The sequence below is a fragment of the Leifsonia sp. NPDC056665 genome (assembly GCF_042791795.1).
GTDB lineage: Bacteria > Actinomycetota > Actinomycetes > Actinomycetales > Microbacteriaceae > Leifsonia.
This window is the reverse complement of record NZ_JBHTXK010000012.1, coordinates 54,161-111,831: the sequence shown is the minus strand read 5'-3', so window position 1 is coordinate 111,831 and position 57,671 is coordinate 54,161. Positions and strand designations below refer to the sequence as shown.

Genomic DNA, 57,671 nt, shown 5'->3' with positions numbered 1-57,671 from the left:
GACCGGCAGCTACGGCGAGAACATCGGCCAGATCACGCTGACCGTGGACGGCGACAGCAAGCAGGTCACCGGCCACACCGACCGCAACGTGGCGCGCACCGCGGACAGCGACGCGAGCCTCGTCACCGCCTACCCGCGGGTCGCGAAGGTGAAGACGATCGTCGACAAGGCGCTCGCCGACGCGGCGGTCATCGGCAACCAGAAGGTCGGCTCCGTCACCTCCGACATCACCACGGCGTACCTCGGCGGCGCCCGCGACGACCGGATGAGCGAGTCGACCCTGGGCAACCTCGTGGCCGACTCGCTGCTGTCGACCCTGTCGCCCGCCCAGCTCGGCGGCGCCGAGATCGGCGTGGTGAACCCGGGCGGCCTCCGTGCCGAACTGCTGTACGGCGCCGACGGATCGGTCACCTACGCACAGGCCAACGCCGTGCTGCCGTTCGTGAACAACCTGTGGACGACCTCCCTCACCGGAGCGCAGTTCAAACAGGCGCTCGAGCAGCAGTGGCAGCGGAACGCCGACGGCACCGTGCCGAGCCGGCCGTTCCTCAACCTGGGCCTGTCGAAGAACGTGACGTACACGTACGACGCCACCCGGCCGGAGGGCGACCGCATCACGAGCATCCTCGTGAACGGCTCGGCCATCGACCCGGCGAAGTCGTACCGGATCGGCACGTTCTCGTTCCTCGCGCAGGGCGGTGACAACTTCCGGGCGTTCGCGGCCGGAACCGACACGCGCGACTCGGGTCTCATCGACCGCGACGCCTGGATCGGCTACATCTCAGCGCACAGCCCGCTGTCGCCGAGCTTCGCCCGCCGCGGCGTGTCCGTCACGGACGTGCCGACGACGACGCTGACGCGCGGCCAGCAGGTGAGCTTCGGAGTGCAGAAGCTGAACCTGACCAGCCTGGGCAGCCCGGCGAACACCTCGCTCGAACTGAGCTGGGGAGGCTCAGCGGTCATCGGCAGCGTGCCGGTGGACGCCTCGGGCAACGCGGCCGTGAGCTTCACGGTCCCGGCCTCGGCCGCCGGCGCGAGCACCCTGGTGCTCACCGCCAAGGAGTCCGGCACGACCGTGCGCATCCCGCTCACGGTGGAGGCCGCTCCGACCGACGGCAAGCCGACGACCGACCCGAAGGCGGCGCCTGCGTCCGCGCTGACCAAGGCCCTCCAGGGCAAGGTCGGCTTCAAGGACAAGGCCTACCACGCTGGCGACCCGATCGACCTCACCGTCGGCACGAAGTACGCCGGTCAGTGGGTCTCGGTCTGGATCTCCGGCAAGCCCGTCGGCGACGGCTGGATCCGGGTGCCGGCGGACGGAGTCCTGCACTTGACGGTGCCGAACCCGCTCGCCAAGGGCGACTACACCCTGTCGGCGCAGGACAGCGCCGGCGCGGTGATCGGCTGGAACGACCTGAAGATGTCCAACGGCAAGGCCGTGGGGCACCAGCAGTAGGTTCCTGACGAACGACGACCGCCGGGCGTGCACGCTGCGCCCGGCGGTCGCTCGTCTCCGCTCTTCGCCATGTAAATAATCATTGACACCGTGTCCGCATCGCTTTACACTTGCCATGTACAGAATTTTTGACATGGAGGTGCGCAGTGTCCTACGACGAGAAGAGCGCGTGGGCGTACCTGGTCGTCGCCGTCCTGGGCTACGCCGTCTACCTGATCCTGCTGGCGGTGAACGGGCCCGGCGACTACGTGCCGTTGCTGATCTGGACCGTGGTCGGCTCCATCGTGGCCAACATCCTGTCCCGCTTCGCCATCTCCTTCTCGAACCCGCGGGAGGCCGACAAGCGCGACCAGCGCGACCGCGAGGTCAAAGTCTTCGGCGAGCGGGTCGGCCAGGCGTTCGTCATCATCGGCGCCCTGGCCGCGCTCGTGCTGGCGCTGTTCGAGGCGCCGTGGTTCTGGATCGCGAACGCCGTCTACGCCGCCTTCGTACTGTCCGCAGTGGTCGGCTCGATCGCCACGCTGGTCGCCTACCGCAAGGGGCTGCCGGCATGGTGAAGCCCACCCGCGTGACCAATAGCATCCGAGCCCTGCGCTTCGGCGCGGGGGAGATGACCCAGGCCGACCTCGCGGATCGCGTCGGCGTCACCCGCCAGACCATCATCGCCATCGAGCAGGGGCGGTACTCGCCGTCCCTGGAGATGGCCTTCCAGCTCGCGCGGGTGTTCGGGGTCCCGCTCGACGACGTGTTCCAGTACCCCGAGGAGTGAGGGGAATCATGAGCACTACGATGCGCGCCGTCGTCCAGGACGCCTACGGCACCACCGCTGCACTGCGCGTGGAGGAGGTCCCCGTCCCGTCGATCGGCCCGGCCGACGTGCTGGTGCGCGTCGAGGCGGCCGGCATCGACGCGGGCACCTGGCACCTCACCACCGGCCGCCCCTACCTGATGCGGCTGATGGGCTTCGGGATGCGCCGGCCGTCGTCGCGCGTGCGCGGCGCCGCCTTCGCAGGCGTGGTGGAGGCCGTCGGATCCGAGGTCGACGACCTCCAGGTCGGCGACGCGGTGTTCGGCTCGGCCGCCGGCGCACTCGCCGAGCGGGTGCGCGCCCCGCGGGTCGCGGTTGTCCCGATCCCTGCGGGCCTGGGCCTCACGGAGGCCGCTGCGGTCCCGATCTCAGCGGTGACGGCGCTGCAGGCGCTGGCCGCGGCTGGCGTGGAGGCGGGCGACCGGGTGCTGCTGCTGGGCGCGGCCGGCGGCGTCGGCCACTTCGCGGTGCAGCTTGCTGTCGCACGCGGCGCCGAGGTGACGGGAGTGTGCAGCGGTCCGAAGACCGCGCTCGTGCGCGAGCTGGGCGCCGCGGACGCGATCGACTACACGACGACCGACCCGCTCGGCCTCGGCCGGATCTGGGACGCGATCATCGACACCGCAGGCAACCGTTCACTGCGGGCGCTGCGGGCGAGCCTCGCCCCCGCGGGTGCGCTCGTACTCGTCGGCGGGGAGGGTGGAGGCAGCATCCTCGGCGGCACGGAGCGCATCGCGGCGGCCGGCCTGAGGAACGCGACCTCCCGCCAGCGCCTGGTCGGCCTGATGGCGCGCGAACGCCAGGAGGACCTCCTCGAGCTCGCCCGCCTCTACAGCGAGGGCGCCTTCCACCCGGTCATCGACACGGTGTATCCGCTGGAGCGGACGGGCGAGGCGATCGACCACCTCGGCGCCGGGCGGGCGCGCGGCAAGGTCGTGGTGCTGCCGTAGCCAGCAGATTCGGCACGAATCGCGGCTCTGCCGCGCCGATTCACGACATTCGGCACGAAAGGCCACGGGCCAGGGCGCGCCGGTTCGTCACACCTGGAAGTACAACTCCGTGTGCAGCTTGCACCCCGGGTTGAACCCCGCCCCGCACTCCGGGCACGAGTCGGCCTCCAGATAGTCCGCGATCGTCAGCGTCGCCGTGCACACCCCGCACAGCACCGCGCGCTCGCCGCGTTCGGCGACCGGCCACTGCTGCGCCGGATGGCCGGCGGTCTCCGCGTGGCAGACGTGGCACGGGTAGAACTCGCCGCAGCACGCGAACCGGATCGCGATCACGTCGAGCGGTGTCCGGTAGTGGATGCAGCGCGTCTGGTCGTCCACCGTGGGGCCGAGCACGCGCGGGCCGCCGCTCATCGCACTCCTCGCGCCGTCAACGCGTCGCCCAGCTCGTCCGCGTGCTTGAACGCCATCACCAGGAACGGCACCGCGAACGCCCGCAGCCCGGCCCTGGCGCCCCGCGCGCGCTGAGCGTCCCGGACGTCCCGCGCCAGCCCCGCGAGCACCGGGACGGTGCTGAGCGTCACCGTCAGCAGCAGCGCCGTCCGCGCCGGGTCGATCCGCAGCGCCGCGAGCGGTCGGAGGCCGCGCTCGACGGCGTCCAGGAGGTCGGCGACCCGCGTCGTCAGCACCAGCAGTGCGGCGAGCACGACCGCGGACGCCACGCGCGCGGTGTTCGCGACCGCGGGCTCCGGACCGAGGAAGAGGAGCTGGCCGGCGAGGGTGATCACGATCACCCAGCGTACGGCGAGCACCTGACGGGCGAGGTCGCGCATCCCGGACGCCCCGTCGCCGAGGCGCGCGAGGGCGTACGCGACCACCGGCAGCGCCGCGGCCACCGCCGCCGCGACCCAGGTGGAGGGCAGCAGCGACACCGCGAGCACCGCCGCGAGCACCAGCAGCAGCTTGGGGCCGGCCGGCATCCGGTGCAGCGGTCCCGTCCCCGGCCGGTAGAGCGTCAGCACGGAAGGCTCCCCTCGGCGAGCAGGTGCTCGTACGCCGCCACCACATCCCCCGGCGAGCCGATCGTGGCCACCGTGCCGCCGGCGAAGAGCACCGCCGTGTCGCAGCGGGCGGCCAGCGCCAGGTCGTGGGTGACCAGGACGAGCCGGTGCCCGGCGTCCTCCAGCAGATGGTCGGAGACGCGGCGGGCGTTGCGGGCGTCCAGGTAGGCGGTCGGCTCGTCCGCGATCACGAGCTCCGGCCGCCGCACGAACGCACCGCACAGTGCGAGGAGCTGCTTCTGGCCGCCCGACAGGTCGTGGGAGGGCCGGTCCGCCAGCTCGGTCAGCCCGAAGCGGTCGAGGGCGTCGGCGACACGCGCCGCCGTCGCCTCCCGCCCGAGCCGGTCGGCGCGGAGCGAGAACGCGACGTCTTCCGCGACGGTCGGCATGATGATCTGCGCGTCCGGGTTGCTGAAGACGACCGCGATGCGCCGCCGCAGCTCGGCGGCCTGCCGGGCGGGGTCGAGGCCGAGGATGCGCAGCCCGCCGGCGGAGGCAGGGACCAGCCCGCCCAGGAGGCGCGCGAAGGTGGACTTCCCCGACCCATTCTCGCCGATCACCGCGATGGTGCGGGCGTCGAGGTCGAGGGTGACGTCGTGGAGGACGTCGACGTCGCCGAGGCGGACCCCGATGCCGTCGAGTTGGAGGGCGCTCATCGCACCACCTCGAACACGGCAGCCACACCCAGCCCACCGCCGACGGACGCGGCGGCGACCCCGAGCGTCCCCGCCGGCGCCCCGCCGCGCACGAGCCGGCTGAACAGCCGCACGACGGCCACCGCCCCGCTCGCGCCCCACGGGTGGCCGAGGGCCAGCGCGCCGCCGTCGGCGCAGACCCGGGGGTCGTCCTCCGCGACGCCGACGCGCTCCAGGACCGCGATGCTCTGGGAGGCGAACGCCTCCACGAGCTCGAACGCCGCGACCTCCCGCGAGGTGACGCCCGCACGCGCGAGCGCGGTGAGGATCGCCGGCGCCGCACCGATCCCGGGCAGTGCGGGGTCGCAGCCGACGACCGCGCCGGTCAGCACCGCGAGCCCGGGGGCTGCGCCGGCCGGGGCCACGACGACCGCTGCGGCGCCGTCGCCGATCCGGGTCGAGGTCCCGGCCGTGAGCACGCCGCCGGGGAACAGCGCGGGCAGCCGGGTGAGCAGCCGCTCGGCCCCGCCGATCGCGTCGTCCTGGTCGAGCCCCGCCAGCGGCACCAGCTCGTCCGCGAACCGCCCGCCCGCCAGCGCGGCGCGGGCCCGTTCGTGGCTGCGCGCAGCGTGCGCGTCGAGCCGCGACCGCGGGATGCCGTCGTGCGCGGCCAGGTCCTCCGCGGCCCGGACCATGTCGGGATCGGGGAAGCCGTCCGGCGCGAACGGCGCCCGGTCGTAGGCGACCCCGTCGACCGAGCGGACGGGCGCGGTGGAGGCGCTCTCCACGCCCCCGGCGAGCCGCGGCCTCCGGTCGCCCGCCCGGATCGCGGCGGCCGCGTCGAGGATCGCGGCCAGCCCGCTCCCGCACTGCCGGTCGACGGTGCCGCCCGGGATCGCGGGGTCCAGCCCGGCGGCGAGGGCCGCCACGCGCGCCAGGTTGCCGCCGGGGCCCATGCAGTTGCCGAGCAGGACGTCGGCGACCTCGACCGGCGCGCCCGTCGCTCTCGCTGCATCGGACAGGGCGGCGCGGAGGACCGGGGCGGCCAGCTCCTCCACGCGCAGGCGCGCGAGGGCGCGGCCGCGGGTGCCGATGGGGGTGCGGCGGGCGGCGACGATCACAGGAGCATCACCGTTCAATCGGCCGCACCTCCCCCTCCAGCACGCGCCGCACGGCCTCCGCACGCGCGGGCTTCCCCGCGGCGGTCCGCGGCAGCTCAGCAGCGTACCAGCGGCGTGGACGATGGGCAGGCGCGAGGCGCTCGGCAGCAGCCGCTCGCAGCGTGGCCAGCGACGGGAGGGTGCCGTCCGGCTCCACGAGCGCGGCGACGAGCGCGCCGACGCGGCCGGTCGGGAGGCCGAACACCACCGCGTCGCGCACGCCGGGCACCGAGCGCAGCGCGGCCTCGACCTCGTCCGGCACGATCGTGGCGGACGCGCTGAGGATCGCGCCGTCCGCGCGGCCCAGCAGGCGGATGCGCTCGCCGCCGTCCTCCGCGCGGACCAGCTCTGCACGGTCGCCGACCGTCGCCCAGGCGCCGTCGCGGCGCAGCGGGCCGGGCGCACCGGCGTAGCCGCGGGCCACGTACGGTGAGCGCACCCACAGCTCGCCGTCGCGCACGCGCAGCTCGACTCCCGGGAACGGCATCAGCCCGTCGCCGTGGTCGACGGCCACGAAGGACAGCTCCGCCGCTCCGTAGTAGGCGGTCACGCGCATCCCCTCCGCCTCGGCTCGCGCCCGCAGCGCCGGGTCGAGGTGGGAGCCGCCGACCAGCGCGGACCGGATTCCGGACGCAGCGTCCGACTCCAGCAGCCGGCGCAACGCCTCGGGGGTGCCGTGGAAGCAGTCGGCGGCGGCGCCGTCGAGCACGGCCCGCGGGCCGCCGTCGAGCGCGTGCGCGAGCGAGAACAGCGTCAGTGACGATGACGCGGGCGCCGGGAGGGCGACCGCCCGGCCGCCGTTCAGCAGCTCGGCCACCGCCGCGAACGACGACGCCCACGACGCGTGGCTGCGCAGGACGATCCGCGGCGGCCCGCTGCTGCCGGAGGTCAGCGTCGCCCAGGCGATCGGGCCGGACCCGTCCGGGCACTCCAGGTCGGCGTGCGACGCCGCGTCGACGGCCGCGGCCAGGTGCGATGCCGGACGTCGGCCGTCGACCACGAGCGGGACGTCGCCGGCCGACCGCGCCTCCCGGAGCAGCTCCAGGAGGGCGGGGTCGTCGTCGCGCAGCGGGACGATCCGGCTCATGCGGCGGGAGCGTCGTCCCGACGACGAGCCGGAGCCCAGGTGCGCCGGAACGCACGCGGGTACGCGCGCACCAGCGTCGCCACGATCGCGGTCGCGAGCACCGCCTTGATGAGGTCGCCCGGCACGAAGCCGAGGCTGAGGAGCGCGGTCTGGCCGAGCGGCAGCCGCAGGACGAAGGCCTGCACGGGGATGCCGAACGCGTACACCACGCCGATGCCGCCCACCACGACGCCGACGAACGTGCGCCAGACGACGGGCTTGCGGTTGCCAGCGTGGACGATGAGGCCGATGACGGCGGCGCCGACGATCCAGCCGACAAGGTAACCGGCCGAGGGCCCGACGAACACGCCGATGCCGCCGCGTCCGCCGGCCAGGAGGGGGAGCCCTGCGGCGACGAGGGCGAGCAGCACGGTCATCGACAGCGCGCCGAGCCACGGCCCGAGCAGGGCGCCGGCGAGCATGACGCCGAGTGTCTGCGCGGTGATCGGCACCGCGCCGAACACGGTGAAGCCGCCCGGGAGGCCGAGAACGGCGACGATCGCGGCGACGACGGCGACGCGCGCGATGTCGGTCGCGTCGAGGCCGCGGCGGGCGGGGCGGGCTGCCGCGGGCCGGGAGGCCGCGCTCTCTGCGGTCGCGGGACCGGCGTGGGTGGTGCGGGGGGAGTCGGTCATCGGTCTTCCTTCACCTGAACACTGTTCACCTGAACAGCGTTCACTATAGTGAAACCGTGACGGGAAACGAAAGCGCACGCAGGCACAGCCGCGACGACGTGGCCGAGACGGCCCTCCGCATCCTCGACGACTACGGCCTCCCCGACCTCACCATGCGCCGCCTCGCCGCCGCGCTCGACGTGCAGCCCAGCGCGCTCTACTGGCACTTCCCGAACAAGCAGACCCTCCTGGCCGAGCTCGCCGACCGCATCGTCGGACGCGCCGCCGTCATCCCGCCCGCCGCGACCGTGCCCGACGCGTCCTGGCCAGAACGGGTGCGCGCCGAGTCCGCCGCACTCCGCGACGCCCTGCTCGCCTACCGCGACGGCGCGGAGGTCGTCGCCAGCACCGCCGCGCTCGGCCTGGGCGCCGCCCCGGCCCAGCGACGGCTGGAGGCCGCCGTCCGCTCGGGGGGCTTCGACGCCGAGACCGCCGGCCGCGCCGGCACAGCGCTCCTGCACTTCGTACTCGGTCACGTCTCCCACGAGCAGCAGCGGATGCAGTTCGACAGCATCGGCGTGCTCGCGACGGGGGAGGCGGCCGACCCGCTCGACGAGGGGGACTCCGCCGCCGCCTTCGCGTTCGGCGTGGGACTCCTCGTCGGGGGCCTCCAGCGCCTCGCGACCGACAGCAGCGCGCCGGAAACCGCCGGAACCGCAGGGGCTAGTCGCTCCCGAACGTGACCTTCCAGCCGCCGACCACGGTGGTCGCCAGGTTGAACAATGCCGCGAAGATCGCCCCGAGCGAGGACACGACGATGACCTCCAGCAGCGACACCACGAGGGTGAACATCATCACGTTGCCGAAGGTCAGCCCGGCGACGAGGGAGGCGCCCTGCGCGCCAGCGATGCTCTCCAGGAACGTCGTCATCGAGCCGACCAGCCCGACCTTGTCGAGCACCGACCAGCCGAGCAGCGTGAGCACGACGGTCACGGCCGCCAGCACGACGCTGATCAGGAACGACATCTTCAGCGCGGACCAGAAGTCGATGTAGACGAGGCGCATCGTTGCGCGCTTCTTCTGCTTCGTCCGTGCCGACATCGGCGACCTCCCCGGTGCTGCTGCTCTCGAACCGCTCGCGCGGCTCCCCCTCGGGCGAGTCTAACCGACACGCCTGCGGGAACCCGGAACGACCGGGCGTCGAAACAAACCGATCGACCGGTTATGCATGTAATATGGGCGTGCGGGGGCGAACGCCCGACCGACGTACAGCTCGCAACGGCGACCACTGGGGGGATGTCGGTCGGGCGGTTCCCGGAGGGGTGCTTCACCCCGCCGCGAGCTCGCTCCGCGGGTCACTCCACGACGAGGTCGGGCAGCGATCGCAGCGCGTCGAGCCGTCCGTCCGCCACGATCCCCGGCAGCAGCACGATCCACAGCTCCCGGATGCGTTGCAGGAGGTCCGCGCGCCCGGTCAGCGTCGCGGACACGAGCTGTACCCCCGTGAACGCGGGCGACAGCAGGTGCGCGAACATCCCGGGGTCCACGCGCTCCGAGACGTCGCCCTCGGCGATCGCCGTCCGCGTCAGCTCCTCGATCGAGCGGAACCAGTCCTCGTACGGCTCGACGATGGCCTGATCGGCCGTCCCGACGTCAGTGGTCAGCCGGATGCCGGCCTGCACCACCGGGTCCGCCAGGAGCTGCCGCCCGAGGCTCCGGCAGAGCAGCACGAGCGACTCCAGCGCGGGCCGCCCCTCCGCCAGGATCGCGGTGGAGGCCTCCATCGTGCGCCGGTGCTGCTCGGCGATCACCGCGAGAGCCAGCTCGTCCTTGGACGCGAAGTGGAAGTACAGCGCGCCCTTCGTGAGCCCGGCCGTCTTCGCGATGTCCGAGATGGAGGCCAGCCCGTAGCCGCGCGCGCCGAACACCTCGGCCGCACCCCGGAGGATGGCGTCGCGGGTGGCGAGGGCGCGAGACTGCGTGACCATGACCTCAACACAGTAATGCGGCGCGGCTATGGGATTGATGCATGAATCGGGTCGCCGCGGGACCAGACGGGACACTCGCCCGCGGAGTAGCGTGAGCGTATCCGCAGCCGGATCACCCGTCGCACCGCGCCGACCGAGGAGGACGCCGCATGACCACCGTCGCCGACACCATCGTCGAGATCATCCGGGACGCGGGCGTCACGCGCGTCTACGGCATCCCCGGCGACTCGCTCAACGGCTTCACCGACGCGCTGCGCCGCGCAGGCGACGTCGCCTGGGAGCACGTGCGGCACGAGGAGGCCGCGGCGTTCGCGGCGGCGGCGGAGGCGGCGCTCACCGGCGAACTGGCCGTCTGCGCCGGAAGCTGCGGCCCCGGCAACCTCCACCTCATCAACGGCCTCTTCGACGCCAACCGCAGCCGGGTCCCCGTGCTCGCGATCGCCGCGCAGATCCCGGGGCCGGAGATCGGCAGCACCTACTTCCAGGAGACGCACCCGCAGGAGCTGTTCCGGGAGGCCGCGGTCTACTCCGAGCTCGTGAGCATGCCCGAGCAGCTTCCGCGGGTGCTGGAGATCGCGATGCGCACGGCGATCGAGCGCCGCGGCGTCGCCGTGGTCGTCATCCCCGGCGAGATCTTCCTCGCGGACAGCGTCGGCCGCAAGCCGTCGGCGCCGATCCGGTACTCGCCGCGCGTGACCCGGCCCACCGACGGCGAGCTGAGGGCCGCGGCCGACATCCTGAACGCGGCCAAGAAGGTCACCATCCTCGCGGGCGCCGGCGTCGAGGGCGCGCACCCGCAGCTCATCGACATCGCCGGAGCGCTGCGGGCCCCGGTGGTGCACGCCATGCGCGGCAAGGAGTTCGTCGAGTACGACAACCCGTACGACGTCGGGATGACCGGCCTGCTCGGGTTCTCCTCCGGTTACCGGGCGATGGAGTCCTGCGACGCGTTGCTCATGCTGGGCACGGACTTCCCGTACCAGCAGTTCTATCCGTCCAAGGCGAAGATCATCCAGGTCGACATCCGCGGCGAGAACCTCGGCAGACGCACGCCGATCGACCTCGGCCTCGTCGGCAGCGTCAAGGACACGGTGGAGGCGCTCCTCCCGCTGCTCGCGGATCGCAAGGACACCAAGCACCTCGACGCGTCCCGCTCGCACTACCTGAAGGCGCGCAAGAGCCTGGACGAGCTGGCCGTCAACGACCGCAACCGCACGCCCATCCACCCGCAGTACGTCGCGCGGCTGATCAGCGAGCTCTCCAGCGAGGACGCCGTGTACATCCCGGACGTCGGCTCGCCCGTGGTCTGGGCGGCCCGCTACCTGCGGATGAACGGCTCACGCCGGCTGATCGGCTCGTTCAACCACGGCAGCATGGCCAACGCCCTGTCGCAGTCGATCGGCGCGCAGGTGGCGTTCCCCGGGCGGCAGGTGATCGCACTGGCGGGCGACGGCGGTCTGGCGATGCTGATGGGCGAGCTGCTGACCCTGGTGCAGATGAAGCTGCCGGTCAAGATCGTCGTCTTCAACAACTCCTCGCTGAACTTCGTGGAGGTCGAGATGAAGGCCGCGGGCTTCGTCAACTACGGGACGGGCCTGGAGAACCCGGACTTCGCCCGCGTCGCGCAGGCGATCGGCATCCACGGCCAGCGGGTCGAGAGGCCGGACGAGCTGGAGAGCGCTCTCCGCACGGCGCTCGCCCACGACGGCCCCGCCCTGGTGGACGTCGTGACCGCTCGCCAGGAGCTCAGCATCCCGCCCGCGATCACGGCCGAGCAGGTGAAGGGCTTCACCCTCTACGCGCTGCGCACGATCATGTCCGGCCGCGGCGACGAACTCATCGACCTGGCCGACACCAACGTCTTCCGCCGCCTCTTCGACTGACCGCCGCAATCTCTCCCGGAGTTATGTACGCGACACGCCGTGCGCGGGCGTGCACAACTCCGGGACTGATGGCTGCGTGAGTCAGTTGATGCAGACGGTGCTGGAGTAGTTGGTGGTCGGGCCGGAGTGGGTGGGCGCCGGCGCGGGGGCGGCGGGGGCCGCGGGGCCCGTGGCTGCCGCTCCGGGCGCGGTCGGCATCAGGCCGTCGTCGCCGAGGACGACGGTGACGCCCTTCACGCTGCCGGTCTCCTGCACCGCGGCGCCCGGGAGCAGCGCTGCGACGGCCTTCGCCTGCGACTCCTGGCCCGACGGGTACTGGATGGTCGTCGTCTGCTGCGAGCTCGCGTCGCCGGCCGCACCGGTCTTGAAGCCCGCCGCAGTGAACGTCTGCGTCGCCGTGCCCGCCGCGCCGTTCATGCTGCCGCCGTTGAGCACGGTCACCTTCGTGTCGGACGGCTTGGCCGCCGTCGCGCTGTCGTAGGCGGACGGCGTGCCCGTCAGGCTCTTGATGAACGCGGGCATCGCGGCGGTGTCCACCTGCACGATCGACAGGTCGGAGCCGTCGACCGTGATGGTCGGCGTGCCGGAGATCGGGATGGTCGCCGACTGGATCTTGCCGCCGGTGAGGCCCTGCATCTGGGCTGCGAGCTGGAGGAAGTTCAGCCCGGGGTCGGTCTCCAGCGATCCGCTGATCGCGTCGAGCGCGCTCGTGAGCTTGCCCGGGTTCAGCAGGGTCCCCGCGGACAGGAACTTGTGCGCCTCCACCGACAGGAAGTACTGCTGGCGCACGACGCGGTCGAGGTCGCCGCGCGGGAGGCCGTGCCGCTGCCGCACGAACGACAGCGCCTGCTGCGCGTCGAGCGTCGAGACGCCCGCCGGGAAGTTCGCGCCGGAGTACGGGTCGTTCACGGCGTTGTTGAGGCAGACCTGCACCGGCCCGAGGGCCTTCGCGATCGTGTAGAAGCCGAGCAGGGAGACGCGCACGTAGTGGTCGATCGACAGCCCGGTGAGGTTCTGCACCGTCTGGATGAGCAGCTTGGCGCCGCTGGTCGGGTCGCTGCCGCCGTTGCCGAGCGAGAACGCCGCGTTGAGCTTGTTCATCCCGTGGCCGGGCACGTTCACCCAGGAGTCGCGGGGCAGGGAGACGAGGGTCGCCGACTTCCCGTTGGACGGGATGTGCAGGATCATCATCGTGTCCGTGTTGGTGCCGCCGCCGTCCGCGGTGGTGCTGAGCTGGTTCAGCTCCGCCTGCGTCGCGTTGTCGGGACGGTGGTCGTCGCCGACGAGCAGGATGTTCTGGTCCGCGCCGTCCACGTCGTTGCCGGTCTTGTTGATGACGTTGACGTGGCTCACGCCGCCGATGAAGCGGAAGTAGCTGTAGGCGGCGTAGCCGCCGAGCACCACGAGGAGCACGGCCAGCCCGGCCGCGGTCCAGGCGATGATGCGCTTGGAGCGACGGTGCTTCTTCGGGGGCTTGCCGCCGCCCGCGCCGCCGCCGGAGCCGTTGCCGCCGCCGCCGTCGCCGTCGCCGCTGTCGCCGAAGCCGCCGTCCGCGCGGCCAGGGTCCGGCGAGCCGGACAGTCCGAACAGGTCGAAGGGTGCGCCGGAGGCTCCCGCGCCGGAGGCTCCCGCAGCTGCTGCTCCCGCGCCGGCACCCGCCGCGGCGCCTGCGCCCGCGGGTCGCCCACCACCGTTCCGCCCGGAGGGCACGCCGGACGCCGGCCGCGTCGCCCGCACCGGCCGGCGCGGGTCGGCTGCGGGCACGCGTCCGAAGATCTCGGTCGGCGGCTCGGGACGGTCCTCCCGGCCGGCGCCGGACTCACCTGAGGGATAGTTCGGGCGTCGCACACCATGACGCTAGGGGGTGCGGCCTGCGAACAGCCTGGTTTCCCCCGGTGTTCCGGCGGAATGACCAGTAGATCAGCGAGGAGTTCTCAGCATGCTCACGGCAAAGGGGCGATGGGCGCTGCGAGAACCCTCATGCATCCGGTTCGGAGGGTGCGTCACCCGGCGACATCGCGTCGGTCATCCGGCTGGAGATCGCGAGCAGCTCGTCCTGCTGCTCCGGCGTGAGCGCGTCGAAGAGGATGCGGCGGATCGTCGCGGTGTGCTTCGGGAGCGCCCGTACGACGACGCGGCGCCCGTCGCCGCTGAGCCGGATCCAGCTGGCGCGCCTGTCCTCCGCGCAGTCCTCGCGCTCGACCAGGCCGCGGCCCTCCATGCGGGTGACCTGGTGGGAGACGCGGCTCTTCTCCCAGCCGGTCAGCTCGACCAGGTCGCGCACGCGCAGCCGCCGCCCGGGCGACCGCACCAGCGCCATGAGCACCTCGAGCTCGGAGATGGAGATGCCGTCGTCCCGCTGGAGCTGGGCGTCCAGGGTGCGGTCGAACCCGCGGCGCATCAGGTAGAACGCGTGGAAGAGCTCGGCTTCGTCAGCGCTCAGCTTGCGCGGATCGGGTCGGGTGCGCGCGATCGGCATACGTCATCCTTGCACGCGCCTGCGACAGCGTGCGGAGGCCGGCCTCAGTGCGCGAGCTGCTCCAGGAACACGACGAGCACGCCGAGCGCCACGATGCCGACCAGCACGATCAGCTGCTTCCATCCGGCGATCCCGGTGCGCGACACCGCGATGCGCGCGATCACCGCGAGCGACGCGATGAGGGCGGTGATCGCGATCACGACGGCGGTCCGCGCCTGCATCCAGCCGAGCATCGCCGCAGCGAGCACGAGCACCGGGATGACGATGACCGTGAGCGCCCGGGAGGCGACGGCCAGCAGGTGCCGGAACTCACGGGCGGTCGGCAGGGTGTTGTGTACGATCATGTGCGAAACCAGGTCGGAGGCGAGGCCCGCGAGCAGCACGCCGACGACGGAGATCACGAGCGTCCAGAGCACGGTCGGGGAGTCGAGGTGCTCCCCGTGCGCGTTCAGCGCCATCAGGATCGCGAGCGCCGTGAACGTCACGTAGATGCGCTCCCGGAGCCGGTCGCCGGCCTCCCGGCGCTCGTCCTCGGTGGCATCGGCCGGCAAATGAGCGTCGTCGGGGGCGCGCCGGTCTGACATGGGTCGAGCCTAGCGGGGGGCCGAAACCATCGAGGGGCACGTCGTTGTCACTTTCGCGCCCCGAAAGTGACAACGACGTGCCCCTCGCGAGTGCTCAGGTCTGGCAGGTGGGGCAGAAGTAGGTGACTCGCGTCTCCAGCTCGGTGCGCCCGAGCTCATTGCGGCGGATGAGCGTCCCGCAGCGCAGGCACGGCTTCCCGTCGCGGCCGTACACCCAGGTGTTGCGGCCGCGGCGGGTGTCGCCGGTCGTCACGCGCACCGTACGGTCGCGGTTGGCGACGAGCATCCGGCGCGCCAGGTCGACGGTGGCGGGGAGGTCGGCCTCCCGCACCGGCCGCGTCGGCAGCATCCCGCGCACGAAGCACAGTTCGTTGGCGTAGACGTTGCCGATGCCGGCGAGGTTCCGCTGGTCGAGCAGCGCGACCGCGATCGGGGTGTCCGGGTGCTCGGCCAGCCGGCGGAGGGCCTCCTCGGCATCCCAGTCGGGGCCGAGCAGATCCGGGCCGAGGTGGCCGACGACGGCGTCCTCCTGCGACCGGGGGACCACCTCCAGGATGCCGAGCTGGAAGCCGACCGCCTGCGTCTCGGCGGTCTGCAGCACCACGCGCGCCTGGAACCCGGGATGCCGCCACCGTCCGCCGGGAGGGTAGACCTCCCATGAGCCCTCCATCTTGAGGTGGCTGTGGATGGTCTGGTCGCCCACCCGGATCAGCAGGTGCTTGCCGCGACTGACCACCTCGTCGACGTGGCGGCCGCTGAGGTCGACGGTCGCGTACTGCGGCACCCGGAAGTCCGTCTCGGTCAGCAGCCGGCCCTGCAGAGCGCGGCGCAGGCGCGCGGCCGTCTGGTAGACGGTGTCGCCCTCAGGCATCGGCCGTCATCCTCGCGCTCACCCTCGCAGCCGGAGGCCGCGCGGCGTGGGGAGGAACCCCGCCTCCGCGAGGGCCGCGCCGAGCGGGCTGCCCAGCACGTTCGCGCCGTTGACCGTCTCGATGGCCAGCTTGTCCACGCGGCGGGAGGTCACCAGGCCGGCCAGTGCGCGGGAGGCCGCCACGAGCGCGGGGCGCACACTGTCATCCTCCTGGTCGGCGAAGCAGAGCAGGCTCTTGCCGCCGCGCTCCACGTAGAGCGTGAGCTCGCCGTCGACCAGGGCGACCAGCGCGCCCGCCTTGCGCCCTGGGCGATGGCCTGTGCCGCCCTCCACGCCTCCGGTCGAGGCCGGAACGGCCGGCCAGGGCAGCGCCGCGCCGTACGCGTTGGCGGGGTCGGTCGCAGCGAGGGCGACCGCGTCGAACGGCCGCGGCTGCGTGTGGTCGCGGGCGAAGGTGCGCAGCCGGTCCACGGTCGGGCCGCTCGCGAACTGCGCGGCGCCGAGCGTCTCGACGAAGTAGCCGCGGCGCGCGCGCCCGCTGTCCTCGAAGCCGCTGAGCACCTTGTAGGCCAGGGCGAAGCCTCCCGGCGTCCCCTCGTTCATCACCGAGCCGCGGGTGACGACGCCGTACCGGTCGAGCAGCGTCTCGGCCTGGCCGTGCGCGCGGACCGTGGAGTCCAGGTCGCGCTCGGGGAGCAGCGACCACCGGCCGGCGACGGTCGGCGGTCCCATCCGGGTGACCATTGCGGAGGTGCGCGGGGCGCCGACCCGGCCGCGGTACATCCGGGAGCGGATGGGCTGCCGCGGGCGCTTGTGGGCGCCGCCGCCTCCGCCGGTCAGCGTGCGCAGCGGAGCGAGGGTGTCGTTGGTGACCAGGCCCGCCCAGACCAGGTCCCACAGGGCGGTCACCAGAACGGCGTCCTCGATCGCCTCGCCGCGCTCGGTGCCGAGGGTGTCGGAGAGCTGCCGGAAGAAGTACCCGCCGCCGCGCGCGAGCGCCGCCAGCACGCCGCGCTGCAGCTCGTCGGGATCGTGGTCGGTCGGCGGGGCCAGCGTGAGCGTGGCCGAGTCGGCGAGGTTGAGGCTGATCCAGCCGTCGTTGCCCGGCAGCGAGCCGTCGCCCGCCCAGATCACCTCGCCGGTGGCGGTGAGCTCGTCCAGCATGGCCGGGCTGTAGTCCGCGACGCGGCTCGGCAGCACCAGCGACTCCCACGCGGAGGCCGGGATGCGCGCCCCGGCGAGCTGCTCGATCACCGAGGCGACCGCGTCCACCCCGCGCAGGGTGGAGCCGACGTGCTGCCAGTCGCCCAGGAACCGTGCGAACGTCGCCGTCTCGACCGGCTCGACCTCCTGGCGGAGCGCGGCGAGCGACATCCGCCGCAGCCGCCGCAGGACCTCCGCGTCGCACCACTCGGAGCCGGTCGCGTGCGGGCGGAACTCGCCCTCCACGACGCGGCCGTCGCGGGACAGCCGGCGGAGCGCGTCGTGCACGATCGCAGGGCCGAGGCCGAACCGGGAGGCGACCTCCGCGACCTCGAACGGGCCGTGCGTGCGCGCATAGCGGCTGACCAGGTCGCCGAGGGGATCGTCCACCGGCTCGATGAAGGCGACGGGCACGCCGATCGGGAGCGGGACGCCGAGCGCGTCGCGGAGGCGGCTCGCGTCTTCGATCGCGGAGAAGCGCTCCTCGCCGGCGATGGTGACGGCGAGGGCGCGCTTGGCGTCGACCAGGGCGGTGAGGTGGGCGCGGGCGATGGCGGGGGTGGCGTGGGGAGGGGCTACCTCATCCGCATCCGAGTCGGCCTCCACCTCCTCACCCTGCAACCGCTCCGCCACCTGCGCCACCGTCAGCGGCCCGAGCAACCGCAGCAGGTCGGCCACGCCCTCCTCGCCACGCACCCGTCGCTCCGGATCGAGCCGCTGCAGCTGCAACTCCACCCGCTCGATCACCGTCGGGTCGAGCAGCTCGCGCAGTTCCGCGCGGCCCAGCAGCTCGGCCAGCAGCCCCGCGTCGAGCGACAGCGCCGCCGCGCGCCGCTCCGCCAGCGGGCTGTCGCCCTCGTACATGAACGCGGCGACATACCCGAACAGCAGCGAGCGCGCGAACGGCGACGCCGTCTCGGTCGCGGCCTCCACCAGCGTGATGCGGCGCTGGGCGATGCTCTGGGCCACCTCGTCCAGCGCGGGCAGGTCGTAGACGTCCTGCAGGCACTCGCGCACCGTCTCCAGGATGATCGGGAAGCTCGGGTACTTGCGCGCGACGTCCAGCAGCTGCGACGCCTTCTGCCGCTGCTGCCAGAGCGGCGACCGCTTGCCCGGGTTGTACTTCGGCAGCAGCAGCGCACGGGCCGCGCACTCGCGGAACCGGGAGGCGAACAGGGCAGAGCCGCCGACCTCCAGGGTCACCAGCTCGTCCAGCTCGGCCGGCTCGAACACGAACAGCTCGCCGCCAGGAGGCGTGGATTCCGTGTCGGGAATACGCACGATGATCCCGTCGTCCGCCGCCATCGCGCCCGCGTCGATCCCGTACCGCTCGCGGACGCGCGCCTGCACGGCCAGCGCCCACGGCGAGTGCACCTGCATGCCGTACGGGGAATGCAGCACCACCCGCCAGTCGCCCAGCTCGTCGCGGAACCGCTCCACCACTAGGGTGCGGTCGGTCGGGACGTGACCGGTCGCCTCCTTCTGCTCGCGCAGGAACGCCAGCAGGTTGGCCGTGGCGAACGCGTCGAGCCCGGCCTCCACGCAGCGCAGCTCGGCGTCGGCTGGGGAAGCGGCGCTCAACTCGCGCACGAACGCGCCGACCGCCGCGCCCAGCTCCGCCGGCCGCCCGATGCCGTCGCCCTTCCAGAACGGCAGCCGCCCGGGCTCGCCGAACGCGGGCGAGACCAGGACTCGGTCGTGGGTGATCTCCTGGATGCGCCAGCTCGTGGAGCCGAGCGCGAACACGTCGCCGACGCGCGACTCGTAGACCATCTCCTCGTCCAGCTCGCCCACCCGGCTGGCGCGCTCGCCGACCATGTAGACCGCGAACATCCCGCGGTCGGGGATGGTGCCCCCGCTGGTCACGGCGAGCCGCTGCGCGCCGGGTCGGCCGGTGAGCGTGCCCGCATCGCGGTCCCAGACGATGCGCGGGCGCAGCTCGGCGAACTCGTCGGACGGGTAGCGGCCGGCGAGCAGGTCGAGGGTCGCGTCGTAGGCGCTGCGCGGCAGCGTCGCGAACGGCGCGCTGCGGCGCACCGTGTCGAACCAGTCGTCGGCGTCGAGCGGCTCCAGCGCCGTCGCCGCCACCGTCTGCTGGGCGAGGATGTCGAGCGGGTTCGTCGGGATCCGCATCGTCTCGATCAGGCCGGCGACCATCCGCTCGGTGGCGACGGCCGAGTGGATGAGGTCGGCGCGGTGCTTGGGGAACACGACCCCGCGCGACACCTCGCCGACCTGGTGGCCGGCGCGGCCGACGCGCTGCAGCCCGCTCGCGACCGACGGCGGCGCCTCCACCTGCACGACGAGGTCGACGGCGCCCATGTCGATGCCGAGCTCCAGGCTGGAGGTCGCGACGACGCAGCGCAGTCTCCCGGACTTGAGGTCGTCCTCGATGAGGGCGCGCTGCTCCTTGCTGACCGAGCCGTGGTGCGCGCGGGCGAGGACGAGCGACTCCGGGTCGGCGACGGCGGCGGAGCCCTTGGTCTGGCCGGAGCCGCCCATCAGCTCCGCGGGGGGCCGGGCGGCCGTGCCTCCCGCCTCGCCGCCGAGCAGCCGCTCCTCGTACAGCTCGTTGAGCCGGGCGGTGAGCCGCTCGGCCAGCCGGCGCGAGTTCGCGAACACGATCGAGGAGCGGTGCTCCAGCACGCGCTCGACGATCGCCTCCTCCACGTGCGGCCAGATCGAGCCGGCCTGCGGCGCGGAGCCGTCGTCGTTGTCGCTCGCGTAGGTGGAGGTGCCGAGCTCGCTCATGTCCTCGACCGGCACGACCACGCGGAGGTCGAACCGCTTGCCCGCGGGCGGCGCCACGATCTCCACGGGCGAGCTGCCGCCGAGGAAGCGAGCGACCTCCTCCGGTGGCCGCACCGTGGCGGACAGGCCGATGCGCTGCGCCGGCTTCTCGAGCAGGGCGTCCAGCCGTTCCAGCGACAGCGCGAGGTGCGCGCCGCGCTTGGTGGCCGCGACGGCGTGCACTTCGTCCACGATCACGGTCTCGACGGTCCTGAGCGTCTCGCGCGCCTGCGACGTGAGCATGAGGAAGAGCGACTCGGGCGTGGTGATCAGGATGTCCGGCGGGGAGGCGACCAGCGCCCGGCGGTCGGAGGACGAGGTGTCGCCCGAGCGCACGCCCACGGAGACATGCGGAGGCTCGGCGCCGAGCCGCCGCGCCGTCTGCGTGACGCCGACCAGCGGAGCGCGGAGGTTGCGCTCCACGTCCACACCCAGCGCCTTCAGCGGCGAGATGTAGAGGACGCGCGTGCCTGGGCGCGCGTCGGGCGGCCGCTCCTCGCTCGCCAGCCGGTCGATCGCCCAGAGGAACGAGGCCAGGGTCTTGCCCGATCCGGTCGGCGCGATGACCAGCGCGTGCCGTCCGTGCGAGATGGCCTCCCACGCGCCGGTCTGGGCGTCGGTGGGCGCGGCGAAGGCCCCGCGGAACCATTCACGGGTCGCGGGGGAGAACCGGTCGAGCACGTCGCTCATCGCCTCCATCCTGCTCCCCGCCACCGACACCGCCAAGGGGAGGCCGCGAGGGGCACGGCCGCGGGCCGTCAGCGCGGCAGGTGCGCCCGGATGAACGAGGAGATGTCGCCGAGCTCGAGCGGCGAGATCCCGTGGCCGAGGCCCTCGTAGATGCGCGCGTCGAGGTCCGTGTGGGCGGCCAGCCACTCGGCCGCGCGCGCGACGCCGGCCGCGGGGATGGTGTCGTCGTGCGTTCCGCGACCCCAGAACACCGGCGGCCGGCGCTCGGCCAGCGCCGCGTCCCCGTCCTCCGTGCCCTGCACGACGAAGGCGGACAGCGTGACGGCGAAGCCGAAGCGCTCCGGCGCCAGGCGCATGAGCTGGATGGCGAGCGCGCCGCCCTGCGAGAAGCCGAGCAGGCCGGTCGGCACGTCCGGTTGGGCGTCCAGCCAGTCGAGGACGGCGCGGGCGGCCGCGTCGGCGTTGGCGGCGAGCGGGTCGACCGAGATGTTGGTGAAGCGCGAGAACCACGCGAAGCCGGGCCCCTCAGGGATCGGCGCCCGCAGCGAGGCGATCACCGGCTCCAGCGGCAGGTACGCCGAGATCCCGAACAGGTCGGCCTCGTCCGACCCGTAGCCGTGCAGGAGGATCAGCCGGGGTCGGCCGACGCGGTCGGCCTCGCCGGCGGACCAGAGCACGGCCTCGTGGTCGAGGTGGAGCTCGGGGGCGGGGAATGGCATGGTCCATTCTGCGCACGACGGCTTGTCCTCCACAGCCCCCAGATCGCGGCGCAGTCCACAGATCGGTCTGTACGGGTGGCGGCGGGGTGCGGCATCCGTAGGATCAGTGCATGAGCGTGCGCACCCCCGACCCGGACCCGACCCCCGACCCGCTCGACGGCTCGGGCGTCCAGCCCGGTCCCGCCTGGCTGAGCGACATCGAGCTGGAGCAGATCCGGCGGCGGCTGCCGCTGCTCTACGTGGAGGCCGTGCCGGTACGGGTCGACGGCCTCGGCCAGGTGACGGAGGTCGGCGTGCTGCTGCGCGCGAACGCGGTGGGCGAGATCACCCGCACGCTCGTCTCCGGCCGGGTCATGTACGGCGAGACGCTGCGGGAGGCGCTGTTCCGGCACATCGAGAAAGACCTCGGGCCGATGGCGTTCCCGCTGCTGCCGGCGAGTCCGGTGCCGTTCCAGGTCGCGGAGTACTTCCCGCTGCCGGGGGTGACCGCGTTCACCGACGAGCGGCAGCACGCGGTCTCGCTCGCCTACGTGGTGCCGGTGACCGGCACCTGCGAACCGCGGCAGGACGCGCTCGAGATCACCTGGATGACGCCGGAGGAGGCGGTCTCGCACACGGTGTGCGAGGAGCTCGAAGGCGGTCGCGGGGTGCTGGTGAAGGCGGCGATGGCGTCGGTCGGCAAGATCGTCTGACCGAATTCTTTGATTTGGCTTGCGTTCGTTAGCTAATGGTATTAGCTTTACGGCTATGAACACTTCCATCGCTTCGCAGGTCCGGTACCTGCAGCGTCCCGAGGGACGCATCAGCTACACCGTCGAGGGCTCCGGCCCGCTCGTCGTCGCCGTCCCCGGGATGGGCGATCTCCGTTCCACCTACCGTGAGCTGACCGGCCCGCTGCTGGAGGCCGGCTACCGCGTCGCCGTCAGCGACCTGCGGGCGCACGGCGAGTCGGACACCACCTTCCGCGAGTTCGGCGACATCGCCACCGCCCGCGACCTGATCGCGCTGATCGACGAGCTGGGCGGCAACGCCGTCGTGCTCGGCAACTCGATGGGCGCGGCGGCCGCCGCGTGGGCCGCCGCCGAGCGTCCCGACGAGATCGCCGGCCTCGTGCTCTACGGCCCGCTGCTGCGCGACCCCGCGATGAGCCGACTCACCGTCGCGTCCATCCACGGGATGTACCGCGTGCTGTTCACCGGCCCGTGGGGCCCGGCCTTCTGGGCGGGCTACTACCGCTCGATCAACAAGGGCCGCACCGCGCCGTGGCTCAAGGAGCACACCGCCGACCTCAAGCGCAACATGAAGGAGCCCGGCCGGCTGCGCTCGTTCCGCCACCTCACCCTCCAACTCACCCACTCGGTCGTCGAGCCCCGGCTCCCGGAGGTGAAGGCCCCCATCCTCGCCTTCGTGGGAGCACTCGACCCCGACTACAAGGACCCGGCCGCCGAGGCCGACTGGATCGAGTCCCTCGGCGCGGAGGTCGTCCGGGTCCCCGAATCGGGCCACTACCCGCAGGCCCAGCGGCCGGACGTGATCGTCCCGGCCACCCTCCGCTTCCTCGCGGAGCGGCGGGCGAGCGGGTGGGGCGAGGCCCGTGCCTAGGGCCGGGCTGACCCGCGCCGCGGTCGCCGACGTCGCCCTCGACCTCGTGGACGCCGGCGGGGTGAACGGCCTCGACCGGCTGACCCTCGCCGCCGTGGCCTCCCGCGCGGGCGTGGCGGTGCCGAGCCTCTACAAGCACGTCGCCTCGCTCGACGACCTGCGCCGCGTGGTCGCGACCGAGTGCGTCGCCGAGCTGACGGGTGTGCTGGCCGAGGCGACCATCGGCCGCTCCGGGCCGGAGGCCCTGCACTCGGCGGCCGACGCCGTCCGCGCTTACGCGCACCGTCATCCCGGCCGGTACGCCGCGACGCAGGTCGCGCCCGACCTGGGCTCGGACGACGACGCCGAGCTCGCGGCCCGCGCCGCCGAGACCATCGCCGTCCTGGCCGCGGCCCTGCGCGGCTTCGGGCTGCCGGAGGAGGCGACGGTCGACGCCATCCGGATGCTGCGCAGCGCCCTCCACGGCTTCATCACCCTCGAGCTCGGCGGCGGCTTCGGCCTGCCCGACGACCTCGATCGCAGCTTCCGCCTCCTCATCGACGGCATCGAGACCGGCATCGCCACGCTCGCGCCCACCCCCGTACTCCCACGTCGGTAACGGAGGACATCCACCCCCGCCACTCGCCTGACTCCTCCGTTGGCTGACTTTCCCGCCCGCTGCGCGCCGAAACTCCTCCGTTGGCTGCGGGGTCGGTAACGGAGGAGATGTGGCTACGTGGGTGGGCTTAAAGCAGGCAACGGAGGAGATCCGGCCTGGTGGGGGCGGGATCTCCTCCGTTGGTGGAGGTTGGGTGCTGCGGGGGTCAGCCGTGGGCGCGGCGGGTGCCGCGTCCTCGGCTGGTGCTACCGCTCACGACGTCGCCGACGCGGAGGCCCTGGCGTGCGCCGGCGCGGCCGGCTCCGCGGCCGTTGCCGGACGCCTGAGGGGCGCCGTTGCGGTCGGCCGCGGGGCGGCCCTCGCCGCCGGCGCGCCCGCCGCGGCCGTGGCCGCGGCCAGCGCCGTCGCCCGTCGCGGCCGCGACATCACGGCCGGAGTTCCGGCGACCGTTGCGGCCGGTGTTGCTCTGGCCTCCGGAGCGGTTGCCGCCGTTGTCGCGCGAGGCCTGGCCCTCGCGGCCGTCGCCGGCCGCCCGGTTCTGCCCGCCGCGGCGGCGTCGGCCTCCGCCGTTCCCGGCTCCCGAGGCGCCCGTGGAGCCGCCCCGGCCGCCGCCGTTGCCGCCCGCGGCGACCGGCGCCGGCGCGACGCGCTCCGCGCGCTCGCCCACCAGTGCAGTCACTGCGGCCGACTCGGCCGTCACGCGCTGCGGCGTGGCCGTGATCGCGGCCGCGCGCAGCAGCGACTTCACGTCGCCCGCCTGCTCCGGGAGCATCACGGTCGCGACGTCTCCGGCGCTTCCGGCGCGCGCGGTGCGGCCCGAGCGGTGGAGGTACGCCTTGTGCTCCGCGGGCGGGTCGACGTGCACGACCAGCTCCACGTCGTCGACGTGAACGCCGCGGGCAGCGACGTCGGTCGCGACGAGCACGCGCACGTCGCCGCTGCCGAACGCCGCGAGGTTGCGGTCGCGGGCGCCCTGGCTGAGGTTGCCGTGCAGGTCGACCGCGGGGATGCCCGCCGACGTGAGCTGCTTGGCGAGGCGCTTGGCCTGGTGCTTGGTGCGCATGAACATGATGCGGCGGCCGCGGCCGGAGGCGAGCGCCGTGATCAGGTCCTTCTTGGCGTCCTGGTCGCTCACCTCGAAGACGTGGTGGGTCATGGCCTCCACGTGGCTGGTCGCGTCGTCGACCGAGTGCAGCACCTCGTTGGTGAGGAACTTGGCGACGACCTTGTCGACGCCGTTGTCCAGCGTCGCTGAGAACAGCAGGCGCTGTCCGCGCGACGGCGTGGCGTTGAGGATGCGGGTGACGGTCGGCAGGAAGCCGAGGTCCGCCATGTGGTCGGCCTCGTCCAGCACCGTGATCTCCACCTTGTCGAGGTGGACGATTCCCTGCTTCATGAGGTCTTCGAGGCGTCCGGGGCAGGCGACGACGATGTCGACGCCGGCCTGCAGCGCGGTCACCTGGCGGCTCTGGGAGACGCCGCCGAAGATCGTGGTGGTGGTCAGTCCGAGCGCGGCCGCGAGCGGCTTCAGGGTGGCGTCGATCTGGGTGGCGAGCTCGCGGGTCGGGGCGAGCACCAGGCCGCGGGGCCGGCGGTAGCCGCGGGAGGGGCGGCCTCCGGCAGCGGACGCCGCGAGGCGCGCGGCCATCGGAATCGCGAACGCGATCGTCTTGCCCGAGCCCGTCTTGCCGCGCCCGAGGACGTCGCGTCCGGCGAGCGTGTCGGGCAGGGTGTCGGCCTGAATGGGGAACGGCTCCGCCTTGCCGTCGGCCGCGAGGACGGCGACGAGGGGAGCGGGCACGCCGAAGTCGGCGAAAGTCTGGTTGGTCACAAATGCCTTTCTGGCAGGGTCGGCCCATGAGGGCTGGTCCGGCGGCGTCGCAAGAAGGCGACGTCTTCGCCGGAAAGAAGAGGATGGTGCGCGGCGGGGGTCCGCCCGGCGCTCGCGCACGCCGGCGGCGCCGGCATGCCAGCAGTGCTGGTCCGTTCAGTCTAGCGGTACGCGCCGCACGATTGCTGGGAGCGCATTCATAGCCGGACGTCGTAGACTTTCGGCCCGTAATCCCGGAAGGTGGTCGCGCGTGCAGGAATCCGAGCTCGATCGTGAGCGCACCGTCGTCTCAGGCCTGTACGAGCGTCTCGACACGCTCAGGGCGGAGACGGAGGAGCGACTGACGCGGGTGCGCCGTGAGAGCGTGGGCAGCAACCACCAGGCGCGCAGCGAACGGGACGCCTTCGCCCGCCTGTACGAGGACCAGCTCGTGCAGCTCCGCGACGTGGACGCCAGGCTCGTGTTCGGGAGGCTGCTGCTCCAGGAGAAGGTCGACGGCACCGACCACCGCTACATCGGCCGGGTCGGCCTCCGCGACGACGACCAGCGCTCGCTGCTCGTCGACTGGCGCGCCCAGCAGGCGAGCGCCTTCTACCAGGCGACCGCGAACGAGCGGATGGGCGTGCGGGCCCGTCGCCACCTCACCATGAACGGCCGCCAGGTGGTCCGGATCGACGACGACGTCTTCGACGAGGCGCTGCTCGACGGCGACGCCTCCGGCGAGAAGGTGCAGGGCGAGGGCGCGCTGCTGGCGGCCCTCACCGCGCAGCGCACCGGCCGCATGCACGACATCGTGGCGACCATCCAGGCCGAGCAGGACCGCATCATCCGCTCCGACATCCGCGGCGCGCTGGTCGTGCAGGGCGGGCCCGGCACCGGCAAGACCGCGGTGGCGCTGCACCGCGCCGCCTACCTCCTGTACGCGAACCGGCAGCGCCTCAGCGCCTCCGGCGTGCTCGTCGTCGGCCCGTCGCCCGCGTTCCTGCGCTACATCGAGGCCGTCCTCCCGTCGCTCGGCGAGACCGGCGTCGTGATGCAGACGCTGGGCGAGCTGTTCCCCGGCGTGGATGCCACGGCCGACGATGAGCCGGAGGCCGCGCGCCTGAAGGGCTCCATCCAGATGGCGCGGCTGCTCTCCCGCGCCGTGAGGTCGCGGCAGAAGGCGCCGGCCGAGCCGCAGACGATCGTGATCGACAACGAGCGCCTCGTCGTCCAGCCGGCCCTCGTGCAGCGCGCGCTCGGGAAGGCGCAGCGCACCGGCAAGCCGCACAACGTCGCTCGCGTCACGTTCGTGAAGCAGGCGCTCGGCGAGCTCACCGACCAGCTCGCCGCCCAGCTCCGGGCCGGCGGCTCCACGATCGACGAAGCGGACCTCCGGGTGCTGCGGGAGGACTTGCGCACGTCGTACGACGTCCGCGTCCTCCTCAACACGGCCTTTCTGCCGCTCACCCCGCAGAAGCTGCTGCAAGACCTGTACGCGCGCCCGTCGTGGCTGGCCGAGCTGACGCCGCGGTGGACGCCGGCGCAGCGGGAGGCCCTGCTGCGCGACCGGACGGCGCCGTTCACGGTCTCCGACGTGCCGCTCCTGGACGAGGCCGCCGAGCTGCTGGGCGACTTCCCCGGCCGCGCGGACTACGCCTCCCGCGAGCGGGACCGGCAGCGCAAGCGCGACCTCGAGAACGCGCGTGCGGCCATCCGCAACATGGGCGTGCAGGGCCTGGTGAGCGCCGAGCAGCTCGCCGACGGCTTCGCCGAGCAGGAGGATCGCGGCACGACGGCCGAGCGCGCGCTCGCCGACCGGTCGTGGACCTACGGCCACGTGGTCGTGGACGAGGCGCAGGAGCTGTCGGCGATGCAGTGGCGGGTGCTGGTGCGCCGCTGCCCGATGAAGTCGTTCACGATCGTCGGCGACATCGCCCAGGTCGCGTCGGCCGCCGGAGCGACGAGTTGGGACGAGGCCCTCAGCCCGGTGTTCAAGGACGCCTGGCGCCTGGAGGAGCTGACGGTCAACTACCGCACGCCCGCGCAGATCACGCGCGAGGCGGAGCGGATCGCCGCGGAGGCCGGACTCCCGATCACGCCGACGCGCGCGGTGCGGGAGGGCGACTGGCCGATCCGTCGGGTGTCGGCGGACGCCGGACTCGCGGAGTCCGTCGCGGAGGCGGTGGCCCACGACCGGTCGCTCGACGCCGAGGGGACGCTCGCCGTGATCGCGACGGCCGCCGAGGTGGAGGCCGTCGCGGCGGCGGTGCGCTTGCGGTTCGGCGACGCGGCGGCGCGCGGGGCCGCGGGACTGACCCGGCCGATCTCGGTGCTGACCGGGTACGAGGCGAAGGGTCTGGAGTTCGACGCGGTGGTCCTGGCCGACCCGGCGGCGCTCGCCGCGGAGTCGGTGCGCGGGGCGGCGTCGCTGTACGTGGCGATGACGCGGCCCACCCAGCGGCTCACCCTCGTCGGCCGCTGACCCTCACCCGCCTCCAGACCGGCGAGGGGCACGTTGTTGTCACTTCTGGCGCCCAAAAGTGACAACGACGTGCCCCTCGGCGTCTGGTTGGCGGGTGGCGCGAGCTACTCCTGGCCGTACCGCTCGCCGACCGGCACCTCCACGCCGAGCGTGTTGCCCGCCTGCGCGAGCGGGCACGCCCAGGCCGGGTCGTAGGCGCAGGACGGGTTGTAGGCGAAGTTGAAGTCGAGGACGATCGTCGTCTCGTCGTCGTCGGCCGTCATCCCGAGGTCGGAGCCCTTGATCGTGTCGATCAGGTAGCGGCCGCCGCCGTACGTGCCGCCGCGGCGGCCGGCGAGGGCGTCCTTCACGGGGACGAAAAGGCCGCCGCCGTACGAGGACAGCTTCCAGACGTCGAGCGAGCCCGCCAACGGGACCCGCACCGTGCCGAGCAGCACGAACGGGACGACGCCGTCGGTGCCGGTCTCCACGTCCATCCGGGTCGCCTCCTCGGCGGGATGGATCGGCAGCTCGAAGCGCCAGTCCGGGTCGTACGGCGACACCGGGAGCCCCGTGAAGCGGTCGCGGTCCTCGTCCAGGAGCGGGGACGCCGGGTGCGACGAGAAGAGGTCGTTGCGGCAGGAGATCCAGTGCGCGTGGGCGGCGGCCGGGTCGGAGGCGGCGATCCGGCGCACCGACGCGTACAGCGCGAACACGCTGCGGCGCCAGTCCGCGGTCTGCACGGCGGTGGCGGCGCGGCCGCGACCGGGGGCGACCTCGGGGGCGGGCTCGGGGGTGATGGTGCTCATACTGCTGCCTCCGTCGTTGCTGGATCCGGTTCGGGCGTGGGTGGATCGTATGCCCAGGTGGGTGCGAGGCGCCGCAGGCGCAGCCCGCGCCACTGCCAGAACGCCCACAAGCCGTACCAGGCGAGCGGCGTCACGACGCCGGCACGCACGACCAGCCGGTCACGGTACAGGGTGCGGACCCGGCCGTCCTCCCCAGGCCCTGCAGGGTCCGGTGCGATGGCCATCCGGTGGTCGAGGTGCGGCATCGCCGACAGCACGCCCCCGACGCCGCCGCCGCTGTCGCGGAGGATGCGCGTCGCGCGCTCGCGCGGATCGGTCGAGCGCAGCGTGTCCAGGCGGATGGCCTGCGTCCCGACGGTGACGGCGCCGAGGGCGCGGACGCTCACCCGGTGCTCCGCCGCGTCCCACACGGTCGGGAAGCCCGCCGGCTCGTCCGACCGGAAGTCCACCCACGGCATAGCCACCTCACGGAAGGCCGTCGGGCTCTGCAGGGCGCGCCAGGCCGCGTCCGGGTCGCAGTCGAGGATGAGCTTCAGGAGGACTCTCACGCACCCCAGTGTCACGCATCCGCTGCGCCGGCGGCAGTCATTCTCGGCGCACTCCCGGACGCCCGACCCCCGCCCCACCCGCACGGCACCCGCTACGTGCCGGCGGCCTCCTCGGCCCGCGCCAGCAGCAGTGCCCGCTCCCGCTCGTTCCCGGTCATCGCCGCCGCCCGCCGGAACTCCTCCTCGGCCTCCGCGTTCCGGCCCAGCTTGAGCAGGAAGTCGGCCCGGACCGAGGGGAGGAGGTGGTACGACTCCAGCGCGCCGTCCAGCACGAGCCGGTCCACCACGTCGAGGCCGGCCTCCGGGCCGTACGCCATCGAGAGCGCGACCGCCCGGTTGAGCTCGACGACGGCGGACGGCTGGAGGGCGGCGAGCGCGCCGTAGAGCGCCACGATCTCCTCCCAGTCGGTGTCCTCCGGCGCGGGGGCGGTCGCGTGGCAGGCGGCGATCGCGGCCTGCAGCGCGTAGGGGCCGCGGCCCCTGGAGCCCACCAGCCGGTCCGCGCGAGCGAGTGCAACGACCCCGCGGCCGATCAGGATGCGGTCCCAGCGGGTGCGGTCCTGGTCCTGCAGCAGGATCGGCTCGCCGTCGGCGGTGGCGCGCGCGGGGAGGCGGGAGGCCTGGAACTCCATCAGCGCGACCAGACCGTGCACCTCCGGCTCGCGCGGGGTGAGCTCGGCGAGCACGCGGCCGAGGCGGAGGGCCTCCTGGCAGAGGTCGGGGCGCATCCAGTCGTCGCCCGCGGTGGCGGAGTAGCCCTCGTTGAAGATCAGGTAGACGACCTCCAGCACCGACGCCAGCCGCTCGGGGTACTCGGCGCGGTCGGGCACCTCGAACGGGACGTGCGCGGCGGTCAGCGTCCGCTTGGCGCGGACGATGCGCTGCGCGATGGTCGGGACGGGCACGAGGAAGGCCCGCGCGATCTCCTCCGTGGTGAGGCCGCCGAGCAGCTTGAGCGTCAGGGCGACCCGCGCGGGCGGCGCGAGCACGGGGTGGCAGGCGACGAACACCAGGCGCAGCAGGTCGTCCTGGATCTCCTCCTCCACGGCGGAGGCCGGGTCGTCGTCCTCCTCCTGCTCCAGGTCGCGGGCGAGGGCGGCGTACCGCTCGTCGAGGCGTTCGCGCCGGCGCCAGCCGTCGATCGCGCGGCGCTTGGCGACGGTGGTCAGCCAGGCGCCGGGATTGCGCGGGATGCCGGCCTCCGGCCACTGCTCGAGCGCGGCGACGAGCGCGTCCTGGGCGAGCTCCTCGGCGAGGCCGACGTCGCCCGTCCAGCGGGCGAGCCCGGCGACGAGCTTGCCGGACTCGATCCGCCAGACGGCCTCCACGGCGTCGGCTGCGGCCCGGTCGGCCGTCGTGCGCTCCCGTTCCACCACGGCCGCTCCTCCCGTGCTCACGTCCCCGCCGCCCCGGTCAGGATGCGGCGCACCTCGACTCTGCCACGACCGAGCGGGAGGCGTCGCGCCCATTCGACGGCTTCGGCGCGATCGGAGGTCTGCACGATCCACACGGCGGCCGGGCGCACCGGGGAGACCGGCTGCAGGTTCGCGTCGGTCCGTGGGCCGCCGAAGGTCAGCTCGACCTGCGTGCAGTCGTCATCCGCGAGGACCTCGCCCACCAGGAGCACCCCGGCGCGGATCAACTCGACCGTGTACCGCTGGATGGACTCCGCCGGCGCCGGGCCGTCCGTGCTGAGCGTGAGGAGGTAGCGCATCCGTGGTCCTTCCGTCGTGGCACAGGGCGAGGCACTCGTAGAGACGTCGAGCCGGAGGGGCGGGATTCGACACCGCAGCCGGGCGTCGCTGGGATGTCGGGCCCGCGATGTCCGACGTGTGCGCTACAACGGGAGCATGGCGATCCGCTACTGGCTGGGCGTGGTGCACCACGATCACGTGCTGCGCGGCGTGGCCGGCGGCTTCGCACAGGTCAACCACGGCGCCCGCGCGCCGCTGGAGCGGATGGGAGCCTCCGACGGGTTCGTGTTCTACTCGCCGCGCGAGTCCTTCGAGGGGGAGCCCCTCAAACAGTTCACGGCGGTCGGGAGGCTGGCCGACGCCGACGTCTTCCAGGCGACCCAGGGAGCGCAGATGCGCGGGCCGAACGGCGACTTCCTGCCCTGGCGGCGCCGCGTCGACTGGGACCACGACGCGGTCGCGACGCCGATCCGGCCGCTGCTGTCCTCCCTCGACTTCACGCGCGACAAGCGCGACTGGGGCTACCAGCTCCGCGCCGGCCTGATCGAGCTGACCCGGCACGACTTCGAGCTGATCCGCGACCAGCTGCGGCACGCCCCTGGCGAGCAGCGGCCCTCCTCCGCGCGCCGCGCCGACGGGTCGCGTCACCCGGCGCAACGCTCGACGACCACGTTCAGCGCCGGGCTACGCTGAAGCGGTGACCTCGCAGACCGACCCCTCGACCGTCCCCGCCGCCCACCGCCAGGCCAAGTACCAGGTGCGCTTCGACTGGGCAGCGGACGGGGCGGCCGCCATCGCAGCGGACGCCGATGTAGTTGTGTGGGTCGACGCGATCGAAGACCGGCCCGTCGGGGAGGCCGCCGCGCTCCCCGGGGCGGGCGCCGTCGTCGCCGCGGGACTTGCCGACGCCGCAGCGGTGGCGCAGTGGATCCTCGCCGAGCAGGTGCGCCTCGGCCGCCGCGCGATGGTGGCGCTCGTGGCCGCGGGCGGTTCCTCGGCCGGCGGGGGCACGCGCTTCGCGGTGGAGGACCTCCTCGCCGCCGGCGCGGTGGTGGACGCCCTCGCGGCGCTCGGGATCGACTACAGCTCGCCGGAGGCCGCAGCCGCCTGCGCCGCCTTCACCGGCCTGCGCGGCGCCGTCGCGCACCTGCTCACCGCGTCGGTCTCCGGCCAGGAGCGCATCGCCGCCGGCGCGGACGCCGCGGCGCTCGCCGCCTCCGGCCGGCTCGGCACGGTCTCCGAGGTCCGTGTGCTGCGAGCCGCCTGAGCGGTCGGCATGAACTCCCCTGCGCCGGAATGATCGCGCGCGAACGGGTGTTCAGTCGGTTCAGGAGGTTGCATCCATGAAAGCAATTCTTAATGACACCGTCATCGCCGAGGCCCCGACCGAGGACCTCATCCGCATCGAGGGCAACTGGTACTTCCCGCCGCAGAGCGTCAACTCCGAGCACCTGGTGGAGTCGGCGACTCCCTACACGTGCCCGTGGAAGGGCGACTGCCAGTATTTCTCCGTGAAGGACGGCGAGGCCGTGCTCCAGGACCGCGCGTGGAGCTATCCCACGCCGTACCCGAGCTCGTTCGACCGTGTCGGCAAGGACTACAGCAACTACGTCGCGTTCTGGAAGGACGTGCGCGTCGTCGACTGACGCACGATCACAGGCAGGGGCGGTCTGATCCGGGCCGCCCTTCGTCATGTCCGGTGTCCGCGCTTTGGGGGACTGTCCCTCGAAAACGGGGTACAGAAAGGCTTCCTACCGAACGGTATGTATCGGTAGAAAGGTAGTGCGAGAGAACCTCCCGGAACCCGAACCGGGAGGCGCGCGAGGGCTTCCCGAGCCCGTCCTCCGGCGCGCGTACCCGAGCTCTCGCGTACCCGAAACCCGATCGCCTTGCTTCGTCGTGTCCTTCAGCATGCCCGCACCACGTTCCGCAGCACCACCGATGGCCGCAGCAGGCCGCCCGCGCATCGCGCGGACCGTCGAGGAGCCTCCCCGTTCGCACCGCGGCCGAGGCTCCTCGCGGCGGTCGCCGCGGCCACGGTCCTCGCTCTCGTCGGCGGCGCTGTCGCGGCATCGCCCGCGCTCGCGGACACCGCGGCGCTGACGGTCGACAAGACGGTCGGAGACGGCCTCAAAGCCATCACCGTCACGCCGGGCGCCGAGTTCACCTACTCCGTCCAGGTCGGCTGCGACGACAACGACTGCGTGGACGCGAAGCTCACGGACGCGCTCCCTGCCGAGTTCGCCGGGTTCGCGATCCTGGACACCAGCGTCCAGCCGAGCTCCAAGCCCGCGACGAAGGCGCTCGCCGGCTGCACCGACACCGTGACGGCGTCGTGCGCGCTCAGCGTGGTGTTCCAGGAGCCGGTCTCCGGCGGCGTCGGGATCCCGGCGGGCGGGACCTACCTGTTCACGGTCACGCTCAAGGTCCCGCTGGGACTCACACCTCAGTCCCCTGCGGTGAACCACGCGGTCACCAACACGGCGGTCGGCACCTTCGCCGGCTCGGCGACGCCCGTGACGAGCAGCGCCGACGTCACCGTGGACGTGCCGACCTCGGTGGATGTCGCCGTCGGCAAGACCTGGACGCCGGCAAGCCAGCAGTACCTCCCCGGCGCCCAGTCGACGATCTCGCTCACCACCGGGAATGCCTCGAATGTCCCCGCGTCGACGCTGACGCTGCAGGATCCGGCGACCGCCGCCGACGCGGCGACCGCGCTCGACGCGGCGAACCCGTTCGCGCTCGTCGACTTCGCCGGGTTCGGCGGCGTGGTGCTGCCGCAGGGCGCCACCACCGTGCAGGTCGACGCCTACGTGAAGAACCCGTCGACCGGCGCGTGGGAGTGGCAGACCGGGCCTCCGGTCGCCCCGGCTTCGATCGCGCTCCCCGCGGGCGTGCAGAACGCCGACGTCGGCGGCCTCCGGTTCACTTTCGCAGGCGCGGACGGCGCCGCGCTGACCGCCGCGGGCGCGGCCGGCTCGGTCGGCGTACTGGTCGCGCAGCGCACCACGAACCGGCAGTCCGGCGCCGCGCTGGTCACCGGCGCGAGCGTGACCAACCGGGTCGCCGGGACGGTCGTGGTGCAGAACCAGGCTCCGGTCACCAAGACCGCCGCCGCCCCCTTCGCGGTCGGAGGCCTGACGGTCGCCGTCACGCCGGGCAAGCAGATCGCGCCAGCGCGCATCCCGGCCGGCACCACAGCCACCGCGACCGTGTCGGGCAAGAACTCCTCCAACGGCCCGCTCGACTCGCTCACCCTCTCCGACCTCGGCTACTTCACCGACACCCTCCGCTTCGGCGGCTTCGCGGCCGGCGTCTCGTACCCCTCCGGCGCGACCGGCGCGCAGGTGAGCTGGCACTTCTCCGACGGAACGACCCAGAGCGCTCCGTTCGCCGACGGAGCGACCCCGGTCGCGCCTGCGGCGCCGGCCGGCGCGCACCTGACCGGGCTCGAGCTCGCCTTCACCGGCGCTGTCGCCGCGGGCGCCGTCGCCACGGCCCAGTTCCTGATCGCGCCGACGGCGGACTTCGCCGCGGCGGGCGCGCCGGTGGACACCACGAACACGCTGACCGTCACCGGGGTCAACGCGGCAGGCTCCGCGAGCACGCAGGCCTCGGCTCCGCTCGCCGTCTTCCACCCCGACATCGAGCTGACGCTGAACAAGACGATCACACCGTCCGCCGCCGTCTCGCCCGGAGCGACGGTGACCGCGCAGCTCCCGGCCACCACGTCGAGCGACTCCGCATACGTGCGGCCGACCAGCATCGTGATCGAGGACGTCTGGCGTCCCGGCGTCGCGAACGACTTCTTCAACGGCTTCGACCCGATCGCCATCGCGCCGACGCAGGTGCTGAAGGGCTCCACCCTGCAGGTCGAGTACACGACCGACGGCAGCACCTGGACGACACTCGCCACGGTCGACGCGACGGCGGCGGCCCAGATCTACCGGGCGTCCAGTCTGGCCGCCGGCGTCACCGGGCTGCGGTTCACCTTCGCGGACGCGGCCGGCTTCGCCCAGGGCACCACGGTGCGCCCGTCGATCACCGGCCAGGCGCGGGCTGTCCTCCGCGACGGCAGCGGGGCCACCTCGGTCGCCGGGGGCGCGGCCTCCAGCTATGCGAACCATGCGGTGGCCGACACGCAGGGCGCGGTGGAGGGCGCCGTCGTCACCGGCGCTCAGGTGACCGCCGACGCGAACGGGAAGATCCAGTCCACCACGGGCGCCGGCTCCCTTGGGATCGCCAAGAAGTGGACGAAGACCGACCTGACCGGCGACGTGACCGACCTGCCGTCGCAGTCCGGCGACCAGGCCGGCACCGTGCTGAGCTGGGGCGTCACGGGGACCGGATACAGCTCGGTCACCCTCACCGATCCCGCGGGCGACCCCGCACATCCCGAGTCGACCGTGTTCCAGTCGTTCGACCTCGTGCGCGTGGCACCCATCTCGTTCAGCGCCGACCCCGCCCTGAAGTGGGACACGGTGAGCTCCGTCGAGCTGTTCCGCGGCGGCGCCTGGGTGACGGTGCCCGCGCCGTCCGGAGGGTGGAAGAACGGCTCCGGCTTCGTCGGCTACACGCTCCTCCCGGCCGAGGTCGCAGACACCACCGGCGTGCGGATCACGATCGTGCCCGACGACGCCGCCCGGGCGAACGCCGCCGATCCGACGGCGCCGCCCGCCGGCTCCGGCGTGGCGACGGTCGCGTTCGGCCAGTCGCGCCCGATCGGCCTGGTCTGGCAGCTCCGCAACGTGCAGCGTGTGCCCGCCGACCCGGCGCACCCGTGGGTGACCCAGGGCACCACCGGCTCGGTCGACAACGTCGCGCAGGCCGACGGTGTGCTGGGCGGCACTAGCGTGCCGCCGGTCACCGGCCACGACACCGTCGCCCTGATCGACCAGCCGCCGGCGGTCAGCCTGACCAAGACCGGTTCGCGCACGACCGTCGTCGTGCCGCACCTCGGCGATGTCGACCCGGCGGACTACCCGACGAACACTTTCACCCTCACGGCGCAGAACACGGCGACCTCCCGCGCCTCCTCCGTGCGTGTGACCGACCCGTCACCGTGCGACGCCGGAGCGGAGACCGCGTGCCTGTCCGCGCCCTCCGCCTGGGGAGCGGACCCGTTCGCCGGCGCCGTCTACTCCGACGGCAACGCGTTCGAGCGGCTCGACCTGACCCGGATCGCGTTCGCCGTCCCGGCCGGCCAGGTGGACTCCGACGCCTCGCTCGTGACGCTCTGGCACCGCGCGGCCGACGGCAGCACGTCGACCTCCGTCGTCTCGCTGAGAGCCGCCTCGGCGCTCACGGCCACCGACCTCGCCGACGTCGTGGGCGTCAGCGTGGTCTACCAGGGCGCCTCACCGCAGACCACGGGAGGCACGATCGCCTCCGGCCAGTCGCTCGTCATGACGCTCGACACCCGGGTGCGAGCGGTCGCGCGCAGCACCGGCGCCGCGGTCACGGCCTTCCGGATCGACAACCACGCCTTCGCCCAGGGCTACGACCCTGTGCTGTTCCCGACCGGCCAGGGCTCCCAGCCCTACGCGTCGTCCGACGCGTCGCTGAGCCTGACCACCGGCGCGCTCGGCGTGACGGCGGCCAAGTCCATCTCGCCGAGCACGCTGCTCGAGCGCGACCGCACCGCCCCGGTCACCGTCACGCTGACCGCGACCCCGGGGGCGGCCACGGCGGCGACCCATCAGGTGACGATCACCGACGACGACCCGGCGTTCTGGAACCGGTTCGCGCTGACAGGCCTGAGCGCGGGCGACGTCACCCTGCCAGCAGGCGCGGACCTGGTCAGGGTCGACGCGCAGACCGGCGGAGGCAGCACGTGGATCATGGGCACGCCGGCGGCGACGGCGAGCCTGCCGACCGCGGCCGCCGGCCAGGTGACCGGCCTCCGGTTCACCTTCCTCCGCGCCGACGGCGCCTTGCTCAGCCGCGCCGCGGTGCCGGCCGGGTTCACCGCGACCGTCGTGCTGCACGTGGCGCTGCTCGGGGTCGCCAGGGACGGCTCGGCCATCCCGTTCCCCGGGACGGTCAGCGACACCGTTCAGACGGCGAGCCACCGCACCGACGCGCCGGCCGTTTACGCCGATGCGACAGCCGAGGCCGCCGCGGGCATGACGCTCTCCCCTGGCACGGCCTCCCTCGATGTCTCGAAGGCTCCGCTCAACAATGTGCACACCGTCTCGGTCGGCGACACCGTGCCCTGGACGCTGACCTTCGCCGCCACCGGGACCGGCTACCTCGACGTGACCGGGCTGACCGACACGCTGCCGGCCGCCCTGGCCTGGGACGGCGAGGCGCCGGCCTTCTCGACCAGCGCGGGAGGCACGCTCTCGACGTCCCCGGCCGTGTCCTACGACGCCGCGACCGGACGGTTCGGCCTGACCTGGCCGGCCGGGGACGCGAGGATGTCGCCTGGCGAGCGGTTCACGGTCGTCCTCGGCCTCATCCTGAAGCCGGGACTCGCCGCGGGCGACCGGGCGACGAACCAGTTCGTGGTCTCGACCGCCCAGAGCCTCACCGCCTGCACCAACGGCTCCGGCAACGGGCAGGGGGTGCTGAGCGGCCTCCCCGCCACCCAGTGCGGGACGAGCAACTACGTGCAGCCGGTCACGGGGCCGTCGCTCTACACCACCAAGGGCGTGCAGGGCGACGTCGTCGGGCGCACCGTCTCCGGGGCGGTCAACCCGACTTCGCCCTCGAGTGCCTGCGCGGCGGACGCCAACGGTTACTACGCGGCCCCCTGTGCCGCGAACACCGTCGTCGGGGGCACCGACCAGTGGCGCCTCAACGCGCTCAACACCGGGACCGTCGACTACACGTCGCTGGTGTTCGTCGACCCGCTGCCGACCATCGGCGACCGCATGCTGGCCACAGGAGGCGCGCGCGGGTCCACCTTCCGTCCGGTCTTCGACGGCGCCGCCGGCGTGACCGTGCAGGATGTCCCCGCGGGGACCGCCGTGAGCTGGGAGGTCACCACGGAGCCGGGCGTCTGCCTCTCGGGGACTGCGACCGCGTGGCCGACCGACCCGACCTGCGCGGCCCATCCGGCCTCCTGGACGGCCTCGGGATCGTTCGCCGGCGACTGGGCCGATGTCACGGGCATCCGGGTGACGCTCGACTTCGCCGCGACGGCGAACGGAGCCCTGCGCGGCGGCGAGGGCGCGACCGTGCTCTACCGCACCGTCGACAGGCCAGCGACCGCCGCCGTCCCCGACGGCGCGCCGGTCTCGCTCCCGGCGTCGCCGGCCGCGGCCGTCGCCTGGAACCAGTTCGGCGCGACCGCAGCCCTCGTCGGCGGCGGGAGCGTGCGCCGGGCCCCGGTGAAGGCCGGGGTCACGATCGCGACCGGGCCGTTGCAGGTCGACAAGGTCGTGACGGGCGCCGCCGCCTCCGCGGCTCCCGACGAGTTCGGGGCGGACATCTCGTGCACGGTGGCGGGCGTCCCTGTCGACCTGGGAGCGGCCGCGCACACCGTGCTCGAACGGAGCTCGGGGTTCACCGCCCGGCTCGACGGCCTCCCGGTCGGCTCGGACTGCACGGTCGCCGAGTCAGGGGCGGCGGGCAGCTACGGCGAAGCGTCCCGCACGATCGCCAACGGCAGCGTGCACATCGCGGCGGGGGCCGTTCAGGGCGTGGTGCCCTCCGGCCAGGTCACGACGATCACGAACACGTTCGAGTACGGTCGCCTGGAGATCGGCAAGCGCGCGTCGGCCGCGGTCGTCGGACTGAACCAGCCCGTCACCTACACGGTCACCGTCACCAACATCGGCGCGCTCGACGCGACGGCGTTCGACGTGGTCGACACCCTCCCCGCCGGCGCGCAGTTCGTCTCCGCCGATCAGGGCGCGACCCTCGCCGCCGGGAAGGTCACCTGGAACGTCGCCGCGCTCGCGAAGGGCGCGAGCCTCGAGCTCCACGTCGTCGTGACCTACGCGACCTCGGGCTATCCGGTCAACGCGGTCACGGTGACCACGCCGCCGCTGGGCCCGTGGCAGCCGCCGGCGGTCGACGGACCGTGCACGTCCGACCCCGGGTCCGCGTGCGCGACGGTCTACGTCGACCCGCCCGTACCGGTCGCGCCCTCCGGCGACCTGGCCAGGACGGGCAGCGCGGGGGACTACCTCCTGGTCGCGTTCTGGGCCGCGGTGCTGACCCTCCTCGGCGCCGCCCTCGTCGCCCGCCGCCGGCGGGCCTGACCCGACGCCCGACGGATCCGGAGGAACCACTGACCGGACTCATCCCCGTGCAGAACACGCGGTAACCGGGTCAATGCAGGTTTGCCGACTACGCTTGTCGTGAACCGCACGACCTGGGAGCCGACCCTGAGCATCATCCTCGGATACGATCCGTCCACCCTGCGCGAGCGTGTCGACCTCCGTGCCGCCGATGAGCGGCTGGACGAGCTCGGCAGCCTGCGCAGCTTGAGCGCGCTCAACGAGAAGACCGTGCTGCTCCGGCTGCTCGGCCGGCTGGACGAGGCGTACACCCTCGCCAACGAGGCGGTGCGGCAGGCGCGCTTCACCGGCGACCGCGAGCAGCTCCTCGGCGCGCGCATCCGCCGCGGCCAGGTGCTGCAGTACCAGGGCAAGTTCGACGAGGCGATCGTGGAGCTGACCGGCTGCGTCGACGAGGCGCGCGGTCGCGACTGGACGGCGCTGGAGGCGTTCGCGGTGCAGAACCGCGGCAAGGTGCACTTCGACATGAAGGAGTACGAGAGCGCGCTCTCCGACATGACGGCCGCCGTGTTCCTGCGCGAGAAGCTCGGCGCCTCACCGACGGAGATCGAGGGCGCGCTCACGGCGGTGGCCGTGGTGCAGCGATTCCTGGAGGCGCAGCGCGCCGCCGCGGGCTCCGGCGAGGGCGACGCCGGCGGCGGAGACGGCGTCGGCTCTCCGGCGTAGGATTCCTCGCATGAGCCGACCTGGGAGCCGACGCTGATGGCAGAGCTGGATCGCGTGCGCCGCTGGGCCGAGGCGCTCATCACCCTGCATCTCGACCCGGCCACCTGGAGCTTCGACTTCGACAACGCGAAGACGCGCGCCGGGCTGTGCAACTACACCGCCAAGCGCATCACGGTCTCCCGGTACCTCGCAGCCCGCTACGAGGACGACGACATCCACCAGATCCTGCTGCACGAGGTCGCCCACGCGCTCGCGGGCTCCCGTGCTGGGCACGGGCCGCGCTGGCGGACGATCGCGCTCGACCTGGGCTACGAGGGCAAGCGGCTGCACGGCGGCGCGATCGCGGACGACCTGGCGCCGTGGGTGGGCACGTGCCCGCAGGGCCACACGCACTACCGCTACCGCAAGCCGGCGCGCGCGCTCGCGTGCGGGGCGTGCAGCCGGCGGTTCGACTCGGCGAACCTCATCTCCTGGGTGCACAGGGAGGTCTCGACCGCGCAGCGCCGCATGGCCGCCGCCGCCGCGACCGAAGCGGAGTGACGGGCGCACAGATTGACGGTGGGTCGGCTAGGCCGTTTCGACCGCGAGCCGGGCGTCGAGCCCGTCCCGCACGGCCGGCCACTCCTCGCGCAGCACCGAGTACACCGCGGTGTCGCGCCAGGTGCCGTCCGCCCGCGGCTGGGTGTGCCGCAGCACGCCCTCGAACGTCGCCCCGAGCCGCAGGATCGCGGCCCGCGAGCGCTCGTTGAGCACGTCGGCCTGCAGCTTCACGCGCTCGAACCCGTGGTCGAACGCCGTGCCGAGCAGGAGGCGCTTGGTCTCGGCGTTGACGCGCGTGCCCCAGACCTCCGGCGCGTAGGCGGTCCAGCCGATGTGCGTAGAGCCGTTCGCGAGGTCGAAGTCGCCGAGCGTCGTCGTCCCGACGATGCGGTCGCCGTCGCGCAGGCAGACCGCGGTGACGTTGGCGGTGTCCCAGGCCAGGTAGCCGAGGATGAACTCCCGCCACTCCTCGTAGGTGTCGCGGTACGCCGCGACCCCGCCGCCCCAGCCGCCCTCGAAGACCGCGGGGTGCCCGATCGCGTCGTGGAGGTCGGGCAGGTCGTCGTGGGTGAGCGCCCGCAGGCGGACCGTCGCGCCCTCGAGCACGGCACGGGGATCGGGACGGGTCGCAGTCATCCGCCCAGTATCGCACCCGGTCCGGGAGCCGCCCCGTCCGCGGAGGCTCCGGAAACCGACTAAGTTGGTTCGGTGCCTACCGACGCCCTCCTGCCCCGCGAGACGGGGCAGTGGATGGATGACGCGGACGGTCTGCGCTGGTGGTTCGACTCCGGCGCGCTCGCTCTCGACTTCGCCTACACCGGCGGGGCGGACGTCCTGGGCGGCGTCGACGGGACGGCCGATGGGGCGCAGGATGACACGCAGTGGCGCTCGGTGGACGACGCCGGCCAGCTCGGCGCCTGGCTGCAGTCCCGCTTCCCGGAGGTGGCCGCGACGACCGGCGAGCGCGAGTTCCGCGACGCCGAGATGCTGCGCGCCGCGATCGGCCGGCTCGCGCTCCAGGCCAGCCGGGCGAAGACCCTCGGCCCGGCCGACGTGGATGTCGTGAACCTGTTCGCCGCGACCCCCGACATCCCGCCGGTGCTCGCCGGTGGCGGCCGCCAGGCCGGACGCACCCTCGCCCGCCCGCACCAGGCCCTCGGCACGGTCGCGCGCGACGCCGTGCGCCTGTTCGGGCCGGACGCCGACGGCCGCATCCGCGAGTGCTCCGCAGACGACTGCGGCCTGGTCTACCTGGACACCTCGCGCAGCGGCAACCGGCGCTGGTGCTCGATGCAGCGCTGCGGCAACCGGGCGAAGGTGCGCGCGCACCGCGCCCGCGCGGCCGGCCGGCGTGCGGGTGCCGGCGCCGGTATCGCAGAATAGGCGGATGGAGCCCAGCGCCGATCCGAACAGCGTCGACCTCAACAGCGACCTCGGCGAGTCCTTCGGCGCCTGGAGCATGGGCGACGACGCCGCGATGCTCCGGCTGGTGACCAGCGCCAACGTCGCGTGCGGCTTCCACGCCGGTGACCCGTCCACGATGCTGGCGACCTGCCGCCTGGCCGCCGAGAACGGCGTGGCCGTTGGCGCCCACGTCTCGTACCGCGACCTCGCGGGCTTCGGCCGGCGCAGCATGGACGTCCCGGCCGCCGAGCTACGCGACGAGGTGCTGTACCAGCTCGCCGCGCTCGCCGGGATGGCGCGCGTCGCCGGAACCGTCGTGCGCTACGTCAAGCCGCACGGCGCGCTCTACAACCGGATCGTCCACGACGAGACGCAGGCCGCGGCCGTGGTGGAGGCCGTTGCCAAGTTCGACCCGTCGCTGCCGCTGCTCGGCCTCCCCGGCTCGGCCGTCGAGCGCGCGGCCGGCGCGCGCGGCCTGCGGTTCGTCCGCGAGGCGTTCGTCGACCGCGGCTACCGCGCCGACGGCACGCTCGTCCCGCGCACGGAGGCCGGCGCCGTGCTCTCCGACGTGGCCGCCATCGCCGCCCGCGCGGTGCGGATCGCGCGCGAGGGCGTGGTGGAGGCCGCCGATGGCGCCCTGGTCGCCGTCGCCGCCGACTCGCTCTGCGTGCACGGCGACACCCCGGGTGCAGTGTTGATGGCGGAGGCCGTGCGCCGGGGCCTGGACGAGGCCGGCATCGCGGTGAGGCCGTTCGTGTGAACGGCCGGGTGATCGGCTACGGCGACAGCGCCCTGCTCGTGGAATTCGGCTCGCTGGACGACGTGCTCGGGATGCTGCCCGCCCTCCAGCGCACCCGGCCGCCCGGCGTGCTCGACCTGGTCCCCGCCGCGCGCACCATCGCGATCGTGCTCGACCCGCACGTGCTGAGCCCGGCCTCCGCGAGCGGCTGGGTCGAGCGCACCGTCCCGGAGCCGGCCGAGACGGCCGACGAGGAGGTCGTGGAGCTCCCCGTCCGCTACGACGGCGAGGACCTCGCCGAGGTGGCCGGACTCCTCGGCATCACGCCGGCCGAGGTCGTGGAGCGGCACAGCGCATCCCGATGGCGGGTCGCGTTCGGCGGTTTCGCGCCCGGCTTCGCGTACCTCGTCACCGACCACGACGGCCTCGTCGTCCCGCGCCGGGCGACCCCGCGCACTGCGGTGCCGGCCGGCTCGGTCGGCCTCGCCGGCGAGTTCAGCGGCGTCTACCCGCGGTCGAGCCCGGGCGGCTGGCAGCTCATCGGCCGCACCGACGCGGCGCTGTGGGACACGGAGGCCGACTCGCCGGCGCTCCTGCGCCCTGGCGTCGTGGTGCGGTTCAGGGCGGTGACGGCGTGACCGGGCTCCGCCTCCTCGGGCTCCGCATCCTCCGCCCCGGCCCGCTCGCCCTGGTCGAGGACCTCGGCCGGCCCGGCCTCGCCGCGGTCGGCGTGAGCCCGTCCGGCGCGCTCGATCGCGGCGCGCTCGGGCTCGCCAACCGGCTCGTCGGCAACCCCGTGGACGCGGCCGGACTGGAGCTGCTGCTCGGCGGCTTCGCCGCACGGTTCGAGTCGGCGGCGTGGTTCGCGGTGACCGGGGCGGCGACCCGCGTCACGCTCGACGGCCACCCGGTCGACCCCGACGCGGCGGTGCACGCGGGGGTCGGCGCCGAGCTCCGGGTCGCGCCGCCGGCCGTGGGCGTCCGCAGCTACCTGGCGGTGCGCGGCGGAATCGCGGCGGAGGGCGTGCTCGGCTCCCGCTCGCGTGACACCCTCTCCGGCCTCGGTCCCGCGCCGCTCGCGGAGGGCGACCTCGTCCCGTTCGGCGCCGAGCCCGCCGACCCGGTGCCCTCTGTCGACTTCGTCCCGACCGCCGACCTCGGCGACGGCCCGGTGGAGGTCCGCGCCCACCGCGGGCCGCGCGCGGACTGGTTCACGCCCGCCGCCCTGGACGCGTTCTTCACGGTGGAGTGGCGGGCGAGCGCCGACGGCGACCGGGTGGGGGTGCGGCTCGACCCGCCGCGCGTCCCTGCGCACGCCCAGCGCGTGGATCCGGCGCCGCTGCTCCTCGAACGCGCCGTGCGCGACGAGCTCCCGAGCGAGCTGATGGTCGCCGGCGCCGTGCAGGTGTCGCCGGACGGCCGCCCCACCGTGCTGCTGGCCGACCACCCGGTGACGGGAGGCTACCCGGTGATCGCCGTGGTCGCCGCGCGCTCCCTCGACGCCTTCGCGCAGCTCCGCCCCGGCCAGCCCGTCCACTTCCGCCACGCCTGACCGCGGCCACCTGACTGACACGACATGCCGTCTCGCACCGCCGCGACGCGGCGTGTCCTGTCAGATGGACGCAGTCAGTCGTGGCGGGTGCCGGACTGGAAGATGCTGCGCGCGGGCGGCGGGCTCGGCACGCTCGTCGCGTCCGTCACGATCGGCGCGCCCGCCGCGAACGTCCGCAGCTCCTCGCCGGCCACGGCCTTCGCGGGATGCGGCCCGCTCGCGAGCAGGCGCGGCAGCCACTCCAGTGGCAGCGGCGAGTTCGACCCGACCAGCACGACGTTGCCGAACCGACGCCCCTTCAGCACCTGCGTCTCGGCCAGCGCCGCGACGTTCTCCACCACAGCGCCCAGGGTGGACACCTGGCTGCGCGCGAACGTCAGCGGCGGCCCGTCCGCCACGTTGACGAGCACGATGCCGTCCGGCTTCAGCAGCGACACCGCAGAGCGGTAGAACTCCACGCTCGTCACGTGCGCGGGCGTCCGTGCGCCGCTGAAGATGTCGATGACCAAGAGGTCGACCTCGCCGCGCAGGCCCGCCGGCAGCTTGCCGACGACCTCCCGCGCGTCGCCGTGCCGGATGCGGATCTGCGCGTAGCGGGGGAGCGGCAGGTTCTCACGCACCAGGTCCACGAGCCGGCTCTCCAGCTCCACCACCTGCTGCCGCGACCCCGGCCGGGTGTGGGCGACGTAGCGCGGCAGGGTCAGTGCGCCCGCGCCGAGGTGCACGGCGGTGATCGGCTGGCCGGGCTCGCCGATCAGGTCGATGACGTTGCCCATCCGCTGGATGTACTCGAAGAACAGCCGGCTGGGGTCGTCCAGGTCGACGTGCGACTGCGGCGTCCCGTCGACCACGAGCTGGTACGCGCCCGGCACGAAGCGGTCCGGCTCGATCGTGGCGAGGTAGCCGCTCTCGGCGAGGACGACCGAGGGGAGCGGCGGGTTCTGTGGCACGGCGTCCAGCGTAGTCCGCGGCCTCCACCCGATCTCCACCCTCGTCTCCACCCGGTCTCCGCCGCCGGGCGGTCCCGCTCTCGCCGTCCTGACGCGACTCTTGAGGAGAGCCGGACATCCCGGCCGGAAGGACTCCGACTCATGAACGTGCAGACGCTGACCAACGCGATCCTCATCCTGCTGCTGATCGGCTGGGTGGGAATCCGGCAGCTGACCTGGCGTCCGGTGTCCATCGCGAAGATGTGGCGCTTCCCGGCGATCATGTCGGTCGTCGGCGTCGTGCTCATCGTGCAGCAGGTGAAGCCGACGTCGCTCACCCCGCTCGATCTGGCCGTGGTGGCCGGCGAGCTCGTGCTGTCGCTGGCCGTCGGCGCGTGGATGGGCGCGATCGCGCACTTCCGCCCGCTGGAGTCGCCCATCCGGCTCGGCGATGACGCCCGCTATATCGCGACGTACGAGTCGCGCACCGGCGTGCTCGGGATCGTGCTCTGGGTGCTGATCATCGCCGTCCGCGTCGGGGTGGACGTGCTCGCCTCGATGGCCGGCTCCCACCTGGCGACCGCGACCGGCGTCATCTTCCTGGTCTTCGCCGCCAACCGCGCCGCCCGGACGGCCGTCTTCTCGGCGCGTCTCGATCGGCACGCCGCGCTCGCCGCATGATGGTCTCGTGGACTTCTGGAGCAGACCGGGCCTGCTGGCGCTCGTACTGAACATCCTCGGTGCGGGCGCCGTGGGCTGGTCGCTGCTGCGCACCCACGCCGCGGACCGACCGGCGTGGGTGCTGGCGCTCGCGCTGTTCGCGGTGGCGTCGTGGCTCGCCCGGTCGGTCCTCACCTTCGTCGGCTGGCGGCGCACGGCGCTCGTGATGTGCCTGCTCTCGGCGGTGACCGGGGCGTTCGTCGCGCCGGCCACCGACGGGATCGCGATCGTTCCGGCCGCCGTGGCGGTGCTCTACCTGGTCGGCGACCCGACGTGGCCGCTGCCGCTCGGCGGGGCGGTCGCCGCGGTCTCGGCGGCCCTGGTCGCGGTGGGCGCCCTGCCGTTCGGCTCGCCCGTGGCGGCGGTGCTCGGCGAGATGGCCGGGATCGTACTGGCCGGCTTCGCGGGCCTCAGCCGCCGGCAGTTCCGCCTCACCGAGCAGCAGGGCGCGCTGTTGCGGGAGCGCGACCTCGCCATGCGGGAGGAGGCCGCCCGGGTGGCGATCGCCCGCGACCTCCACGACGTCCTCGCGCACAGCCTCGGCGGCCTGGTCATCCAGCTCGACGCGGTGGACGCGCTGCTGGAGGCCGGCGACGCCACGTCGGCCAAGGAGCGCGTCGTGGCCGCGCGCGGGCTCGCGGCGGACGGCCTCGCCGAAGCGCGGCGCGCGGTCGCCGCGCTGCGCGACCCGGACGGGGCGGCGAAGACCACCGTGACCGCCGACGACTTCCGCGCGACGCTCGACGACCTGGTCGCCGCGCACCGCACGCTCGGCGGCATCGCCGCGCTGCACGAGTCGGGTGCGCCGCGCTCGCTCGACTCCGCCCAGGCGACCGCGCTGCAGCGCGCCCTGCAGGAGTCGCTGAGCAACGCGCGCAAGCACGCGCCGGGCGCGCCGGTCGACGCCGCGCTCGACTGGCAGGATGAACGGGTGCTCCTCACCGTCTCCTCGCCGCTGATCCCGGCGCCGGCCGCCACCTCGCCGACAACCACGTCGCACGGCGCCGCGCTCGCGACCTCGGGCGGCGGGCACGGCCTGGAGGGGATGCGCGAGCGCTTCTCCGCCCTCCCGCTCGGCGGCTCCGTGGCCGCCACCGCGGACGGCGGCCGGTTCACCGTCACGGCCGAGGCGAGGCTGGCATGAGCGGCGAGGCTGGCATGAGCGGCGAGACGACACCCGACCGCATCCGCGTCGTCGTCGCCGACGACCAGGCGATCATCCGCGACGGCCTGGTCACCGTCCTCGGCCTGCTGCCCGATGTGGAGGTCGTCGGCTCCGCGGCCGACGGCGCCGAAGCGGTGGCGCTCGCCGTGGCCGAGCGTCCCGACGTGGTGCTGATGGACCTCCGGATGCCGGTGCTCGACGGCGTCGGCGCCACCGAGCGGATCGTGCGCGAGGCGCCGGGCTCCGCGGTGCTCGTGCTCACGACGTTCGCCGACGACGACTCGATCCTGACCGCGCTGCGTGCGGGCGCCCGCGGCTACCTCACCAAGGACGCCGGCCGCGCCGAGCTGGCCTCCGCCGTCCGGGCCGTGGCACGCGGCCAGGCGACCTTCGCCCCGGAGGTCGGCGCGCGCATCATCGGCTCGCTCACCTCGGCGCCGCCCGCCAGGCCGGCCGACCCCGCAGGCGCGCTCGTGGAGCGGTTCCCCACGCTCACCCGCCGGGAGGCCGAGGTGCTCGGCCTGGTCGCCGACGGCCTCAGCAACGGCGAGATCGCCTCCGCCCTCTTCGTCGGCGGATCCACGGTGAAGACCCACATCAACGCGATCTTCGCCAAGCTCGGCGTCTCCTCCCGCGCCCAGGCCATCGCCCTCGTCCGCAGCTGACGGACACCGGCCGCACGCGGTCGCGTGTTCGGTCGCGGAGGGGGAGGATGGGCCCATGACTGATCGGGTACTGGTGACGGGCGGCTCGGGTTTCGTGGGAGCGCACTGCGTGCTCGCGCTGCTGGAGGCCGGATACTCGGTGCGGACGACCATCCGCTCCCCGCAGCGTGCAGCCGATGTGCGGTCGCAGTTGGCGGCGGGAGGCATCCCGGATGCAAGTGACCGGCTGGAGTTCGCGGTCGCCGACCTGCTCGACGACGCCGGCTGGGCCGAGGCGGTCGAGGGCTGCCGCTTCGTGCTGCATGTGGCCTCCCCGTTCCCGATGACCGAGCCGAAGGACCCGGACGAGCTGGTCCGCCCGGCGCGGGAGGGCGCCCTGCGCGTGCTGCGCGCCGCCCGCGATGCCGGGGTGGAGCGCGTCGTGCTCACCTCGTCCTACGCGGCCGTCGGCTACGGCCACGCCCCGACCCGGCAGCCGTTCACCGAGGTGGACTGGACCGAGCTCGACAGCGGCCGCCCGATCAGCGCCTACGTCCGCTCCAAGACGCTCGCCGAGCACGCGGCCTGGGACTTCATCGCCAAGGAGGGCGGCGACATGCAGCTCGCCACCGTCAACCCGGTCGGCATCCTCGGCCCGGTCCTCGGCCCGGACTACTCGAGCTCGGTCGCGCTCGTGAAGGCCGTGCGGGAGGGCCGCCTCCCTCGGCTGCCCGACGTGTACTTCGGCGTCGTGGACGTGCGCGACGTCGCCGGCCTCCACCTCCTCGCCATGACGAAGCCGGAGGCCGCAGGCGAGCGCTTCCTCGCGACGGCGGGCGACGCGCTGGGCGCGCCAGAGCTCGCCCTCATCATCCGCGGCCACCTCGGGTCGCCGGCGGGCGACAGGGTCCGCACCGGGCTGATGCCGACGTGGATGCTGAAGGCCGCCGCCCCGTTCAGCCGCAGCGTGCGCGGCTCCCTGCCCGACATCGGCGTCTACCGGAACGGCTCGTCCGCCAAGGCGCGCACCGTGCTCGGCTGGCGTCCGCGGTCCCGCGAGGAGGCCGTCATCGCGACGGTCGACACGCTGCCGCCGCGCCTCCACTAGCTGACAATCTCCCGTGAGAATGGCGGCCGACCAGCGGGAATACCGGGGGCAGCGCGCGGTTATACACCGTGACTGCGCCTCCGGTCAAGAAAAGACTGGACACGGCGCGTCAGTTTGACATATAGTGGTTCTTTGCGCTCCCACGCACACCCTTGCCTTCATATTGCGGTCGGCTCTGACTTCACTCGCGCGCGTCTGGGCCCGGTTCACCGGGTCAGATACGGCGGCACGAGACGTGTCTGGGAGTCCTCGTCCCTCACAAAACCACATCTCGACCGACAGTAACTGGCCCGACGGGGCCCACGGAGGTTATTTCCTTGGCTGCTGCGCGCAACGCAACCAACACTGACAAGACACCCAAGAACGGACGAGCCGCATCTCGTCTTTCGTTCGCCAAGATCACGGACACCCTCACTGTTCCCGATCTGCTCGCATTGCAGACGGAGAGCTTCGACTGGCTGGTCGGAAACGACGCGTGGAAGGAACGCGTCGTCGAGGCCGAGGCCCAGGGTCGCCAGGATCTGCCCGCCAACACGGGCCTCGAGGAGATCTTCGAAGAGATCTCTCCCATCGAGGACCTCGGCGAGACCATGCAGCTCTCCTTCACCAACCCGTTCCTCGAGGAGAAGAAGTACTCGATCGACGAGTGCAAGGAGAAGGGCAAGACCTATTCGGCCCCGCTCTACGTCGAGGCCGAGTTCATGAACCACCTCACCGGTGAGATCAAGACCCAGACGGTCTTCATGGGCGACTTCCCGCTCATGACCGAGAAGGGCACCTTCATCATCAACGGCACCGAGCGTGTCGTCGTCTCCCAGCTCGTCCGCTCGCCGGGCGTCTACTTCGAGGCCGCTGCCGACAAGACCTCCGACAAGGACATCTACTCGGCGCGCATCATCCCGAGCCGCGGTGCGTGGCTCGAGTTCGAGATCGACAAGCGCGACCAGGTCGGTGTCCGCATCGACCGCAAGCGCAAGCAGTCGGTCACCGTGTTCCTGAAGGCCCTCGGGCTCACCAGCGAGGAGATCCTCGCCGAGTTCGCCGGCTTCCAGTCGATCGAGCTGACCCTCGAGAAGGACGCCATCCTCACCAAGGAGGAGGCGCTGAAGGACATCTACCGCAAGCTGCGTCCGGGCGAGCAGGTCGCCGCCGAGGCCGCGCGTGCGCTGCTGGACAACTTCTACTTCAACCCGAAGCGCTACGACCTCGCCAAGGTCGGCCGTTACAAGATCAACCGCAAGCTCGGCCTCGAGGCCCCGCTGTCGGACTCGGTGCTGACCGTCCAGGACATCATCGCCACGATCAAGTACCTGGTCTCCCTGCACGACGGCCAGACCACGTTCAAGGGCCTGCGCAGCGGCGTCGAGACCAACATCCGTCTCGACACCGACGACATCGACCACTTCGGCAACCGTCGTATCCGCGCCGTCGGCGAGCTCATCCAGAACCAGGTCCGCACCGGTCTCTCGCGCATGGAGCGCGTCGTCCGCGAGCGCATGACCACGCAGGACATCGAGGCGATCACCCCGCAGACCCTGATCAACGTGCGACCCGTCGTCGCCGCGATCAAGGAGTTCTTCGGCACCTCGCAGCTCTCGCAGTTCATGGACCAGAACAACCCGCTCGCGGGCCTGACCCACAAGCGCCGCCTGTCGGCGCTGGGCCCGGGTGGTCTGAGCCGTGAGCGCGCGGGCGTCGAGGTCCGCGACGTCCACCCGTCGCACTACGGCCGCATGTGCCCGATCGAGACGCCGGAAGGCCCGAACATCGGTCTGATCGGCTCGCTCGCATCGTTCGCGCGGATCAACTCCTTCGGCTTCATCGAGACGCCGTACCGGAAGGTCGTCGAGGGCCGGGTCACCGACCAGATCGACTACCTCACCGCTTCCGAGGAGGACGACTTCGTCGTCGCGCAGGCCAACGCCCCGCTCGACCCGAGCGGCCACTTCACCGAGGAGCGCGTGCTCGCCCGTCAGAAGGGCGGCGAGGTCGACCTGATCCCCGCCGAGGAGATCGGCTACATGGACGTCTCCCCGCGCCAGATGGTGTCGGTCGGTACGTCGCTCATCCCGTTCCTCGAGCACGACGACGCCAACCGAGCCCTCATGGGTGCGAACATGCAGCGCCAGGCGGTGCCGCTGCTCCGCTCGGAGAGCCCGGTCGTCGGAACCGGTATGGAGGGCTACGCGGCCATCGACGCCGGTGACGTGGTCACCGCGGAGAAGTCCGGTGTGGTCACCGAGGTCTCGGCAGACGCTGTCACCGTCCAGGCCGACGACGGCACGATCAAGTCCTACTACCTGCGCAAGTTCGACCGCTCCAACCAGGGCACGTCGTACAACCACCGCGTGGTCGTGGACGAGGGCGACCGCATCGAGGCCGGGGAGGTCGTCGCAGACGGCCCCGCGACCGAGAACGGCGAGCTCGCGCTCGGCAAGAACCTGCTCGTGGCGTTCATGCCGTGGGAGGGCCACAACTTCGAGGACGCGATCATCCTCAGCCAGAACCTGGTGAAGGACGACACCCTCTCCTCGATCCACATCGAGGAGTACGAGGTCGACGCCCGCGACACCAAGCTCGGCAAGGAGGAGATCACCCGCGACCTCCCGAACGTCAGCCCGGACCTCCTGGCCGACCTCGACGAGCGCGGCATCATCCGCATCGGCGCCGAGGTGCGCCCCGGCGACATCCTGGTCGGCAAGGTCACGCCGAAGGGCGAGACCGAGCTGTCGGCCGAGGAGCGCCTGCTCCGCGCGATCTTCAACGAGAAGAGCCGCGAGGTGCGCGACACCTCGCTCAAGGTTCCCCACGGTGAAGAGGGCACGATCATCGGTGTCAAGGTCTTCGACTCGCAGGACGGCGACGACGAGCTCGGCTCCGGCGTGAACCAGCGCGTGGTGGTCTACATCGCCCAGAAGCGCAAGATCACGGCGGGCGACAAGCTCGCCGGCCGTCACGGCAACAAGGGCGTCATCTCCAAGATCCTTCCGGTCGAGGACATGCCGTTCCTCGCGGACGGCACGCCGGTCGATGTCATCCTCAACCCGCTGGGTGTCCCCGGTCGAATGAACTTCGGCCAGGTCCTGGAGATCCACCTCGGCTGGATCGCCAAGAACGGCTGGGAGATCAAGGGCAAGCCCAAGTGGGCTGCCGAGCTCCCCGAGGCCGCGTTCAGCGCCGCCCCCAACACCAAGGTCGCGACCCCGGTGTTCGACGGTGCGAAGGAGGAGGAGATCGCCGGCCTGCTCGACGCCACCCTCCCGACCCGCGACGGCGACCGCCTGATCGGATCCTCCGGCAAGACGCAGCTCTTCGACGGCCGCTCCGGCGAGCCCTACCCGGACCCGGTGTCGGTCGGCTACATGTACATCCTGAAGCTGCACCACCTGGTCGACGACAAGATCCACGCGCGTTCGACCGGCCCGTACTCGATGATCACCCAGCAGCCGCTCGGTGGTAAGGCGCAGTTCGGTGGCCAGCGCTTCGGTGAGATGGAGGTCTGGGCCCTCGAGGCCTATGGAGCCGCGTACGCGCTCCAGGAGCTCCTGACCATCAAGTCGGATGACATCCTCGGTCGCGTCAAGGTGTACGAGGCCATCGTCAAGGGTGAGAACATCCAGGAGCCGGGCATCCCGGAGTCCTTCAAGGTCCTCATCAAGGAGATGCAGTCCCTCTGCCTGAACGTGGAGGTCCTCTCGGCCGACGGCCAGACGGTCAGTCTGCGCGACGCCGACGACGAGGCCTTCCGCGCTGCGGAAGAGCTCGGCATCAACATCTCCTCCCGGTTCGAGTCGTCGTCCATCGACGAGATCTGACCCGGTAGCCAGACCCAACTGACGAATCTTCTATAGGAGAGAGTGAAACATTGCTCGAATCGACAACTTTCGATGAGCTGCGTATCGGCCTGGCCACCGCCGACGACATCCGTCGCTGGAGCTACGGCGAGGTCAAGAAGCCCGAGACGATCAACTACCGCACGCTGAAGCCCGAGAAGGACGGCCTGTTCGGAGAGCAGATCTTCGGCCCGTCCCGCGACTGGGAGTGCTCGTGCGGCAAGTACAAGCGCGTCCGGTTCAAGGGCATCGTGTGCGAGCGCTGCGGCGTGGAGGTCACCAAGTCCTCCGTCCGCCGCGAGCGCATGGGCCACATCGAGCTGGCCGCGCCGGTCACGCACATCTGGTACTTCAAGGGTGTGCCCAGCCGCCTCGGCTACCTGCTCGACATGGCGCCGAAGGACCTCGAGAAGGTCATCTACTTCGCCGCCTACATGGTGATCCAGGTGGACGACGACGGCCGTCACGCCGACCTCCCCGGCCTGGAGAACGAGCTGCGCCTGGAGATCAAGACGCTGGCCGACCAGCGCGACGCCCGCGTCGCCGAGCGCCTGCAGCGCCTGGAGACCGATCTCGCCGCCCTCGAGGAGGAAGGTGCCAAGGCCGACCAGAAGCGTCGCGTCAAGGACACCTCCGAGAAGGAGATGGGCCAGATCCGCAAGTCCTACGACGAGGACATCGCCCGCCTCGAGCGCGTGTGGGAGTCGTTCCGCACCCTCAAGGTCGGCGACCTCAAGCCGGAGGACGCGGACTTCAACGAGCTCGTCGACCGGTACGGCCTCTACTTCGAGGCGTTCATGGGCGCCGAGGCGATCAAGCGCCGCCTGCTGGCCTTCGACCTGGCCGCCGAGGCCGAGCTGCTCCGCGAGCAGATCGCCAACGGCAAGGGCCAGAAGAAGATCCGCGCGATCAAGCGCCTGCGCGTGGTGTCGTCGTTCCTGGCGACCGGCAACTCGCCGGCCGCGATGGTCCTCGACGTCGTCCCGGTCATCCCGCCGGAGCTGCGCCCGATGGTCCAGCTCGACGGTGGCCGCTTCGCGACCTCCGACCTGAACGACCTGTACCGCCGCGTGATCAACCGCAACAACCGTCTCCGCCGCCTGCTCGACCTCGGTGCCCCCGAGATCATCGTGAACAACGAGAAGCGCATGCTCCAGGAGGCCGTCGACGCGCTGTTCGACAACGGCCGCCGCGGCCGCCCGGTCACGGGCACCGGCAACCGCGCGCTCAAGTCCCTCAGCGACATGCTGAAGGGCAAGCAGGGCCGGTTCCGCCAGAACCTGCTCGGCAAGCGCGTGGACTACTCGGGCCGTTCGGTCATCATCGTTGGTCCGCAGCTCAAGCTGCACCAGTGCGGTCTGCCCAAGCAGATGGCGCTGGAGCTGTTCAAGCCGTTCGTGATCAAGCGCCTGATCGACCTGAGCCACGCTCAGAACATCAAGGCCGCCAAGCGCATGGTGGAGCGTTCGCGCCCGCAGGTCTGGGACGTCCTCGAGGAGATCATCCGCGAGCGCCCGGTCCTCCTGAACCGCGCGCCCACCCTGCACCGTCTCGGCATCCAGGCCTTCGAGCCTCAGCTCGTCGAGGGCAAGGCCATCCAGCTGCACCCGCTCGTGTGCGCCGCGTTCAACGCGGACTTCGACGGCGACCAGATGGCTGTGCACCTGCCCCTGTCGGTGGAGGCCCAGGCCGAGGCCCGCATCCTGATGCTCGCCTCGAACAACATCCTGAAGCCGTCCGACGGCCGCCCGGTCACCCTGCCCTCGCAGGACATGATCATCGGTCTGCACCACCTCACCACCGTCCGCGAGGGCGCCGTGGGCGAGGGTCGCGCGTTCTCCTCGGTCTCCGAGGCGATCCTCGCGAAGGACCAGGGCTCGCTGCACCTCAACGCGATGGTGAAGATCCGCCTGGACGACTACGTGCCGTCCGACGCGGCCGACACCGGCACGCAGCCCGTCACCGCGATCGTGGAGACCACCCTCGGCCGCGCCCTCTTCAACGAGGCGCTGCCGGCGGACTACCCCTACGTGGAGGCCGTCGCCGACAAGGGCCAGATCTCGTCGATCGTCAACGCCCTCGCCGAGCGGTACCCGAAGGTGGAGGTCGCCGCCGCGCTCGACCGGATCAAGGACGCCGGCTTCTACTGGGGCACCCGCTCGGGCGTCACGGTGTCGCTGAGCGACATCCTGACCCCGCCGAACAAGGCGCAGATCGTGGCCGGCTACGAGAAGAAGGCCGCCAAGATCACCGCGGAGTTCGAGAAGGGTCTCACGACCGACCTCGAGCGTCGCCAGGAGCTGGTGAAGATCTGGACCGAGGCGACCAACGAGGTGGCCGAGGCCATGCGCGCCAACTTCCCGGTCGACAACACCATCAACCGCATGGTCACCTCTGGTGCCCGTGGTAACTGGCTGCAGGTGCGCAACATCGCCGGTATGCGTGGTCTGGTGAACAACCCGAAGGGTGAGATCATCCCGCGCCCGATCATCTCCTCGTACCGCGAGGGTCTGTCGGTTGCGGAGTACTTCATCGCGACGCACGGTGCCCGTAAGGGTCTGGCCGACACGGCCCTCCGTACGGCCGACTCGGGCTACCTGACCCGTCGTCTGGTGGACGTCTCGCAGGATGTCATCATCCGCGAGGACGACTGCGGCACGACCAAGGGCCTCGAGCTGCCGATCGCGACCGTGGGCGCCGACGGCACCCTCACCCGCGACCCGAACGTCGAGAACTCCGTGTTCGCGCGGACCCTCGCGTCCGAGGCGGTCGCGTCCGACGGCTCCGTCGTGGCGAAGGCCGGCGAGGACGTGGGCGACGTGCTCATCGACAGGCTGGTGGCCGCCGGCGTGACCGACATCAAGGTCCGCTCGGTGCTCACCTGCGAGTCGGCGGTCGGCGTCTGCGCCGCCTGCTACGGCCGTTCGCTCGCGACCGGCAAGCTGGTGGACATCGGCGAGGCGGTCGGCATCATCGCCGCCCAGTCGATCGGTGAGCCCGGAACGCAGCTCACGATGCGTACCTTCCACACCGGTGGTTCGGCCTCCGCGGACGACATCACCCAGGGTCTGCCGCGCGTGCAGGAGCTGTTCGAGGCGCGTACCCCCAAGGGTGCGTCCCCGATCGCCGAGGCCGCCGGCCGCATCGTCATCGAGGAGACGGACAAGTCCCGCAAGGTCATCCTGACCCCGGACAGCGGCGACGAGCCGCACGTCTACCCGGTGCTGAAGCGCTCGACCCTCCTGGTGGAGGACGGCCAGCGCGTCGAGCTCGGCCAGCAGCTGATCGTCGGCACCGTCGACCCGAAGGAAGTCCTCCGGGTCAAGGGCGTCCGCGAGGTGCAGAAGCACCTGGTGGGCGGCGTCCAGGGCGTCTACCGCTCGCAGGGCGTGCCGATCCACGACAAGCACATCGAGGTCATCGTCCGTCAGATGCTCCGCAAGGTCACCGTCGTCGACCACGGCGACACCGACCTGCTGCCGGGTGAGCTCGTCGACCGGTCGAAGTACAACGAGATCAACCGCGCTGCGCTGACCGAGGGCAAGAAGACGGCGTCCGCCCGTCAGGAGGTCATGGGTATCACCAAGGCCTCGCTGGCGACCGAGTCGTGGCTGTCGGCCGCGTCCTTCCAGGAGACCACCCGCGTCCTGACGCAGGCGGCGATGGAGGGCAAGTCCGACCCGCTGATCGGTCTCAAGGAGAACGTCATCATCGGTAAGCTCATCCCGGCCGGCACGGGCCTGTCCCGCTACCGGAACGTCTCGGTGGAGGCGACGGAGGAGGCCAAGGCGGAGCGGTACCCCAACCGCATCTTCGCCGACGACTCCGCGTTCAGCGAGAACGACCTGAGCTTCGTCGACTTCGACAGCTTCAGCTCGGACGACTACACCCCGGGCACCTACAACTAAGCGTGTAGGTAGTCCGTACCACGAAGGCCCCCGGCTGTTGCCGGGGGCCTTCGTCGTTCCCGGGCGCCCGGGTACGGGACAATAGAAGGGTGTGGAGACAGCTTCTGGAGTACACCGACACCGTCGGCCGTTCGATGGTCGGCTTCGCGGCCGTGGCGCTCGTGGTCGCCCTGGTGAGCTTCGTGGTCGGCATCGTGCAGGCCGTCTCCGGGCACGCAGCGGGCACCCTCCCGTTCTGGATGACGACGATGGGCTGCGCCGTGCTGGCCGGCATCCTCGTCTACCTCGCGAGCCGGCGGGGCGACCTCCGGCGCCGCTGAGGGCGCTGCCCCCCTTTGATGGGGCACCCGCAAGCGGGACTGTTGAGCGAGCCTCAGCGGAAGTTAGGGTGACAAGGCTTCGCCCCGCCCGGAGGCTCGCCCGGGGGACGGCGACGCTCTGCCGGTGACCCGACGCCGGCAGGCCTGCTATCCGAGGAGGTCCCCGTGGCGTCCATGACTGAGATCCTGATCCTGCACGGCCATCTGCCCATCGAGTACCTCGATCGGGTCGAGTCGGAGGCGAGCTCCGACGAAGCCGTGGTTCGCGACCTGCTGGGCCGTGGAGCGATCACGTCTGCGCAGCTCGCGCGCGCCCGCGCGGCGCTGGCGGGCCTGCCGTTCGTCGAGCTCGCCGACTATCCCGTCGACGGTTCCGCCGTCGGACTCATTCCCGGAGTGATCTGCCGTCGCCACACCGTCCTGCCGATCGGCGTCGTCGACGGTTCCGTCATTCTGGCCATGTCCGACCCCGGGAACGTCTTCGCGATCGACGACGTCCGCGCCGCGGCGAAGATGGGCGTGACCCCGCTCGTCGCCGAGGAGTCCGATCTGCTCACCGCGATCGATCGGTACATCCGTGCGGACGACGAGCTCAGTGACCTCACCACCACGCTGGAGGAGGAGTCGGCTCCCGCGGAGGAGCAGAGCCTGCTCACGGAGTCCGACGACGAGGCGCCGATCGTGCGGTTCGTGAACCTGCTCGTCAGCCAGGCCATCCAGGACCACGCCTCGGACATCCACATCGAACCGGCAGAGCACGACGTGCGGGTGCGGTATCGCATCGACGGCGTGCTGCACGCGATGCAGAGCGCGCCCAAGGCGATCCAGAACGGCGTCATCTCGCGGCTCAAGATCATGAGCGACATCGACATCGCCGAGCGTCGCAAGCCGCAGGACGGTCGCATGTCGGTCGTGCACGGCGGCCGCCAGATCGACCTGCGCGTCGCCACACTGCCGACGGTGTGGGGCGAGAAGGTCGTCATGCGCATCCTGGACAACACGAACACCGGCATGACGCTCACCGACCTCAACCTGCTGGAGCGCAACTTCGAGACCTACAAGGCCTCCTATTCGAAGCCGTACGGGATGATCCTCGTCACCGGGCCGACCGGCTCGGGCAAGTCGACCACCCTGTACACGACGCTCAACGCCGTGGCGCGGCCGGAGATCAACGTGATCACGGTCGAGGACCCGGTGGAGTACCGGATGCACGGTATCAACCAGGTGCAGGTGAACCCGAAGGCCGGTCTCACCTTCGCGAGTGCGCTGAGGAGCATCCTCCGCAGCGACCCGGACGTGGTGCTCCTCGGGGAGATCCGCGACCACGAGACGGCGCAGATCGCCATCGAGGCGTC

At 72.4% G+C, this 57,671-nt stretch carries 49 protein-coding genes (2 of these 49 running past the window's edge); 28 read left to right on the top strand and 21 right to left on the bottom strand.

Features of this window, described 5'->3' with window-relative positions; all coding sequences use genetic code 11:
• The 4 genes from ACFQ9V_RS13040 to ACFQ9V_RS13025 form a co-directional block, all read left to right on the top strand.
• Positions 1 to 1,456: the final stretch of an ExeM/NucH family extracellular endonuclease gene (locus ACFQ9V_RS13040; RefSeq protein ID WP_382459559.1), read on the top strand. It extends 3,278 nt beyond the left edge of the window; 1,456 of the gene's 4,734 nt are visible here — the last part of the coding sequence; its start codon lies beyond the left edge, outside the window; its stop codon occupies positions 1,454 to 1,456.
• Between the two features lie 146 nt (positions 1,457 to 1,602).
• Entirely contained in the window at positions 1,603 to 2,013 is a 411-nt protein-coding gene (locus tag ACFQ9V_RS13035; protein WP_382459558.1) for a hypothetical protein, read from the top strand.
• Positions 2,007 to 2,225, top strand: a complete 219-nt coding sequence (locus tag ACFQ9V_RS13030; RefSeq protein WP_382459557.1) for a helix-turn-helix transcriptional regulator — start codon at positions 2,007 to 2,009, stop codon at positions 2,223 to 2,225. Before ACFQ9V_RS13035 ends, ACFQ9V_RS13030 begins: the two co-directional genes overlap by 7 nt.
• A gap of 8 nt (positions 2,226 to 2,233) precedes the next feature.
• Positions 2,234 to 3,214: an NAD(P)-dependent alcohol dehydrogenase gene (locus ACFQ9V_RS13025; RefSeq protein ID WP_382459556.1), complete on the top strand. Its 981-nt coding sequence runs from the start codon at positions 2,234 to 2,236 to the stop codon at positions 3,212 to 3,214.
• Between the two features lie 87 nt (positions 3,215 to 3,301).
• Here ACFQ9V_RS13025 and ACFQ9V_RS13020 read toward each other — a convergent pair whose 3' ends face one another.
• From ACFQ9V_RS13020 to ACFQ9V_RS12995, 6 genes are read right to left on the bottom strand one after another with little or no spacing between them, the layout of a single operon-like run.
• Positions 3,302 to 3,625, bottom strand: coding sequence for a CHY zinc finger protein (locus ACFQ9V_RS13020; protein WP_382459555.1), 324 nt, complete (start codon positions 3,623 to 3,625; stop codon positions 3,302 to 3,304).
• Entirely contained in the window at positions 3,622 to 4,233 is a 612-nt protein-coding gene (locus ACFQ9V_RS13015) for an energy-coupling factor transporter transmembrane component T (protein ID WP_382459554.1), read from the bottom strand. The genes ACFQ9V_RS13020 and ACFQ9V_RS13015 overlap by 4 nt, the downstream gene beginning before the upstream one ends.
• A complete protein-coding gene (locus tag ACFQ9V_RS13010) occupies positions 4,227 to 4,928 on the bottom strand; it encodes an energy-coupling factor ABC transporter ATP-binding protein (RefSeq protein WP_382459553.1) in 702 nt (233 codons plus the stop codon). The genes ACFQ9V_RS13015 and ACFQ9V_RS13010 overlap by 7 nt, the downstream gene beginning before the upstream one ends.
• A complete protein-coding gene (locus ACFQ9V_RS13005; protein ID WP_382459552.1) occupies positions 4,925 to 6,046 on the bottom strand; it encodes a thiolase family protein in 1,122 nt (373 codons plus the stop codon). The genes ACFQ9V_RS13010 and ACFQ9V_RS13005 overlap by 4 nt, the downstream gene beginning before the upstream one ends.
• On the bottom strand, positions 6,036 to 7,154 hold the full coding sequence (locus ACFQ9V_RS13000) for an AMP-binding protein (RefSeq protein ID WP_382459551.1): 1,119 nt from the start codon (positions 7,152 to 7,154) through the stop codon (positions 6,036 to 6,038). The genes ACFQ9V_RS13005 and ACFQ9V_RS13000 overlap by 11 nt, the downstream gene beginning before the upstream one ends.
• The gene (locus tag ACFQ9V_RS12995) at positions 7,151 to 7,828 is read right to left on the bottom strand and encodes a biotin transporter BioY (protein WP_382459550.1); all 678 of its coding nucleotides are present in this window, start codon (positions 7,826 to 7,828) and stop codon (positions 7,151 to 7,153) included. The genes ACFQ9V_RS13000 and ACFQ9V_RS12995 overlap by 4 nt, the downstream gene beginning before the upstream one ends.
• A gap of 56 nt (positions 7,829 to 7,884) precedes the next feature.
• Between ACFQ9V_RS12995 and ACFQ9V_RS12990 the strand changes: the two genes are divergently transcribed.
• Positions 7,885 to 8,550 carry a TetR/AcrR family transcriptional regulator C-terminal domain-containing protein gene (locus tag ACFQ9V_RS12990; RefSeq protein WP_382459549.1) on the top strand — a complete coding sequence of 222 codons (666 nt, stop codon included), beginning with the start codon at positions 7,885 to 7,887 and terminating at the stop codon, positions 8,548 to 8,550.
• Here ACFQ9V_RS12990 and ACFQ9V_RS12985 read toward each other — a convergent pair.
• On the bottom strand, positions 8,531 to 8,908 hold the full coding sequence (locus ACFQ9V_RS12985; protein ID WP_370054655.1) for a DUF3566 domain-containing protein: 378 nt from the start codon (positions 8,906 to 8,908) through the stop codon (positions 8,531 to 8,533). The two genes, ACFQ9V_RS12990 and ACFQ9V_RS12985, sit on opposite strands and share 20 nt — an antisense overlap.
• A gap of 254 nt (positions 8,909 to 9,162) precedes the next feature.
• Positions 9,163 to 9,795 (bottom strand): ScbR family autoregulator-binding transcription factor, encoded by a 633-nt coding sequence (locus ACFQ9V_RS12980; protein WP_382459548.1) that lies wholly within the window; start codon positions 9,793 to 9,795, stop codon positions 9,163 to 9,165.
• Between the two features lie 149 nt (positions 9,796 to 9,944).
• Between ACFQ9V_RS12980 and poxB the strand changes: the two genes are divergently transcribed.
• Complete coding sequence (poxB, locus tag ACFQ9V_RS12975) at positions 9,945 to 11,678, top strand: ubiquinone-dependent pyruvate dehydrogenase (protein ID WP_382459547.1); 1,734 nt, start codon at positions 9,945 to 9,947, stop codon at positions 11,676 to 11,678.
• 81 nt (positions 11,679 to 11,759) lie between these two features.
• Here the strand turns inward: poxB and ACFQ9V_RS12970 are convergent, their stop codons facing one another.
• The 6 genes from ACFQ9V_RS12970 to ACFQ9V_RS12945 form a co-directional block, all read right to left on the bottom strand.
• On the bottom strand, positions 11,760 to 13,526 hold the full coding sequence (locus tag ACFQ9V_RS12970) for an LCP family protein (RefSeq protein ID WP_382459546.1): 1,767 nt from the start codon (positions 13,524 to 13,526) through the stop codon (positions 11,760 to 11,762).
• A 130-nt stretch (positions 13,527 to 13,656) separates the two neighbouring features.
• Positions 13,657 to 14,157: a MarR family winged helix-turn-helix transcriptional regulator gene (locus tag ACFQ9V_RS12965; RefSeq protein WP_382459545.1), complete on the bottom strand. Its 501-nt coding sequence runs from the start codon at positions 14,155 to 14,157 to the stop codon at positions 13,657 to 13,659.
• A gap of 44 nt (positions 14,158 to 14,201) precedes the next feature.
• Positions 14,202 to 14,741: a hypothetical protein gene (locus ACFQ9V_RS12960; protein ID WP_382459544.1), complete on the bottom strand. Its 540-nt coding sequence runs from the start codon at positions 14,739 to 14,741 to the stop codon at positions 14,202 to 14,204.
• A 94-nt stretch (positions 14,742 to 14,835) separates the two neighbouring features.
• Entirely contained in the window at positions 14,836 to 15,612 is a 777-nt protein-coding gene (locus tag ACFQ9V_RS12955) for a DNA-formamidopyrimidine glycosylase family protein (protein ID WP_382459543.1), read from the bottom strand.
• 18 nt (positions 15,613 to 15,630) lie between these two features.
• The gene (locus tag ACFQ9V_RS12950; protein ID WP_382459542.1) at positions 15,631 to 20,295 is read right to left on the bottom strand and encodes an ATP-dependent helicase; all 4,665 of its coding nucleotides are present in this window, start codon (positions 20,293 to 20,295) and stop codon (positions 15,631 to 15,633) included.
• Between the two features lie 68 nt (positions 20,296 to 20,363).
• Positions 20,364 to 21,014, bottom strand: coding sequence for an alpha/beta hydrolase (locus ACFQ9V_RS12945; RefSeq protein ID WP_382459541.1), 651 nt, complete (start codon positions 21,012 to 21,014; stop codon positions 20,364 to 20,366).
• Positions 21,015 to 21,124: 110 nt separating this feature from the next.
• On the opposite strand from ACFQ9V_RS12945, the gene ACFQ9V_RS12940 reads away from it, so the two are divergent.
• From ACFQ9V_RS12940 to ACFQ9V_RS12930, 3 genes are read left to right on the top strand one after another with little or no spacing between them, the layout of a single operon-like run.
• On the top strand, positions 21,125 to 21,706 hold the full coding sequence (locus ACFQ9V_RS12940) for an NUDIX hydrolase family protein (protein WP_382459540.1): 582 nt from the start codon (positions 21,125 to 21,127) through the stop codon (positions 21,704 to 21,706).
• A 55-nt stretch (positions 21,707 to 21,761) separates the two neighbouring features.
• Positions 21,762 to 22,616 (top strand): alpha/beta fold hydrolase, encoded by an 855-nt coding sequence (locus ACFQ9V_RS12935; RefSeq protein ID WP_382459539.1) that lies wholly within the window; start codon positions 21,762 to 21,764, stop codon positions 22,614 to 22,616.
• On the top strand, positions 22,609 to 23,214 hold the full coding sequence (locus ACFQ9V_RS12930) for a TetR/AcrR family transcriptional regulator (protein WP_382459538.1): 606 nt from the start codon (positions 22,609 to 22,611) through the stop codon (positions 23,212 to 23,214). Before ACFQ9V_RS12935 ends, ACFQ9V_RS12930 begins: the two co-directional genes overlap by 8 nt.
• Before the next feature lie 205 nt (positions 23,215 to 23,419).
• On the opposite strand, the gene ACFQ9V_RS12925 is transcribed toward ACFQ9V_RS12930, so the two are convergent.
• Entirely contained in the window at positions 23,420 to 25,045 is a 1,626-nt protein-coding gene (locus tag ACFQ9V_RS12925; RefSeq protein ID WP_382459537.1) for a DEAD/DEAH box helicase, read from the bottom strand.
• 250 nt (positions 25,046 to 25,295) lie between these two features.
• Here ACFQ9V_RS12925 and ACFQ9V_RS12920 point away from each other — a divergent pair, with 250 nt between their 5' ends.
• The gene (locus ACFQ9V_RS12920; protein ID WP_382459536.1) at positions 25,296 to 27,509 is read left to right on the top strand and encodes a HelD family protein; all 2,214 of its coding nucleotides are present in this window, start codon (positions 25,296 to 25,298) and stop codon (positions 27,507 to 27,509) included.
• 104 nt (positions 27,510 to 27,613) lie between these two features.
• Here ACFQ9V_RS12920 and ACFQ9V_RS12915 read toward each other — a convergent pair whose 3' ends face one another.
• The 4 genes from ACFQ9V_RS12915 to ACFQ9V_RS12900 form a co-directional block, all read right to left on the bottom strand.
• Complete coding sequence (locus tag ACFQ9V_RS12915; RefSeq protein ID WP_382459535.1) at positions 27,614 to 28,297, bottom strand: DUF1684 domain-containing protein; 684 nt, start codon at positions 28,295 to 28,297, stop codon at positions 27,614 to 27,616.
• Entirely contained in the window at positions 28,294 to 28,845 is a 552-nt protein-coding gene (locus ACFQ9V_RS12910) for a hypothetical protein (protein WP_382459534.1), read from the bottom strand. Before ACFQ9V_RS12910 ends, ACFQ9V_RS12915 begins: the two co-directional genes overlap by 4 nt.
• Before the next feature lie 92 nt (positions 28,846 to 28,937).
• The gene (locus ACFQ9V_RS12905) at positions 28,938 to 30,221 is read right to left on the bottom strand and encodes an RNA polymerase sigma factor (RefSeq protein WP_382459533.1); all 1,284 of its coding nucleotides are present in this window, start codon (positions 30,219 to 30,221) and stop codon (positions 28,938 to 28,940) included.
• A 17-nt stretch (positions 30,222 to 30,238) separates the two neighbouring features.
• On the bottom strand, positions 30,239 to 30,559 hold the full coding sequence (locus tag ACFQ9V_RS12900; protein ID WP_382459532.1) for a hypothetical protein: 321 nt from the start codon (positions 30,557 to 30,559) through the stop codon (positions 30,239 to 30,241).
• 136 nt (positions 30,560 to 30,695) lie between these two features.
• On the opposite strand from ACFQ9V_RS12900, the gene ACFQ9V_RS12895 reads away from it, so the two are divergent.
• From ACFQ9V_RS12895 to ACFQ9V_RS12870, 6 genes are all read left to right on the top strand, one after another.
• Positions 30,696 to 31,232, top strand: a complete 537-nt coding sequence (locus ACFQ9V_RS12895) for an EVE domain-containing protein (RefSeq protein WP_382459531.1) — start codon at positions 30,696 to 30,698, stop codon at positions 31,230 to 31,232.
• A gap of 4 nt (positions 31,233 to 31,236) precedes the next feature.
• Positions 31,237 to 31,806, top strand: coding sequence for a hypothetical protein (locus tag ACFQ9V_RS12890; protein WP_382459530.1), 570 nt, complete (start codon positions 31,237 to 31,239; stop codon positions 31,804 to 31,806).
• Between the two features lie 76 nt (positions 31,807 to 31,882).
• Positions 31,883 to 32,185 (top strand): DUF427 domain-containing protein, encoded by a 303-nt coding sequence (locus ACFQ9V_RS12885; protein ID WP_382459529.1) that lies wholly within the window; start codon positions 31,883 to 31,885, stop codon positions 32,183 to 32,185.
• Positions 32,186 to 32,428: 243 nt separating this feature from the next.
• The gene (locus ACFQ9V_RS12880) at positions 32,429 to 38,749 is read left to right on the top strand and encodes a DUF5979 domain-containing protein (protein WP_382459528.1); all 6,321 of its coding nucleotides are present in this window, start codon (positions 32,429 to 32,431) and stop codon (positions 38,747 to 38,749) included.
• Between the two features lie 99 nt (positions 38,750 to 38,848).
• On the top strand, positions 38,849 to 39,454 hold the full coding sequence (locus tag ACFQ9V_RS12875; protein ID WP_382459527.1) for a hypothetical protein: 606 nt from the start codon (positions 38,849 to 38,851) through the stop codon (positions 39,452 to 39,454).
• A gap of 36 nt (positions 39,455 to 39,490) precedes the next feature.
• Complete coding sequence (locus ACFQ9V_RS12870) at positions 39,491 to 39,994, top strand: SprT-like domain-containing protein (RefSeq protein WP_382459526.1); 504 nt, start codon at positions 39,491 to 39,493, stop codon at positions 39,992 to 39,994.
• A 27-nt stretch (positions 39,995 to 40,021) separates the two neighbouring features.
• On the opposite strand, the gene ACFQ9V_RS12865 is transcribed toward ACFQ9V_RS12870, so the two are convergent.
• Entirely contained in the window at positions 40,022 to 40,630 is a 609-nt protein-coding gene (locus ACFQ9V_RS12865; RefSeq protein WP_382459525.1) for a GNAT family N-acetyltransferase, read from the bottom strand.
• Positions 40,631 to 40,702: 72 nt separating this feature from the next.
• Between ACFQ9V_RS12865 and ACFQ9V_RS12860 the strand changes: the two genes are divergently transcribed.
• The 4 genes from ACFQ9V_RS12860 to ACFQ9V_RS12845 are packed head-to-tail and all read left to right on the top strand — an operon-like array spanning position 40,703 to position 43,689.
• Positions 40,703 to 41,377 carry a CGNR zinc finger domain-containing protein gene (locus ACFQ9V_RS12860; protein ID WP_382459524.1) on the top strand — a complete coding sequence of 225 codons (675 nt, stop codon included), beginning with the start codon at positions 40,703 to 40,705 and terminating at the stop codon, positions 41,375 to 41,377.
• A gap of 4 nt (positions 41,378 to 41,381) precedes the next feature.
• Positions 41,382 to 42,158, top strand: a complete 777-nt coding sequence (locus tag ACFQ9V_RS12855; RefSeq protein WP_382459523.1) for a LamB/YcsF family protein — start codon at positions 41,382 to 41,384, stop codon at positions 42,156 to 42,158.
• A complete protein-coding gene (locus tag ACFQ9V_RS12850; RefSeq protein ID WP_382459522.1) occupies positions 42,155 to 42,775 on the top strand; it encodes an allophanate hydrolase subunit 1 in 621 nt (206 codons plus the stop codon). Before ACFQ9V_RS12855 ends, ACFQ9V_RS12850 begins: the two co-directional genes overlap by 4 nt.
• Positions 42,772 to 43,689 (top strand): biotin-dependent carboxyltransferase family protein, encoded by a 918-nt coding sequence (locus ACFQ9V_RS12845; protein ID WP_382459521.1) that lies wholly within the window; start codon positions 42,772 to 42,774, stop codon positions 43,687 to 43,689. The genes ACFQ9V_RS12850 and ACFQ9V_RS12845 overlap by 4 nt, the downstream gene beginning before the upstream one ends.
• A gap of 74 nt (positions 43,690 to 43,763) precedes the next feature.
• Here the strand turns inward: ACFQ9V_RS12845 and ACFQ9V_RS12840 are convergent, their stop codons facing one another.
• The gene (locus ACFQ9V_RS12840) at positions 43,764 to 44,639 is read right to left on the bottom strand and encodes a spermidine synthase (RefSeq protein ID WP_382459520.1); all 876 of its coding nucleotides are present in this window, start codon (positions 44,637 to 44,639) and stop codon (positions 43,764 to 43,766) included.
• Between the two features lie 141 nt (positions 44,640 to 44,780).
• Between ACFQ9V_RS12840 and ACFQ9V_RS12835 the strand changes: the two genes are divergently transcribed.
• The 8 genes from ACFQ9V_RS12835 to ACFQ9V_RS12800 all read left to right on the top strand — a co-directional run.
• Positions 44,781 to 45,299: a hypothetical protein gene (locus ACFQ9V_RS12835; protein ID WP_382459519.1), complete on the top strand. Its 519-nt coding sequence runs from the start codon at positions 44,781 to 44,783 to the stop codon at positions 45,297 to 45,299.
• Between the two features lie 7 nt (positions 45,300 to 45,306).
• The gene (locus ACFQ9V_RS12830; protein WP_382459518.1) at positions 45,307 to 46,482 is read left to right on the top strand and encodes a sensor histidine kinase; all 1,176 of its coding nucleotides are present in this window, start codon (positions 45,307 to 45,309) and stop codon (positions 46,480 to 46,482) included.
• Positions 46,479 to 47,168, top strand: coding sequence for a response regulator (locus ACFQ9V_RS12825; RefSeq protein ID WP_382459517.1), 690 nt, complete (start codon positions 46,479 to 46,481; stop codon positions 47,166 to 47,168). Before ACFQ9V_RS12830 ends, ACFQ9V_RS12825 begins: the two co-directional genes overlap by 4 nt.
• Positions 47,169 to 47,223: 55 nt before the next feature.
• Positions 47,224 to 48,255: an SDR family oxidoreductase gene (locus tag ACFQ9V_RS12820; protein WP_382459516.1), complete on the top strand. Its 1,032-nt coding sequence runs from the start codon at positions 47,224 to 47,226 to the stop codon at positions 48,253 to 48,255.
• Positions 48,256 to 48,572: 317 nt separating this feature from the next.
• Positions 48,573 to 52,070 carry a DNA-directed RNA polymerase subunit beta gene (gene rpoB / locus ACFQ9V_RS12815; protein ID WP_382459515.1) on the top strand — a complete coding sequence of 1,166 codons (3,498 nt, stop codon included), beginning with the start codon at positions 48,573 to 48,575 and terminating at the stop codon, positions 52,068 to 52,070.
• 50 nt (positions 52,071 to 52,120) lie between these two features.
• Complete coding sequence (gene rpoC / locus ACFQ9V_RS12810; RefSeq protein ID WP_382459514.1) at positions 52,121 to 55,996, top strand: DNA-directed RNA polymerase subunit beta'; 3,876 nt, start codon at positions 52,121 to 52,123, stop codon at positions 55,994 to 55,996.
• Positions 55,997 to 56,085: 89 nt separating this feature from the next.
• Positions 56,086 to 56,316 carry a hypothetical protein gene (locus ACFQ9V_RS12805; RefSeq protein WP_382459513.1) on the top strand — a complete coding sequence of 77 codons (231 nt, stop codon included), beginning with the start codon at positions 56,086 to 56,088 and terminating at the stop codon, positions 56,314 to 56,316.
• 165 nt (positions 56,317 to 56,481) lie between these two features.
• Positions 56,482 to 57,671 carry the 5' portion of a GspE/PulE family protein gene (locus ACFQ9V_RS12800; protein WP_382459512.1) on the top strand. 472 nt of this gene lie beyond the right edge of the window, so 1,190 of the gene's 1,662 nt are visible here — the first part of the coding sequence; the start codon lies at positions 56,482 to 56,484; its stop codon lies off the right edge, out of view.

Bases quoted from the DNA above. Each gene is read 5' to 3' on its own strand.
- ACFQ9V_RS13000 (WP_382459551.1), bottom strand. From the start codon at position 7,154: ATGAGCCGGATCGTCCCGCTGCGCGACGACGACCCCGCCCTCCTGGAG.
- ACFQ9V_RS13025 (WP_382459556.1), top strand. From the start codon at position 2,234: ATGAGCACTACGATGCGCGCCGTCGTCCAGGACGCCTACGGCACCACC.
- ACFQ9V_RS13030 (WP_382459557.1), top strand. From the start codon at position 2,007: ATGGTGAAGCCCACCCGCGTGACCAATAGCATCCGAGCCCTGCGCTTC.
- ACFQ9V_RS12820 (WP_382459516.1), top strand. From the start codon at position 47,224: ATGACTGATCGGGTACTGGTGACGGGCGGCTCGGGTTTCGTGGGAGCG.
- ACFQ9V_RS13020 (WP_382459555.1), bottom strand. From the start codon at position 3,625: ATGAGCGGCGGCCCGCGCGTGCTCGGCCCCACGGTGGACGACCAGACG.
- ACFQ9V_RS12825 (WP_382459517.1), top strand. From the start codon at position 46,479: ATGAGCGGCGAGGCTGGCATGAGCGGCGAGACGACACCCGACCGCATC.
- poxB (WP_382459547.1), top strand. From the start codon at position 9,945: ATGACCACCGTCGCCGACACCATCGTCGAGATCATCCGGGACGCGGGC.
- ACFQ9V_RS12995 (WP_382459550.1), bottom strand. From the start codon at position 7,828: ATGACCGACTCCCCCCGCACCACCCACGCCGGTCCCGCGACCGCAGAG.
- ACFQ9V_RS12965 (WP_382459545.1), bottom strand. From the start codon at position 14,157: ATGCCGATCGCGCGCACCCGACCCGATCCGCGCAAGCTGAGCGCTGAC.
- ACFQ9V_RS12900 (WP_382459532.1), bottom strand. From the start codon at position 30,559: ATGCGCTACCTCCTCACGCTCAGCACGGACGGCCCGGCGCCGGCGGAG.
- ACFQ9V_RS12985 (WP_370054655.1), bottom strand. From the start codon at position 8,908: ATGTCGGCACGGACGAAGCAGAAGAAGCGCGCAACGATGCGCCTCGTC.
- ACFQ9V_RS12950 (WP_382459542.1), bottom strand. From the start codon at position 20,295: ATGAGCGACGTGCTCGACCGGTTCTCCCCCGCGACCCGTGAATGGTTC.
- ACFQ9V_RS13010 (WP_382459553.1), bottom strand. From the start codon at position 4,928: ATGAGCGCCCTCCAACTCGACGGCATCGGGGTCCGCCTCGGCGACGTC.
- ACFQ9V_RS12980 (WP_382459548.1), bottom strand. From the start codon at position 9,795: ATGGTCACGCAGTCTCGCGCCCTCGCCACCCGCGACGCCATCCTCCGG.
- ACFQ9V_RS12895 (WP_382459531.1), top strand. From the start codon at position 30,696: ATGGCGATCCGCTACTGGCTGGGCGTGGTGCACCACGATCACGTGCTG.
- ACFQ9V_RS12865 (WP_382459525.1), bottom strand. From the start codon at position 40,630: ATGACTGCGACCCGTCCCGATCCCCGTGCCGTGCTCGAGGGCGCGACG.
- ACFQ9V_RS12945 (WP_382459541.1), bottom strand. From the start codon at position 21,014: ATGCCATTCCCCGCCCCCGAGCTCCACCTCGACCACGAGGCCGTGCTC.
- ACFQ9V_RS12885 (WP_382459529.1), top strand. From the start codon at position 31,883: ATGAAAGCAATTCTTAATGACACCGTCATCGCCGAGGCCCCGACCGAG.
- ACFQ9V_RS12935 (WP_382459539.1), top strand. From the start codon at position 21,762: ATGAACACTTCCATCGCTTCGCAGGTCCGGTACCTGCAGCGTCCCGAG.
- ACFQ9V_RS12835 (WP_382459519.1), top strand. From the start codon at position 44,781: ATGAACGTGCAGACGCTGACCAACGCGATCCTCATCCTGCTGCTGATC.
- ACFQ9V_RS12955 (WP_382459543.1), bottom strand. From the start codon at position 15,612: ATGCCTGAGGGCGACACCGTCTACCAGACGGCCGCGCGCCTGCGCCGC.
- ACFQ9V_RS12915 (WP_382459535.1), bottom strand. From the start codon at position 28,297: ATGAGCACCATCACCCCCGAGCCCGCCCCCGAGGTCGCCCCCGGTCGC.
- ACFQ9V_RS12960 (WP_382459544.1), bottom strand. From the start codon at position 14,741: ATGTCAGACCGGCGCGCCCCCGACGACGCTCATTTGCCGGCCGATGCC.
- ACFQ9V_RS12870 (WP_382459526.1), top strand. From the start codon at position 39,491: ATGGCAGAGCTGGATCGCGTGCGCCGCTGGGCCGAGGCGCTCATCACC.
- ACFQ9V_RS12940 (WP_382459540.1), top strand. From the start codon at position 21,125: ATGAGCGTGCGCACCCCCGACCCGGACCCGACCCCCGACCCGCTCGAC.
- ACFQ9V_RS12855 (WP_382459523.1), top strand. From the start codon at position 41,382: ATGGAGCCCAGCGCCGATCCGAACAGCGTCGACCTCAACAGCGACCTC.